The sequence below is a fragment of the Wohlfahrtiimonas chitiniclastica genome, assembly GCF_002252325.1.
Lineage (GTDB): Bacteria > Pseudomonadota > Gammaproteobacteria > Cardiobacteriales > Wohlfahrtiimonadaceae > Wohlfahrtiimonas > Wohlfahrtiimonas chitiniclastica.
Genome location: NZ_NEFL01000001.1, coordinates 57,672 through 115,342, shown reverse-complemented (window position 1 = coordinate 115,342; position 57,671 = coordinate 57,672). Strand labels below are relative to the sequence as shown.

Here is a 57,671-nt window from a genome sequence, read left to right as displayed (position 1 = left end):
TTCATCAATGAACCGGTGAAAGTGGGCTTTAAAGGGGATGAGCTCTTAATTGAAGTTCACCCACCTTTAGAAGAAGACAACTTAGACACACAAGGTTTAAAAGAGATTGCTTATCGCTTATTAGCAGAGCATCAAAATAACCCAAATATTCAAATGGTGGACCCGCGCATGATTGATCTTGCGATCGAGAAGATGTCTGGCCTACCAACACACATTGGTCAAAGAATTGACCCTAACACTCACAATCCTCAGCCACACAAAGACAGTGGCAGTGCAATTAATATTGACTGGGATAAATTTAAATAAATATCAGGAGAATTTGATGGCATCTATCGAAGAAAGTTTAGCGCTGCTTGAGCGCGGAACTGACGAAATCATTTCAATTGAAGGTTTAACTGCAAAGTTAAAAGAAAACCGTCCGCTTCGAATCAAAGTGGGTTTTGACCCGACTGCACCTGATCTTCACTTAGGCCACACTGTTGTCATCAATAAAATGAAGCATTTCCAAATGTTGGGACATCAAATTCATTTCTTAATTGGTGACTTCACAGGCATGATTGGCGATCCCTCTGGTAAGGATACAACGCGTAAGCCATTGACGCGTGAACAGGTCGTTGAAAATGCGAAAACCTATCAAGAACAGATCTTCAAAATTTTAGATCCTGCCCTCACAAAAGTTGTGTTCAACTCCTCTTGGTTAGGAGAATTAGGCACTGCAGGCATGATTCAGTTGGCGTCTCATTATACTGTGGCGCGCATGCTTGAGCGTGATGACTTTGAAAAACGCTATAAAAACCATCAACCGATTGCTGTGCATGAGTTCATCTATCCTTTATTGCAAGGTTATGACTCTGTGCATTTAGACATCGACGTTGAATTAGGCGGTACAGACCAAAAATTCAACTTATTGGTGGGTCGTGATCTTCAAAAAGCCTATGGCAAAGCGCAGCAATCTGTGATCACCATGCCGCTGTTAGAAGGTTTAGATGGCGTCAATAAAATGTCTAAATCCCTTGGCAACTACATTGGTGTGGATGAATCCCCGATTGAGCAATTTGGTAAACTCATGTCCGTGTCTGACACATTGATGTGGCGCTACTTTGACCTTTTAAGCTTTGAATCATCAGCAACCATCGAAGGCTATAAAAAAGCTGTGGCTGAAGGCATGAACCCACGCGATGTTAAATTCTTACTGTGTCAAGAGATCATTTCACGCTTCCATTCACAAGAAGCTTACGAAATGGCGCACCGTGATTTCATCGAGCGTTTCCAAAAAGGTAATTTGCCTGAAAACATCGAAGAGATGACCATCAGCGCACCTGACGGCGAGATTCAAATTGCTGCGTTATTAAAAGAAGCCGGCTTAGTTTCCTCTGTCTCTGAAGGCAATCGTTCCATTGATGGCGGTGCTGTGCGCATTGATCAAGAGAAAATCTCTGATCGTGGTCTTAAAATTGCCAAAGGCACAACGGCGATTTTCCAAGTGGGTAAACGCCGCTTTGCTAAAATTACCGTGAACTAGTTGTAAGAGGTTATCATGACTTTCGTTGTTACCGAAAACTGCATTAAATGCAAATATACTGACTGTGTTGAAGTGTGCCCTGTGGATTGTTTCCATGAAGGCCCAAACTTCTTAGTCATCGACCCTGAAGAGTGCATTGACTGCACTTTATGTGAGCCTGAGTGCCCAGCAAATGCCATCTTCTCTGAAGATGACCTGCCGGCGGATCAAGAGCAATTCATCGAGATCAATGCGGAACTTGCCCAAGTGTGGCCGGTGATCACGCAAATGAAAGATCACGCCGATGATGCAAAAGATTGGGATGGCAAGCCTAATAAACTCGAATTATTAGAGCGTTAACCCATGGCGCGTCGATTAACTAAAAAGCAACACGAACGGATTTCTAACAAGAAAGTCGAGCAAATCGACGCGTTAAAAAATCTTGACCCTGACGCTCTCTTTAAAGGGAGAGTCATCGCTCAACATGGACCGCATTTGATGGTGGAAGATGAGGCGCATACGCTCTATCAAGCGAACATCCGCCAAAATCTACCCACCATCGTGTGTGGCGATTATGTGTATTGCACCTTTGAAAATGAGATTCCTGTGGTTTTGCAGCTCATTGAACGTACAAATGAATTGGCCCGTGTCTCTTACGGGCAGCGTAAAAAGCTCATTGCCGCAAATTTAGATCAAATTTTCATTGTGATTGCGCCAAAACCCGAGCCGAGCCCTTCCCTGATTGATCGCTATTTGATTGCCATCAAAGCCTTTGACATTCCGATGGGCATCATCATCAATAAATCTGACATGATTGATGAACAGAGCGATTTCTCTTTCATCGAAGAGTATCAGCAAGCTTTTGACATTGAGATTCTCTTTACCTCACAAAATGATCCAGATTCCATTGCCACATTACAAGCGGCACTCATGGGTAAAACGTCCATTTTTGTGGGGCAATCGGGCGTCGGTAAATCCTCTTTAACCAACGCTGTGATTCCCAATTTATCGCTACAAACTCAGCGCATCAGCGCCACAACAGGCCTTGGCAACCACACCACATCCGCAACAACCCTCTATTATTTAAATGACCATCAAGGCGCTTTGATCGATTCTCCAGGCGTTCGCAGTTTTAATGTGGATCATTTAACCATCGAATCCATCCACAATGGCTTTCCGGATGTTGTGCGTTTTACGCGCCAATGTAAGTTTAGCAATTGTAACCATTTACAAGATCCGGGCTGTGCCGTTGCTCAGGCGATTGAGGAGAATTTACTCTCTGAACGCCGTGTGGACAGCTACCTGCAAATTCTCAGAAGTTCAGGCTGATTTTGCTTGATGTTTGCCGCAATCACTATACAATACGTGTCCTTTATATCGATATAAATTATATTATTCAACGAGCGGCAGCACTCAAGATTCTTCTGAACAAAAAGATTGCAACCAATCGCCTTGATCTTTCACTTAACGGTACTGAATTAAGGAGCTGTGATGTCACCGATTCTTACAAAAAAATCTTACGAGCCTTGGCGTGATCCAAACTCTGTCCCTTATATTGAAATCATTGACTTAGTGAAAGTCTTTGATGAGTATATTGCGGTTAATAATATCTCTTTAGACATTTATCAAGGCGAATTTTTCTCGCTTCTTGGTCCATCAGGTTGTGGTAAAACGACACTGCTTCGCATGCTTGCCGGCTTTGAAACGCCCACATCTGGCAAAATTTTATTGGATGGTGAGGACATTTCCCTCATTCCGCCTTATGAGCGCCCCATCAATATGATGTTCCAAAGCTATGCACTCTTCCCGCACATGACGGTGGAAGACAACATCGCCTTTGGGCTCAAGCAAGAGAAAGTCGCCAAGCCTGAAATTAAAAAGCGCGTGGATCAAATGCTCGAATTGGTACAAATGAGTCAATTTGCCAAGCGCAAACCGCATCAATTGTCTGGCGGACAGCGCCAACGTGTTGCCCTTGCCCGCAGCATCGTGAAAAAGCCCAAATTATTGCTCCTTGATGAACCATTAGGTGCCTTAGATAAACGCCTGCGTGAACAGACGCAATTTGAGCTCATGACCATTCAAGAAGAGCTTGGCATCACCTTTGTGATCGTCACCCATGATCAGGAAGAAGCCATGACGGTGTCAAGCCGCATTGCCGTGATGGACAGCGGCGAGCTTGTGCAAGTGGCAACGCCAACAGAAATCTACGAATATCCAAACTCCCTATATGTGGCAGAATTTGTGGGCGATGTGAACATTTTTGAAGGCGTGATTGCCGATCTCTCGCCCATTCACACCACCGTCAATAGCTTTGAAGTGGACACGCCACTCATCTGTAATCAAGGGGTCGGCGCTGTGGTGGGTTCTCAAGCATGGATTGCCGTGCGCCCTGAAAAACTCGACATTTCTCTCACGCCGCCTGAAAACACAGACAGTAACTGCATGATGGGCGAGGTGTGGGACATCGGTTATTTAGGTGACATGTCCATCTACCATGTCAAAATGGACAATGGCAAGATGATCACCGCCGCCCAAATGAACCACAGACGTGCAGTTGAGCTCCCCATCAATTATGAGGACCGTGTTTACGTCAGCTTTGATGCTGACTCTGCCGTTGTTTTGATTTCATAGAAATCACAATGACTTAAGGAGATCACATGAAACATCCCCAACAGCAGTTGGGCTCGATGTCTGGCCGTGCTGCCGAATGGATGTCGCGCCTGAACTTCGTGCACCGCAATCTCATGCGCTTTTGGCTCTATCGTCAATGTTTGAGCCTATTTAACAGTAGCCGCGTCATCATTGGCATTCCCTATTTGTGGCTATTTTGCTTTTTCATCATTCCTTTTTTGATCATCTTACGCATCAGTTTTACGGAAGCAGAAATCGCATCACCCCCGTACACAGAAGTGCTCAACTGGGTGGACGATGGCATTTTAGAGATCAAGCTCAATTTCCAAAATTATATTGCCTTGTGGCAAGATGACATCTACATTTCTGCCTATTTAAGCAGCATTAAGATTGCTGTCATCTCCACATTTTGCACTTTTTTGATTGGCTTTCCGATTGCCCTTGGCTTATCCCGCTTACCGAAAAAATGGCGTTTATTTGGCTTAATGATGGTGATTTTGCCCTTTTGGACCTCATTTTTAATCCGCATTTATGCATGGATGACGATTTTATCGCCCTCAGGTGTGCTGAATAATTTCATCAACTTTATTGGGCAAGGCATTGGCTTGATTGATCCAGCGTCTCCTGTGCAACTGCAACTCCTTGGCACTGAATTTGCGGTGTATGTGGGCATTGTTTACTGCTATTTACCCTTTATGATTCTGCCAATCTATGCAACCCTCGACAAAATGGATCATACATTGGTGGAAGCGGCACTTGATTTAGGCTGCCCGCCACTGAAAACCTTTTGGGTCATCACCGCGCGCATTTCGCTCCCGGGCATTTTAGCCGGCTGCTTTTTGGTCTTCATTCCTGCAATGGGGGAATTTGTGATTCCCGATCTCCTTGGCGGTTCAGATGTGCTCATGATTGGTAAAGTGCTCTATGACACCTACCTACAAGGCATGGATTTACCACTCGTGTCTGCCATTTCCGTGTCGCTCTTGTTATTGGTGATTCTGCCAATCTATTTATTCCAGCGCATTCAACAAAAGCAATTTGAGTAGAGGTGAGCATGCAACAATCTTTGACCCGTTTTAATAAAATCTCCCTTGTGCTCGGCTTTGCCTTTTTATATGTGCCGATCCTGATTTTGATCGTCTATAGCTTCAATGAATCAAAATTGGTGACGGTTTGGGGCGGATTTTCCCTCAAATGGTATCCTGAACTCTTTAAAACCAAAGGCTTATGGGATGCCACAAAAACCACCTTATGGTTGGCCATTTTCACCTCAACATTTGCGGTGATCCTTGGCACAATGACGGCATTTGCCCTTGTGAAATTCAAGCGATTTCGTGGGCGCGTGCTCTTTTCAGGCATCACGTATGCACCGATGGTCATGCCTGAAATCATCATGGGCACATCCCTTGCCCTCACGTTTTTAGCCCTCAACATTAGCAAAGGCTTTTTCACCATTTTATTAGCCCACATCACCTTTACCATGTGTTATGTCACGGTGGTGATTCAATCGCGCCTCATCGGCTTTGATCGCCACATTGAAGAGGCTGCGATGGATTTAGGGGCAGATCGTTTTAAAACATTTCTCTACATCACGCTACCGATGATCATGCCGGGGATTGTCTCCGGCTGGCTGCTCTCTTTTACGTTGTCTTTAGATGATTTGATCATCGCCACCTTTACCACAGGTCCTGGCGCAACGACTTTGCCCATTTGGATCTATTCAAAGGCGCGCTTAGGGATCAGCCCAAACATTAATGCGCTTTCCACCATCATCATTGGCGTAGTGGCAACCGTGGTGCTCTTAGTGACGCTCTATGCGCAACACAAAGAGAAAAAAGAGAAAGCAATCGACCCATCATAACAATCATCAGAGGATAGAAGAATGAAAAAATTATGGCTACTTTTACTGTTAAGTTTATCTGTGCAAACCGGATTGACGGAGCCTTTATCGCCCCTACAAACGGAATTTAAAGAGAGCTTAGCGCTGCGTTTTACCCATGATCAATTTCAAAACCTCATGATGAGTTATCAGCAAGAGTTGCACAACACTCAGCAACAATTGAACCGCACCGAGCGCTTAATGGAACGTGAAAAAAATAGCGCACCGGCAGGCTTAGCGGTGTATACATTGCCCTTTCAGCTCATTCCACCTCAAGTGTTTCATCAAGCGTTGCGCTCTTATGCGGACAACATCACAGTGACCAAAATTCAGCGTCCGCAACGCACAGAGGTGATTTTTCATTTCCCACCTTTAGATAAAAACATCAGCAATGCTTTTAGTCGTTATCACTTAATGGCGCCTAAAATCACCGTCACTTCCGTACTGCTCTCTAATGGCCAAGCGCTGACTGTCAATAAAGTCATCTCGAGCAATGTTGGTGAACAATCCTTATCCCTACCGACAAAAGATGCCACAATTTTAAAAATCAACCTGATCCTTGATTATCAAATTCCGGAAAATATTCAAAGTTTTACCCTCACGAAACTTGATCCCGTTAAAGATGGCGTGCGTTGGATGCCATCGGCCGATCATGTGGTGGTGCTTGAACTCAATGAACGCATTGCCAATGAGATCATCTACATTGATGGGCAAAACAGCGCGGGTAAAACCTTGGCCGCAGAACAAAATGATCGCATCAATAATCCGAATGAAATTGCCATTTTAAAGGCACGCATTGCCCTCTATCGTGGTTTATTAGAAGCAGTGAATGCTAAGACTGTGCGAAATAATCAAGAAGCGCTGGATCATCTTGTCACACATGCAGAAAATTTATTAATGCTGCAAAGTGATCTGCGCCGTGAATTGGTGCGTGTGTTTAGCCATCCGATCAGCACTGTGACGGTGTATAAAGTGGGCAATGCGATGGATAAACAGTACAATTTCGCCCTTTATTAATTTATATTCTTAATACATCTTTTCATAACTTAACATTTTTGTTAAAAATAAATCTCCTTTTGATCTTCATTAAAATAGGGGGTTGTATGAAACGTTTATTGCAATGTTTAGCCGCAGTGGGTGTATTGTGTTCATGGTCTGCCTTTGCACTGCCTGTGAACCTTAACACCGCAGATGCACACACCATCAGCGCTGAAGTCAAAGGCATTGGGCCTGCAAAAGCCGATGCCATTGTCAAATACCGCACAGACAAAGGTGAATTCAAAAACATGGATGATCTATTGAATGTGCCTGGCATTGGCCCAAAATTGGTTGAACAAATCAAAGAACAAGTGATTTTCACAGATGTTGTGCCAGAGGCGCCACAAACTGCACCTGATACCACACCTGCTGCACAACCATAATGATGCGGCCCACCAACGACATCAAAGGCGTTACGCTCCTTGAACTGATGGTCTTGGTGGGCATTTTTAGCCTCATCGCTCTCTTTAGCCTGCCTAACTTAACGCCAATCTTTGCACGCCGACAACTGCACTCAGCACTCATCACCCTAGAACAAGATTTACGGTTTGCAAAACTCACCAGTAATCATCAAAAACAGACCATCTCAATGTGCGTGTCAGTCGATCAACGCACCTGTGTGAAAACGCCCACGCGCGATTGGCGATCAGGCTGGATTGTTTTCATGGATCCAGAAGGTTCGTTTAATCCTGAGCCCGATGACATTTTACGGCGCCGTCAAGGCTTTGATCCACAGCTTCACATCCTGAGCACACAAACCATTTTGCATGGTTTATCCTTCAATGCAGGCAAACGCAACAATAAAGGCTTAGGCACAGGTTTAGCCAATGGCTCCTTCACACTGTGTCATGCTCAAGTGATGCAGAGTCATAAAATCATCGTCAATATTTATGGGCGCACGCGCACACAAACCCATACCGGCAGCTGTGCCAATTAATCGGATGCACCTTTCCCTGTATAAAATTGACTGTGTGTATACGCTTTATAGGCCTCTCTTAACCCCACCATCAACACAGCACACACAGGCAATGCCAACAAAATTCCGAAAAAGCCAAAGAGCGCACCGCCTGCCATCAAGGCAAAAATCACCGCCACAGGATGCATGCCCAATTTATCCCCCACCAATTTTGGCGTGAGCACAAAGCTTTCCAATAATTGCCCAATGGCAAACACAATGCCCACCAAAATCAGCAATTTATAATCATGTGTTTGAAACCAAGCCATCGTTAATCCCACCACAATGCCCGTCGATGCCCCAAGGTATGGAATGAAGCTGATTAAACCTGCCAACATGCCCACCAATAAGCCCAATTCTAACCCCACCAACGTCAGGCCTAAGCTGTACACAAGTGCTAAGGCAAACATCACCGACAATTGCCCACGCATAAAACTGCCAAGCATTTCGTTGGCATCGGTTAAAAAGTTCAACACACGATCACGCACTTTTAAAGGGATCAAAGTACCCAATTGATGATTGATCAATTGCCAATCTCGCATGAAGTAAAACGTCAGCATCGGGATCAAAAAGAGGCTCGTTAAAAAACCGATGATCATCATCGTTGATGAGGTCAAAGAACTGATCACTTTACGCAGCGTCTCGCCAATCATGCCACCATAATTACTCAGCGCCTCTTGCACAGTGGCAAAGTTGAGTTTGACAAACTCAGGGGACAACTCTTTACCATAGGGTTTTAAAATGTGCTCTTGCACCCAGCTGAACACGGCCGGCAAACGATTTAAAAAGACAATCACCTGATTGATGAGCATCGGGATCAAAATGAGCAGTAACATCAATAAAATGATGGTGATCACGGTAAATACAATGGTCACAGCCCACATCCGAGAGAGTTTAGGCAAGCGGCTTTGCAGCTTCATCACGATGGGATTGCCAATATATGCCAAGCCAAAGGCGATCAAAAATGGGGTCAACACAGGGCGCAGCATAAAGATCAGCCACCCGAAAAAGAGGATGCATAACCAGAGGATGATTTGTCGATTTGTCAGCAGGCTCATAAGTTCCCTTATCATTTATTAATCTTGCGGCTCATTTTACATCAAAAGTATGCCAATGAACCGTTTTTAAAGTACAATGAGCCACTCATTTTTAAATAGGAATTTTTTGATAGTGCGTAAATTGTCAAAAAAATTAATTGCCCCGCTCTGGCTGTTGAGCGCTGTGTTCATCAGTGCCCATGCCGAAGAGAACACCCCGTCTGATCTTAATGCACAGATCGGACGTTGGGTTGAAGATGGCCCAGCCATCAAAGAATTTCCCGTCTGTTATCAGCTTTGGAAATGCGAAAACAGTCAGCCCACTGCAGGTGAGTCCATTTTATTGCCAAAGGGCGAATGGGGTCTTTGCAGTAATTACGCTGAAGTTTCCGACAATCAAGTGTGCACACAATGTGCCGCGCCCCCTCCCCTTGAAGTTTGTGAATAACGGGTCATCCATATGTTGTATTTAATAGACGTTCGTACCACTGAAGAATTTAATGCTGGGCATTTAAATGATGCCATCCACATCGATTACCGTGAAATTCTTCACAGAATCGATGAAGTGACCACCGATAAAGATGCTGAAATTCATCTTTACTGCCGCTCTGGCGTGCGCTCTGCGATTGCCGCGCAATTGCTGCACAGCCGCGGTTATTATCGCGCCCTCAATATTGGTGGGTATGAAGCGCTCAAAGCGCACTTTGAAGCTCAACACTCATATCAAGAATAAGGAAAATATCATGAAAGCCTCTCTTTTAGCTGTGCCTGTTGCCCTCATTTTAACAGCATGTGTGTCCACAGAACCTGCACAAAACACACAAACTACCATCGATGCTGCACCCGCAAAAGCAGCCCTGACGGATCAACATTGGTCTGCCCGTTTGCCCGATGAAAAAATGGCACTTCGCAGCTGTATTCTGGCCGATAAAAACATTAATGCCATTCTCTACTTAGAAAAATCAGACAAAGCCACAACTTTAGTGGTGGAAGAGAAAAATGGCGCGGTGAAAAACTGTGTTGTGGGTCACAATCAAAAAGCAAAATTATTACCCTTTGAAGATCAATTGCCAAGCCACATCACGCGCTTTTATCCCGTTGGCAAGAAATTGGGCGCCTGCGCTAAACCCACTGCCCTTAAAGATGCAGACAATCGTTTAATGGGAACTGTGTGCCAGTGATGAGTTTAGTTCAACAAATTGATCAATTGCTCCCTCAAACCCAATGTGAACAGTGTGGCTTTGAGGGCTGCCTACCTTATGCACAAGCATTAAGCAAAGGTGAATCAGACATCAATCGTTGCCCACCGGGTGGCGAGCCTGTCATGCGCGCCTTAGCACAATTACTCGATCGCCCTGAAAAAGCGATTGACCCAGAGTGCGGCACACCTTCCCCCATTCACACTGTTTACATTGATGAAACCTTGTGCATTGGCTGTACAAAATGCTTACAAGCCTGCCCGGTTGATGCCATTGTGGGCGCAAAGAAAAAGATGCACACCATCATCGCCAGTGAATGTACCGGTTGTGATCTATGCATTCCGCCGTGCCCTCTTGATTGTATTCACATTGTGCCGAGCCAAGAAGAGAATTTGCCCGCCATCGGTTTATCACCTGAGCAAAAGATTCGTGCCGCAAAATCAAGAGCGCGCCACGAAGCCCGCCAAGCGCGCAATGCCAATCGCACCACCATCACCAAAACCCTACCTCCACAAGAGAAAACGCTGGCCAATCGTTCAAGCGATGCCGATATGCTGTCCCTCATTGCCATGGCCAAAGCGAAAACTCAAGCAAAACACACAAAGCGAGATTAATCATGGCTAAGTTGTATCAACGGAAAATGACCAAAGAGGAAATTCGTACCTTTTTTGAGATTTTACGAAGTGACAACCCCCATCCCACCACAGAATTGATCTATTCGACGCCATTTGAATTATTAGTGGCGGTGCTTTTATCCGCCCAAGCCACTGACAAAGGCGTCAATAAAGCCACCGTTCCCATGTTTAAAGTCGCCAATACGCCAGAGGCTTTAGCAGATTTAGGCGTCGAAGGCATCAAAGGCTACATTAAGACCATTGGCCTATTCAATACAAAAGCTGAGAACCTCTATAAAACTTGCGTCATTTTACGCGATCGTTTTAACAGCGTAGTGCCAGATAATCGACAAGACCTTGAATCCCTTCCCGGCGTTGGACGCAAAACAGCGAATGTCATTTTAAATACCGCCTTTGGTCAGCCAACCATGGCAGTAGATACCCATATTTTCCGCGTGGGCAATCGCACAGGCTTAGCGCCCGGTAAAGATGTCGTGGAAGTTGAGCAAGAACTCCTTAAAAAAATTCCAAAAGAGTTCATGCTCGATGCGCACCATTGGCTCATTTTACTCGGTCGCTATGTATGTGTGGCGCGTTCGCCGAAATGTGCTGCGTGCCTTGTGTACAATCAGTGTCAATTTAAGGAAAAAACCGCATGATCATCAAAGATTTGGGGCTGACGGATTACGCGCCTATTTTTCATGCCATGCAATCCTTCACGGATATGCGCGATGATGCCACAGAAGATGAATTTTGGATCACTGAGCATCACCCTGTTTTCACACAAGGTTTAGCCGGAAAAAGTGAGCACATTTTGCAATTGAGTGACATTCCAATTGTCCCCACAGATCGTGGCGGACAGGTGACTTATCATGGACCGCGCCAGCTCGTGTTTTATCCGTTACTGAACATTAAAAAACATCGCTTGTCCCCGCGCCCGCTCGTCAGTTTATTAGAAAATACCACCTTAAAAGTATTAAAAGAGCTTGGCATTGAGGCGTATGCCAAACCTGATGCACCGGGAATTTATGTGGATCATCAGGGTGAATCCCATAAAATATCCTCCCTTGGCTTAAGAATTCGCAAAGGGTGTTGCTACCACGGATTGGCATTGAATGTGGACATGGATTTAACGCCGTTTGGTTACATTAACCCTTGTGGTTATCAAGGTTTAAAAATGATCAACGTGAGTGATTTAAACAAAAACTTTGATTTTGACATGATAAAATCGAGGTTCATAGAGTATTTTACCGCAGGCTTTACAGCGCTTGTGGCACAATCATCAAGGAGAGAAAATGGCAACGAATCATAAACCTGTACAAGGTGAAAAATTAAGAGGCGCTGATAAGGTTGCTCGCATTCCCATTAAAATTGAACCCACGACCCCTGAAACCCGTTTGAAAAAACCATCTTGGATTCGTGCAACATATTCTGGTGGCAAACGTGTGATGGAGCTCAAAGAGATTTTGCGCGGTGCAAAACTTGCCACCGTTTGTGAAGAAGCCGCCTGCCCTAACCTTGGCGAATGCTTTGGCAAAGGCACTGCAACCTTTATGATCATGGGCGCAATCTGTACGCGCCGCTGCCCGTTTTGTGATGTGGGTCACGGCCGCCCGAATCCTTTAGATCCTGAAGAGCCTAAAAACCTTGCCGAAACAGTGGCTGCAATGTCTCTTCGTTATGTGGTGATCACATCTGTGGATCGTGATGATCTGCGTGATGGCGGTGCGCAGCACTTTGCCGATTGCATCACAGAGGCGCGCGCAATGAATCCTGAGCTTAAAATCGAAATTTTAACGCCAGATTTCCGTGGTCGCATGGATGTGGCGATTGACATCTTAGCGAACACACCGCCAGATGTCTTTAACCACAATATGGAAACAGCGCCACGCCTTTATAAAGCTGCGCGCCCTGGCGCTGATTACCAATATTCATTGGACTTATTGAAAAAATTCAAGGCACAATGCCCAAGCGTGCCCACCAAATCAGGTTTAATGGTGGGTCTTGGCGAAACCGATGAAGAGATTTTAAATGTAATGCGTGATCTACGCGCCCACGATGTGGACATGCTCACCATTGGTCAATACTTACAACCGAGCCCACACCATTTACCGGTGCTGCGTTATGTGACGCCTGAAACCTTTGCAATGTACAAAGAAGAAGGCTTAAAAATGGGCTTCAAAGAGGTGGCGTCTGGCCCGATGGTGCGCTCTTCTTATCATGCGGACATTCAAGCCTCTTCATTAATCTCATAAGGATTTATAGTGACTTCCCACGGCAAAGAGATCATTCAACTACAAAAAATTGTCTTCATCATTGGCATCATTCTCTTTGCCATTAAGATTTTGGCTTGGGCATTGACAGGATCCGTTGCGATCCTCACCGATGCCCTTGAAAGCGTCATCAATGTGGTGGCGGGCGGTTTTACCCTGTATAGTTTGTATGTCTCTTTTTTGCCAAAAGATCACAACCACCCCTATGGCCACGGCAAGATTGAGTTCATTGCTGCGGGGATTGAAGGTACCCTCATCTTTATCGCGGGGGTTTACATTCTCATTGAGGCGATTGTGCAGCTCATTGAAGGCAAACACACCATCAATCAATTGGGTTACGGGATCATTTTAGTGGGCATTGCGGGCGCAATTAACTATGTGCTTGGTTATGTGATGATCAAAAAAGGGCGTGAGAAGAAGTCTCTGCCCCTCATTGCAGGCGGTAAACATTTATTGTCAGACAGCTATTCATCCATCGCCTTGATCATTGGTTTGATTTTAGTTCTCATCACAGGGCAATTGTGGTTAGACAGCGTCATTGCCATCGCTTTTAGTCTTTTCATTGCCTACGCCGGATTTAAAATCATACGTGAGGCCATTGCCGGCATCATGGATGAAGCCGATGAAGCATTGCTTGATGAATACATCACGGTTCTCAATCAAAACCGCACAGAAAACTGGATCGACATTCATAACATTCGCTTCATTAAATATGGCAGCAATTTGCATTTAGACTGCCATTTAACCGTACCTTGGTATTTTAATACCCGTGAAGCGCACCGTGAATATGAGCACCTTCGCGAAGTGACGCACACTTATTTTGATCAACCGGTGGAATTGTTTGTGCACATTGATGATTGCGTCACAGAATCTTGTGAGATTTGTGATAAACACGATTGCGCCCTTCGCCAAATGAAATTCATTCAAAAAGTGACCTGGGATGTGCACAACACCACACAATTGCCCCGTCACAGCATTCAAGATGTCAAAGAGCCCCATCGCCCTATTTGATTCCCACATCCATTTAGATGATCCGCGCTATGCGGACACTCTCCCTGTGCTTATGGAAAATGCCAAAGCGCGCGGCGTCATTGGCGCCATTATTCCGGGCACGGTGGCCAGTGCATTTACAAACATTACATCCATTACACAGCAATACCCTAACTGTTATGGCGCATATGGTTTGCACCCCTATTTTATGTCCATGCACACAGAATCTGATCTAGAGATTGTTGAGCAATACCTTAAAAAATGGCATGCCGTTGCTGTTGGGGAATGCGGATTAGACGCCATGATCGATGCAGATATGGATGCCCAGCTTGCCCTATTTAAAGCCCACATTCGCTTAGCGCTTGAGTACGACCTCCCATTGATCATTCACACTCGTAAAACGGTAGATCTTGTACTCAAAGAGATCCGTAAGCACCCAAATTTACGCGGCGTGTTCCACAGTTTTAGCGGCAGCATTCAACAAGCTGAGATCATTCGTCAGCACAATTTTTTGATGGGTTTTGGTGGACCGGTCACATTTGATCGTGCCCAAAAGCTGCAACGCTTAGTGAAGCATTTAACACTTGATGACTTTGTGCTGGAAACCGATGGCCCTTTTCAAGCCGGCAGCCATCGCATAAATGATTTACACTATCCGGAAGATTTACGAAACATTGCCGAATATGTTGCGACCCTTAGGGGAGATTCGTTAGAATCCCTCTCACACGCGACAACCACAAATACGAAAAACTTATTTAAGTTATAAGGATTCTTGCATGATTATTCCTAAACATCTTTCTACGCTTTTTAATATTGAATATCCCATCATTCAAGCGCCCATGGCAGGTGTTTCATCGCCTGAATTGGTGGCCGCGGTTTCAAATGCCGGTGGCCTTGGCACCATTGCCGCAGGCTATTTATCTGCTAATGCCCTTCGCACGGAGATTGAAGCGGTGCGCGCACTCACAGATCACCCTTTTATGGTCAATCTATTTGTGCCCCATCGCACCTATGTGAGCCGCGAGCAGATGGATGATTTCATCCTTAAAGCCTCTGAACTCAACCCGAACATTAAAATCAATGAGGCCACAAACCTCTATAATGAAAGCTTATGGGAAACGAGTGATTTAAGCCACATGGTGGATGTGATCATTGATTTAAATGTACCGATTGTCAGCTTCACCTTTGGCGTGCCAGATGATGAAACTTTAGCACGTTTACGTGAACACAATGTCTTGATTGTTGGGAATGCAACCCATCTATTAGAAGGCTTTGTATGGATCGAAAAAGGGGCGGATGCACTAATTTTACAAGGCAGTGAAGCTGGCGGACACCGTGCAACCTTCATTGGCGATCCACTTCGTGTGCAGCAATCAGCCTTCACATTATTACAGCAAGGACGCCGTGAATTGAACATCCCCCTCATCACATCTGGTGGTTATTTTGATTCCCAATCAATGGGCGCAGCCTTTTGTTTAGGCGCATCTGCCATTGCGGTGGGCACAGCTTTCATCACCACAGATGAGTCAAAAGCCTCTGAAGCTTATAAAGATGCCTTACTCAACAGCAATGAGTTAGACAGCATTTTCACGCGTGATTTAAGCGGTTCATGGGCACGTGCGGTGCGTACAGAGGGCTTAAAAGCCATTGAGGCGGCTGATTTACCACTATTGCCCTTCCCGGCGCATCGCTTTTTGATGAATGCACTCGTGGCACAAGATGAGCCTGAGAAATATCGCGCCATCTATGCCGGCATCAATGCACAATTTTGTGAACGTGCCGCTGCAGAGACTTTGATGCAGCGCTGGATCAATGAGTTGCAATGTCTATGATGTTCGATCACCTTGCCATTGAGCACGATGTGCCAAATGCGCCCAAAGCTGCCATTTTATGGCTCAGTGGTTATGCTTCTGTGATGAAGAGCACAAAAGTCACAGCTTTAGCCACATGGGCAAAACAGAATGATGTTGAGCTCATGCGCTTTGACTATTCAGGACTTGGGGAAAGTGGCGGTGATTTTGCTAAAGGCAATCTCACCACATGGCTCAATGAAGCACGATATTGTTATGATCAAGTGCGCCATCGTCCGGTGTACATCATCGGATCATCGATGGGCGCATGGCTTGCGCTTCGTTTAGCACTCGAGTTACAAGGCAGTGATCAAGCGCCAGATGGTTTATTGCTCCTTGCACCGGCGGTGGATTTCACTCATGAGTTGTTGCTCAAAGCATTAACGGCTGAGCAACTTGCCCACTTTAAAACAAAAGGCGTACTTGAATTGCCTTCACGCTATGATGAAGCGCCGCTGAAGGTGTACCATCAATTTGTTGAAGATGCCGCAAAGCACCGCTTATTAACGCATCCTCAAACCTTAACTGTGCCAACCACCATCATTCATGGTCAGCAAGATCAAGACATTCCCATCAGCTTAATGGAAAAGGCAGCACAGCATTTAGGCATCACAAATGTCATCACCGTGCCTGATGGCGGACATCGCTTGTCGCGCGATCAAGATATCGCATTGATTTTAAAAACAGTCGCCGCCATCATCAAAAATGAATAAGCCTATTGTTTCCCATAAAAATTGGCTATAATCCACTCAGTTTATATTATTTAGGAGGGTCTATGAACTCACACTATCAGCAAAACTCCGAGGTTTTTTCTGGCAGCAATGCCCTTGCATCGAACAAAGTGATTCGTCAAGCTTATGCATTGGTTGGGATCTCTTTATTGCCCACCGCGCTTGGTGTATGGCTAGGTTATATGAGCAATGGTTTATTGATGCGCATCGCAGGCAATAGCCCAATCATGTACTTTGTGGGCGTGATGGCGATTTTCTACGGTTTGATCTTCATGATTGAGAAAAACCGTAGAAACAGTACAGGCCTTGCGTTGATGTTTGTCTTTACCTTATTGATGGGCTTGATGCTGCAACCGCTCCTTGCGATGGTGAGCAACATGAACAACGGCATGAGCCTGATCAGCACAGCCGTTTTTGGCACGGCTGCCATCTTTGTGGGCTTAGCTTTCATTGGCAATAACGCCAGCAAAGATTACTCTTTCCTAGGTCGTTATGTGGGCATTTTGTTCATCGTATTGATGATCACGATTGTGCTCAACTACTTCTTCTTGAAGATGCCAATGATGTCTTTATTTGTCTCTTTTGCTGTGATCGCATTTTCATCCATGATCATTGTGTACCGCATCAACATGGCGGCACGCGGCGGTGAAGACAGCTACATCTCTTTAGCATTAGACATCTACATCTCCTTGTATAACATCTTCACAAGCTTGTTGAGAATCTTAGCCATTTTCAATGATGACTAAATCATCACCTCAAGAAAAAGCCCAGTTCACTGGGCTTTTTTAATGCCAATCACAAAGTTTCAATGTCGATGCTGCCCCAATCCACCACTGTGGGAAAGAGCCAATCATTTTGAAAAGAACGGTTCGATAATTTCGGGCTAAATCCTGCTTGCACGCGGTTCAGCTCCTCATGATGCAAGCGGCGAATCAAGGTTGCCACCAGCTCAGGATTACTGGCATGTGCCATGATCTCTTTAACCGATTGATTGCCCTCCATATAGGCTCGTAAAATGTCATCAATTTCACTGATTTTGGTTTCACGACCATGATTGACAAAATGCTTTTGCAGCGTCGCATTCTTTGCTCGCTCAATCAAACTGACGGGGAAAATCGCCCGTTCATTTGAAGCATTTAATAACTCCGCAAGCTCCACAAGCTGGGATTGATACACATCCGTCAACGGCATAAAGCCCGTCAATGCAAAACTCGCAATATTATCTTTAATGCCAAGGGCAATTTGAGTTTTATCAATGCTGCTCACAGGCCAAGCGCCTAAGAGCTCTGCCACTGAGATAAAAATGGTGGATTTAAAGCGATCATACGTGCCCATTTTCCAGCGTTCATCCAGCAATTGCTCGCCTTGACTGATGAAACCATCAATGATCTCATTTTCTAAATTCCAGCTGTAAAGTTTAACGCCAAGCGGCGTCATGAAATTTTGAATGTGCTCTTTAAGATAAGGTGAATCCCAGCGCGACTGCACCCATAAACCAGCCACACGCTCCTTACCTAATGCCTTCATGGCAATGAATAAAATCAGTTGTGAGTTTAAGCTGCCATCCATCAAAATGAGCGCCTTTTTGTGGGGCGTTGTGGTGATGAATTCTTGCATCACAAATTTAATCGCCCAATATAAATGCTTTAAATATGTGGTGGTGCGATACTCAGGCTGAGGGTTCTCGCTTTGCAATTGATTCATCGAAGTGACGCGCTGATCCTCATCAAAATGGCGCAGCGTTAATAAATTGATCCCTTCAGCATTGATCAATGCTGAACATCCCTCTAACAATAAGCTGTTAGAGACCCCTACATGATTGACATACACAATTGGCATTGAGCGCGTATTGGCCAAATGACAAAGATACACCGCCCGCGATAAACTGAGCTCATGGGACCATAAAAACGCCGCAGCGCAACACAATACATCACATTCTGGCAAGCGCTCTTCATGAAACAACTCTTCAGAGATGATGACGCCAATTTTAATGCCGCGGATCTCTATCACCGTTTTATCCGTACCTGCTGTAAAATAGCGGTGCTCCATATAGAGCTCTAAATTTGGAATCACGGTTTTGCGATGGTTCCCTATGATCTGCCCACCACTTAAAATGCCAACACTGCTGTAAACCCCTGCGGCTCCGCGCTCAGGATAACCCACTAAAGCAATCACATGTGCAGGCACATATTTAGCAATGTCTATTAAGGCCTCATGGCAAGTTTTTAAAAATTGTGTTTTTAAAAAAAAGTCATCGGCGCCATAGCCTGACAATGATAACTCTGGAAAAACAATTAATTCAGCCCCTTCACTGACCGCACGCTCAATGCGCTCAATGATGATCTGCCGATTGCGTGCCACATCGCCGCCGCGACTATTGATTTGCTCAATTGCAATCTGTAAGTTATACATCTGGCAACGCCTCCATATTCTTAATTTTTATTTGTTCTCAATAGTAGCACTTCGCCACACACTGCTAATGCTATTTATTATCCAATTGACACTTTTTTAGTTACAATGGCAGCCGTTCATTATTCGACCAAAGGTATCTCTATCAATGCTTGTTGAATTAACCATCGAAAACTTAGCCATCATTGACAACTTATCATTAGAATTCGATCAGGGGCTCTCTGTCATCAGCGGTGAAACGGGCGCCGGCAAGTCCATCACTGTCGATGCGCTCAGTTATATTTTAGGCGGTAAAGTCGATCATAACATGATCAGCCACGATAAGACACAATGCAATCTTGTCGCGCATTTTGACGTCTCAAACATTCCAAAAGCCCGTACATGGTTAAAAGAACAATCCATTGAATCCACAGAGGGTGAATGCATCATTCGCCGCGTCATCAATAAAGAAGGACGCTCTAAAAACTACATCAATGGTCAATCGATGCCGCTGCACGCTTTAAAGAGCTTAGGCGAAATGTTGATCGACATTCATGGGCAACATGCGCATCAATCCTTAGTCAAGGATACTCATCAACGCGAATTGCTCGATCAATATGCCGAGACAGAAACAGAGCTCCTAGAGATTGCGCGCCTCGCTAAAGAGATTAAACAGCGCACAGAGAAACTTGAACGCCTCAAAAATCAAGATGATTCGATGCGTGAACGCGTGGAATTTTTAAATTTTCAACTGCAAGAGTTTAAAAACATTGCCCCAAAAGAAGGCGAATGGGAGAGCATTGTCGAGCAGCACAATGAGGTGAGTCATGCAGAAGAGTTTCAAGAAGGCATTCAGCTTTCCTTAGGCTATTTAGATGATGAACGCGGCGTTTTAACTTTACTCAATAAAGTGAGCGCCCAATTGACAGCGCTTGCCAAATTAGATCAAAAATTCCAAACCTATGCGGACATGATCAATGAAGCAGAGATTTTGTGCTCTGAAGTCACTAATGATCTCAATCGTTTAGATGGCATTGAGGTGGATGAAAAAACCATTTTACGCTTAGAATCCCGCATGCGTGAGCTCAATGATTTAGCGCGTAAACATCGCGTGGAGCCTGAGGATTTATTGAAAAAGCAGGCAGAAATTGAAGATGAGATCAACTCACAATTTTTATCTGAAGATGCCATCATCGATCTAGAGAATGAGCTCAAAGCCGAACAAGAAAAATGGCAAAAAGTTGCCCATCGCATCACTCAATTGCGCATCAATGCCATTGAATCTCTCAACCCTGAGATCACCGCGGCGATGCAAGGGTTATCCATGGTTGGCGGTGCCTTTGACATTCGCCTGCTGCCCGAAAAGCCCTACAGCAGCCACGGACAAGAGCGTGTGGAGTTTTATGTGCGCTCTAATCCCGGCATGCCGTTTTATCCTCTTGGCAAAGTGGCATCGGGCGGTGAACTTGCGCGCATTAGCTTGGCGATCTCTGTCATTTTAAGCATGAAGTCTTCCCTGCCCACCCTCATTTTCGATGAAGTGGATACAGGCGTGGGCGGCGCGGTGGCTGAGATCATCGGCAAGCATCTTCAAGAACTCAGCAAAGGTCGCCAAGTCTTTTGTGTGACGCATTTGCCTCAAGTGGCGAGCTTTGGGCATCACCATTTTGCAGTGTCAAAATCCAAATCAAAAGATCATACGGAAACAGAGATCAAAAAGCTGTCAAACGATGAGCGCATCCATGAGATTGCCCGCATGCTTGGCGGCGTTAAACTCACAGAAGCCACCTTTAATCATGCGCGCGAAATGCTAAGCGCAAGCCACAGTGAATGATCATGCGCATTAAATTCATTGTCACCGTTGTCATTGTGGCAGCGGGCGCAGCGATCTATTTTAAAGATCGCCTTCGCCTCATCCCAAGCTTTTTTGAGCGCGGTACAGAGGCGCCGCTTGAGCAAACGCAACCGACCATTGATTTAGCCACGCGCGCCCACGAAGCTTATGAATATGCCAAAGCCCATCACATGGATACGGATCATGCCATATTGATCGATTTTGCGCGCCATTCTGGTAAAGATCGCTTTTTTGTGTGGAATTTTAAAACACAATCACCGCAGATCAAAAGCATCGTCGCCCATGGTTATGGCAATGTAGGCTTTGAGAGTGATAATCAAAACATTGTCTTTAGCAATCAACCGAATAGTTATGCATCTTCTCTCGGTAAATACCGTGTGGGCATCCGCGCACCGAGCAAATGGGGAATTGGCATTCACTACAAACTCCATGGACTAGAGGCGAGTAACAGCAATGCCTTTAAGCGTTACATTGTGCTCCACTCTTTTAAGATGATTCCGAATGAAGAAACTTTCCCAAACTATTTGCCTTTAGGTTTCAGCCAAGGCTGCCCGGTTGTGGATGATGACACAATGCGCAAAGTGGACAAGCTTTTACAAACCAAGAAAAAACCTGTCCTGCTTTGGGCGTATTATGGTGAGTAACTTAACGAATTAATTTTTTTTAAAAATTTCAATAAGATAATTAGCTTTGATATTTTGTAATGCTTCAATAAAACCACGATACAAATATTGATCATGTTTCAGTATTTGATGTGTACGATTGATTAATGCTAAACGTTGATCAGATAAATCTTTCACTTCTGCACGAAGGTCTTCAATAATATCTGATTCGATTTGATTAAAACTAATGCAAAATTCAGGCGCTCGCATCAATGAATGATCAAGCTCCACAGCTGGTTCTACTTCCGGAATTTCAACTTCATCCATATAAGTAGCCATTTGAGGATTTTTATCCATAATTTTCTGTAGTCTAGCATTTGTCTTGCCGACGCGCATACCAAACTCAATCATTTTTGTTTCTCTGTGCAACTCAAGCTTGTAACTCGCTAACAATTCTTGCTTGCGCAATTTTTGATCAATATTATCCGACATCTTTTTTATATTTTCGTTGATGTTTCGTAAAAAATTTATCATTATTCCATTCCTAATTATATTAATGCACAACTATTGGCACTTAATCATATTCTTTTTTTGCATAGATTTAAATTGTTGAGGACCTAAAATCTTCAATTCTCGCATTAATTCTGGCTTATCTAATGGCGTACCTGACATCAATAAATTTAATTCTGCGGTATAAATATAATGATTTAAGGCTTCGATATAAGCACGTTTGTCGATATATTTCCAATGTCCACGATCGTTATAATATGCACTTTTACCTTTTTGCTGACAATAATCACTGGCCTCAATCATCGCTGATGCAATGATTAACTCATTTGCCTGCCCAATGGAAAACACCCCGAATACCAATCCTAATAAAATCTTTTTTTTCATTATTATTTTTCCTATTGTTATTTGATTCTTTATTTGTGATTCTTAAATCATAACACAATCAATATTCAAGCTCTAGAGATGAGTCTTATGAAATTTTAAGCTGCCTATGCGGCAGTGAACATCTTCTTGTGTTGATCCTGCTGTGCCTGCTATTTCTAAGCTACCTATGCGGCAGTGAACGCGCATTGGTGCACAGTGGTACAACGATTGACTTTCTAAGCTGCCTATGCGGCAGTGAACTGTCATATCTTGTTGAGCGTAAAAAGCTATGGTTTCTAAGCTGCCTATGCGGCAGTGAACAATCCGCGCACTCCTGCAATTTTATATACAACTTTCTAAGCTGCCTATGCGGCAGTGAACCGTTTGTGGCCATTTGCAACACATCCGCCTGTTTTCTAAGCTGCCTATGCGGCAGTGAACTGGTTTTGCACAAAGTTGCACGTTTAGCAAATTTTCTAAGCTGCCTATGCGGCAGTGAACCAGAAGCGCCGAACATTACTGCGGGCTTTGTTTTTCTAAGCTGCCTATGCGGCAGTGAACGGCATGGAGCGAGAGCAGTACAACATTACATGTTTCTAAGCTGCCTATGCGGCAGTGAACGCATCAATAGCTTTGGCGGTAGCGCATATGAGTTTCTAAGCTGCCTATGCGGCAGTGAACGCAGCTTCAAGAATCTCACAACCGCCTTTTGTTTTCTAAGCTGCCTATGCGGCAGTGAACTACGTGTACCGAGGGACAATACAGTTGAGCCGTTTCTAAGCTGCCTATGCGGCAGTGAACCAAGCATCGAGAGCGTGGGAAAAGGTCGATAATTTCTAAGCTGCCTATGCGGCAGTGAACGTAGTGGAGTTCTTATGAGAGTAGGTTCTTATTTTCTAAGCTGCCTATGCGGCAGTGAACACTTATCTATCATCGATCGATCAAATAAAGATTTTCTAAGCTGCCTATGCGGCAGTGAACTCAGCATGCGCAACTTGCTAAAAGCGCACAAATTTCTAAGCTGCCTATGCGGCAGTGAACGAGATACATCATCACGGGAGTAATGCAGGCTCTTTCTAAGCTGCCTATGCGGCAGTGAACAGTGCATTGAAGCAAAGATTGACGCATTAAAATTTCTAAGCTGCCTATGCGGCAGTGAACAGAAAATCTCTAAAAAAAAATCTGTGCGAATATTTCTAAGCTGCCTATGCGGCAGTGAACGATTAGGCGGCACACCTATTAACCCTCAAAACTTTCTAAGCTGCCTATGCGGCAGTGAACTGAGATAAATATTGAACTCTGTTTGGCTATCATTTCTAAGCTGCCTATGCGGCAGTGAACAATATCATTTTAGAGATAAACTTTTCAGAAGATTTCTAAGCTGCCTATGCGGCAGTGAACTCAGCATGCGCAACTTGCTAAAAGCGCACAAATTTCTAAGCTGCCTATGCGGCAGTGAACGGTCGTCTATGAACATCGACTACAACTCAAAATTTCTAAGCTGCCTATGCGGCAGTGAACCTATCAGTATGAGCGCAGATGTTGCAATTAATTTTCTAAGCTGCCTATGCGGCAGTGAACAGAGGGCGGCAAACGGGGGCGACAGTTCAAGAGTTTCTAAGCTGCCTATGCGGCAGTGAACTCGTTAATGTTTGGAAATATATTAAGCGGATTTTTCTAAGCTGCCTATGCGGCAGTGAACTTTTTGAAGAGCCAAACATCACCTTCCAAATCTTTCTAAGCTGCCTATGCGGCAGTGAACACAACTCGAAAATGGCAAGACCAAAACGGGCATTTCTAAGCTGCCTATGCGGCAGTGAACCTAGATGCGTGATATATAACCCTGATTTTTTATTTCTAAGCTGCCTATGCGGCAGTGAACACAAACAGAAACGCACACAAGATTATTCCTCGTTTCTAAGCTGCCTATGCGGCAGTGAACGCTCAAAACCAATTTTATACGACTCAAGAATTTTTCTAAGCTGCCTATGCGGCAGTGAATGCTGACATACAAGAGCGGCGACAACGCCGCAATTTCTAAGCTGCCTATGCGGCAGTGAACAAATGGTTAGGCTTTCCTTATTTTATTTTAATTTTCTAAGCTGCCTATGCGGCAGTGAACTGGAAGAAATTGCGTAGGATTTGATTGTGATGTTTCTAAGCTGCCTATGCGGCAGTGAACAAAAATATTTTTGGTGTTAATTATCTTTTAAATTTCTAAGCTGCCTATGCGGCAGTGAACTAGTTGTTTCTAAAGGTCTATCTTTTGATAAATTTCTAAGCTGCCTATGCGGCAGTGAACACTTTATCCAAAAATTCACAATGAGCCTGATCTTTCTAAGCTGCCTATGCGGCAGTGAACAGTAATTAATCCCCCAAATAATTTGATGCTTCTTTCTAAGCTGCCTATGCGGCAGTGAACTTCCTTGCCAAACCGCGCAACATCCACAGAGCTTTCTAAGCTGCCTATGCGGCAGTGAACGTACACAAAATGGCGAGAATGCAGACGATCGCTTTCTAAGCTGCCTATGCGGCAGTGAACGCTTAGCCCCTTTTTTAAGAGGAAAACCATATTTTCTAAGCTGCCTATGCGGCAGTGAACAGATACTCAAAACAAAGTAGCATCTATCGCTATTTCTAAGCTGCCTATGCGGCAGTGAACAATTAAAAATATTACAGGGCCATTGGAAACATCATGATTTCGGCAGTTTATAGCCATAAAACCAATCCTTTTCCAATGACATGTAATTTACTGATATTTATCCAAATTTTTAAAGATCAAACCATAAAGGTCTTAAGTGTCCGCATGCTCAATCGCGCCTGCAACCGCACAACCTTTATAAGTGCGTTTGCCATAGTAGAACGTGGCAGTGAAATCTGTTTCATCGCCATTGCTGTCTTTACACTTCAATGAGCGGATGTTTAATGTCAATGGCTGCCCATCATAATCCCCTGAGAATTCAACACCTTTTGCATATGCCGATCGCGTCACTTTCAATGTGCCCTCGCGAACCATTACCCCTTCAATCTCTAACTGATCATCATGCTTGACCACGATGCGCCAAGGCTCATTAAGCTTGCCATATGCAGTAAAATCATGCACCACGGTATCTTGCTCAACAGAAGCACAACCTGTTAAAACTGCCATAATGGTTGTAATCATCCATAATTTTTTCATTCAACTCTCCTAAAAATCATTAAAAAAAATGGCCTAATATTTATTTAGGCCATTTTTTATGTTCATGTCAATGCGTGGAAACTAAATTATTCCCACTCCACCGTTGCAGGTGGCTTACTTGTGATGTCATACACAATGCGGTTCACGTGTTTAACCTCATTGACGATACGCACAGAAATTTTTTGTAAAATGTCCCATGGAATGCGGGCAAAGTCTGCTGTCATGCCATCAATCGATGTGATCGCACGAATGGCAATCGTATAATCATATGTACGGCCATCACCCATCACACCCACGCTTTTCAGACCAGTCAATACTGTAAAATATTGCCAAATGTCACGATCTAAGCCCGCTTTGGCGATTTCTTCGCGCAAGATGAAGTCACTGTCACGCACGATTTCTAATTTATCTTCCGTGATGTCGCCTAAAATACGAATCGCTAAACCAGGACCTGGGAATGGTTGGCGCCACACTAAATGGGCAGGCATGCCAAGCTCTTCACCGAGTAAACGCACTTCATCTTTAAATAAAGTATTGAGCGGTTCAATCAATTTGAACTTCATATCTTCAGGTAAACCGCCCACATTATGGTGTGATTTAATGGTTTGCGCTGTCGCTGTACCACTTTCAATGATGTCTGTGTACAAAGTGCCTTGTGCCAAGAAATCAATGTCTTGTAATTTTTGAGACTCTTCATCAAAGAGATAAATGAACTCATTACCGATGATTTTACGTTTCGTTTCAGGATCAGACACACCCGCTAATTTACCTAAGAAGCGTTCTTTAGCATCCACTTTGATGATGTTTAAGCCAAATTTACCGCTTAAGTTGTTCATCACCTCTTCAGCTTCACCCTTACGCAACATGCCGTGATCCACAAAGATACACGTCAATTGTTCGCCAATCGCTCTGTGCAATAATACGCCCACAACGCTTGAATCCACACCGCCAGAGAGTGCCAACAACACTTTTTTATCACCCACTGTTTCGCGGATGGTTTTGATTTGCTGGTCAATGAAGTTTTCCATTTTCCAATCGCCATGGCAGCCACACACATTCAAGGCAAAGTTTTTCAATAAATCAAAGCCTTTTTCAGAGTGTTTCACTTCCGGATGGAACTGAACGCCAAACCATTTTTTATCTTTATTTTCAATCGCAGCAATCGGGCAATCGTCACTTGTGGCGACAACTTCAAAGCCTTCAGGGATTTTTGTCACCAAGTCACCATGACTCATCCATACCACGTGCTCTTCAGGTAAACCATTTAATAACAATGCATCTTTTTGCGTATGTTTTAACAACGCTTTACCATATTCACTGTGATCCGCTTTAGAGACTGTGCCGCCTAATGAATCGCTCATGAGCTGCATGCCATAGCAAATGCCAAGCACAGGCACGCCTAAATTGAAGATTTCCATGTCAATTTTAAAGGCATCTTCTGCATACACACTGTTTGGACCACCGGATAAAATGATGCCACTTGGCGCCATTTTTTTGATCTCTTCTGCAGTTGTTGTGTGCGCAATGAGCTCGGAAAATACACCAATCTCACGAATACGACGAGCAATCAACTGATTATATTGGCTACCGAAATCCAAAACGACTATATTTTCCATCGCGCTTCCTTATCTAATCTCTCTGCAAAAGGATTATTATAGCGGATTTATTGACCAACCTTGCGATTAATATTATAAAAAACTGCAAAAAAATTGATTAAATATCAATCGCTCCTTGCTATAGTGAAAGATCACCATTCATTTCGAGGATGTGCAATGAAGATAGAAACGCAACTGACACAATTAGGACGCGATCCTGCAAAGCAAACGGGATTTGTCAATGGCCCGATTTATCGAGGCTCTACTGTTGTTTATCCCACGATGGATGATCTCGTTAATCGCCGTGCAGAATTCACGTATGGCACAGCTGGCACGCCCACCATTCGTGATCTTGAAAATGCATGGACAGCCCTCACAGGCGGCGCGGGCACTGTATTATCGCCCTCTGGCTTAGGCGCGATTGCCCTAGCACTGTTGACCACGTTAAAAAGTGGTGATCATCTTTTAATGCCAGATTCTGTCTATTCACCGAGCCGCGCATTTTGTGATGATTTTTTACAAAAAATGAATGTGCGCACCACTTATTATGATCCATTGATTAAAGATGAGATCACAGAACTCTTTGAAAAAAATACCACTGTCCTATTTTTAGAATCCCCCGGTTCTCAAACCTTTGAAGTGCAAGATGTGCCGCATCTCACTGCCCTTGCCCATCAACACAACATCACCACCATCATTGACAATACATGGGCAACGCCGCTCTTTTTTGATGCCCATCGTCATGGTTGTGATCTTTCTATTGAAGCTGGCACCAAATATTTAGGCGGTCACTCGGATCTATTGCTTGGGCTCATTTCAGCAAATGATGCATGGTTTCCAAAACTTCGAAAAACCTATGATCTTTTTGCGATGCTGCCAGGCGCTGAAGATTGCTTTTTAGCTTTAAGAGGATTAAGAACCCTCAGCATTCGTGTCAAAGAGGCTGAAAAGCGCTCGTTAGCGATGGCGAACTGGCTCAAAACTTTACCCGAAGTGGCCAAAGTCCTGCATCCTGCTTTGCCTGATTGCCCCGGCCATGAGATTTGGCAGCGCGATTTTACCGGCAGCACAGGACTTTTCTCCATCGTATTAACGCCTGGTTTTACGCAGCAAAACCTCGCGCACATGCTTGATCATATGAAGATTTTTTCCATGGGTTATTCATGGGGCGGCTTTGAGAGCTTGATCATTCCATTTGATTGCAGCACCTATCGCACGGCGACACAATGGCAAACTGATGCCCTTGCCCTGCGCTTACAAATCGGGCTTGAAGATGTTGAGGATCTAAAAGCCGACTTAACCGCTGGCTTTGCGCGTTTACACGCATAAAAAAAACCTCAGGCTGAGGATTCAGCCTGAGGCATTTTCAAAGATTATCCTACCACTTTTGGCAGAACATCCGTAAAGATTGAGAGTAAATATGCCGCCATAATGATCACGGCAAAGGCAATGGCAAGCACCAATGAAATCGCGCCGCCGCGTGTGTGATCACCTTTTGGGTGCAATTGACGAGATTTATGTGCCATCATCACCGGTAAAATCACACCAATGAAGGCAAAGATGATCCCTGCAAAGGCAAACGCACTCAAGAAGATTTGTGGATACGTAAAGCCCACAATGATCGGTGGCACAAAGGTGATCAAACCAATGGTGATGCGGTCATGACGCAATTTAAAGTGCATCAATAAATCTTTCACCGCATTTGATAAACCAAGCGCAACGCCAATGTACGAGGTGATCAACGCTAACAGTGAGAAAATGCGCACCATTTCTGCGATCACTAAACTGCCTGTCGTGACACGAAACGCCTCAATCAAGCCATTTAAACTTGGGTTTTTGTTCAATACTTCGATCAACACCGATTGCTTTAAAACGCCATGAGTGGAAAACTGCCACACCACATAAATGATGAAAATGGCGGTTGCCCCAAGGATACACGCGATCTTCACTTTTTTATGATCGCCGCCTAAATATTCATTGATGGTTGGCGTACAGATGTGGAAGCCAAATGTCATGAAAAATACAGGCATTGCAGAGAAAAAGAGTAAGTTATTCGTGGGCGCGGCTTGCAAATTTTCAAAAGAAACTTTATTCAGTAACACCGCTAAAATCACCACAAAGATGATGATTTTTAAGCTAAAGGAGATGCGGTTGGCAACGTCTGCCAAGGAAATGCCCACTGTGACAATGGCACCTAAACCGATCGCGAAGATTAAAGAGGCAATCTTTTGCACAATGTGCGGATTGCTCACCATTGATTCAGGCAAAATGCCCATCAATAAATCGCCGCTGCCCGTCACATAGGCCGTTAAAACGGCATACATAAAGAACAACAAAACAAAGTTCACAAATAAGCGCCCTGCTGAGCCAAAATATTGTTCTGCTAAGGTTGCAATGCCTGCATCTTTACTGTTGTATTGGTGCACCTCTGCATAGAGAACCGCTGTAAATGTCAGTAAAATCCATAACAGCGTCAATAGGGTGAATGTTAATCCAAACCCCATCTGTGCGGATGTTAAGGGCATTGCCAACATCCCTGCCCCCACCGCGGTGCCCGCAATGATGAGCGTACTGCCTAAAACCTTATTCTTCATAGTCTAACCTTACTCTAAAACCCCAAATAAAATATCATCAAATAGCATACGCTAAAATGGTCAAAAACGAATAGTGATTTGTCAAATGCCTGCTTTATAAGATCAATCAAACAATTATCATACATTCGGTCATTTGATAATGATCTAATCTTACGCATTAATTCTTGAGAAACTTCAAAAGTACTACATTTTCTCTCAAAATGCCGCTATAGTGATACGCCGGTTCTAGACAGATCATGGTCAAAGCCTGCGCTTACAAAGTGCCCGCTTTGTTGTATATCATCAATATAGGAGGTTTCATGAACATCATCATTTTAGGTGCTGGTGTTATTGGTGTCACTCAAGCTTATTACCTTGCCAAAAAAGGGTACAAAGTTACTGTATTTGAGCGCCACGAAGGTCCGGCGCTTGACACAAGTCACGCCAATGCAGGTCAAATTTCACCGGGTTATGCCACACCGTGGGCAGCGCCTGGCATTCCATTTAAAGCCATCAAATGGATGCTCGAAAAGCATGCACCTTTAGCCATTCGCCCAACGGCTGACTTGAACCAATACAAGTTTATGTGGGACATGTTCCTAAACTGTAATAAAGAGAAATATGCCATCAACAAATCACGCTTGGTTCGCTTATCCGAATACAGCCGTGACTGCTTGATCAAACTGCGCGAAGATACGGGCATTTACTACGAAAACCGTTCATTGGGCACCACCCAATTATTGCGCACGAAAAAGCAAATGGAAGGCATCAAAGCTGACTTAGAAGTGCTTGAAAAATTCAATGTGCCTTTTGAAGTGTTAGATGCGCAAGGCATTTTAAATGTAGAGCCCGGTTTAAAGCACTCTGTGAATAAATTAGAAGGTGGCTTACGTTTACCAAATGATGAAACAGGCGATTGCTTCTTATTCACCAACCGCTTAGCAGACATCGCAAAAACCATCGGTGTTGAATTTAAATTCAACCAAACGGTGGAAGACATCATCATCGAAAATAAAAAAGTCAAAGGCATTCGTGCCAATGGTGAAGAATATGATGCAGACATCGTGGTGGATTGCCTTGGCACATACACGCCATTCTTATTGAAAAAAATCGGCATTAAAGCGCCCATTTATCCATTAAAAGGCTACTCTTTAACTGCGGACATCATCGATGAGAATGCATCCCCCACCTCAACCATTTTGGATGAAACGTATAAAATCGCCATCACGCGCTTTGATAAACGCATCCGCATTGGTGGTATGGCGGAAATTTCTGGCTATCAGATCAATCTCAATCCAAAGCGCCGCGCAACCTTAGAATTTGTCACAGAAGATCTCTTCCCAGGTGCGGGTAACTTAAAAACGGCCATCTTCTGGTCAGGTTTGCGCCCGAAAACGCCAGACAGTACACCGATCATTGGCGGCACAGAGTTTGAAAACTTCTACATCAACGCAGGTCACGGCACATTGGGCTGGACACAATCTTGCGGTTCTGCCTCTTATTTGTCAGACATCATCGCAGGCAATCAACCTGAAATCAGCACAGAAGGTTTAGACATCTCCCGTTATGCTAAATAAGTGACACAAAAACATTCACACATAAAAAAAGGTCCATTGAGGACCTTTTTTTTCATGCTCGATTTACACAAAGTTCATAATGGCGATCACAGCGATCAACAATGGAATGAAATATTTGATGTAATAGAACAATGGAACGGCCAATTTATTGTTCACAGTGCCATCATTGGTGATCTCTTCGATCATTGCCGCACGCTTTAACACAAAGCCAATGAAGATACAGGATAAGAAGCTCGTCAATACGAAAAAGACGTTTGCACTGATGCTGTCAAAGGCATCAAAAATCGTCATGCCAAAGATTCTAACATCGTGCCAAGGGCCATCGGATAAAATGCTGGGTAAGTTACCGAGTAAGAAGATCACTGCTAAAGTAATGAACGTTGCAAAACGGCGGCTCACAGGCGTTTTTTCCACCAATGTGGTGATGATCACCTCATAAATGGTTAAAGATGTGGTCAATGCCGCTAACAATAACAATGTGAAGAAGGCTAAACCCACCACCGTACCAAATGGCATGCTTGAGAAGACAACTGGCAACGCTTGGAATACCAACGTTGGGCCCGCGCTTGGCTCAAGACCACCTGAGAACAAGGCTGGGAAAATCACAAAACCAAGCATCAATGGAATCATGGTGTTGATCACACCTGTAATGATGCTAATACGCGCCATATTCTCTTTCTTATTTAAGTAAGAGGATAACGTGATCATCACACCAAAGCCTAAGCTTAAGGCAAAGAACACTTGTCCTAATGCTTGAAGGAAAATGTTCGGGCTGATTTTGCTAAAATCTGGCACAAGATAGAATTTAACACCCGCGGATGCACCCGGTAATTGTAATGAATAGATCACCATCACAACCAATAAGATTAAGAAGATGGGCATGATGCGCGAGATTAATTTTTCAATCCCTTGAATGATGCCTTTGGTCAAAATGTAGTAGTTGATGCCCACAAATAATAAGGTGTAAAGGCTGATCTTCCAAGAGTCGGAGATGGAGTCTTTAAAGAAGGTGGCAATTTCACGGTTATCAATCTTTTGGGATAAGTCGATTGAACCCATCGCAATGTCTGCAATGTAACCAAATACCCAGCCGCCAAGCACCATATAATAGGCCAAAATCCCAAAGGCACCCAAGATGGCAAAAATGCCAATGCCCTTCCACCATTTAGAGATGGGGTTGGGCAAATTGCCACGACCGAAGGCGTCAATAGTGTTGGTGTGTAAACGACGGCCAATGATGTGTTCTGCCATGAGCATCGGCACGCCAAGCACAATCATCGCTAAAATGAAGACCAATAAATAAGCGCCGCCGCCATTTTGCCCCACTTGATAAGGGAAGCGCCACGTGGCACCAAATCCGATCGTCGCGCCCGCCACTGTTGAGATATACAGCAGTTGGTTACTCCAACTCTCACGCTTTGACATAAATCCTCCAGTACATTTAATTTTTTATTATAACGTCATGTAATTGTCTTGATGGTCTCATTTTTTGAGCAACTCTTGGCTTAATACTGCACCGACAAGCACATTTCAACTACATTCATACTAAATTTAAGTGGGTTATCCACAAAAATGTGATTCGATAAGGTATTACATAAGGGCTCAACAATTCAAGTGCTTTGGCCAATATTTTTTATGCATTCATGATCATTAAAAAATAAACAATGAGTTAAACAAAATAAGCTCTGCATTCGCATAGACTTTTAACTACGATACCACTACAAAAATAGACGCATTGCGGCACACAAATTGTTTGACCTTGCATGCAAGCCATTTTACTATCATGAATCCATTTAATTTTTTGATCGATCCATGCCCATCACCTTTGCCCCACCACTGAACGCAAAAAGCGCCGTCATTAAAATGTCCATCGCCATGATCCTCTTTGGATCTGTTGGTTTTTTCTCCGAACGCAGCGGCGTACCTGCTTTAGAGCTTGTGTTCATCCGTTGCATTTGCGCCATGCTATTTTTGGGGCTGTTTTGGATTCTCTCCGGTAAATTGCGCCATGAAAAGTGGCATGTACCAGAAGTGCTGCGCATTTTGCTCTGTAGCGTCTTTTTAATTCTCAACTGGGTCTACTTTTTTAAGGCAATTGAAGTGTCCGGCGTCACTGTTGCCATTTCCATTTATCATTTAGCCCCCGTCATCGTGATGATCCTTGGCGCATTCATTTATAAAGAGCGTTTAACCCTCATTCCTGTGCTCGCGATTGTGATCTGTTTTGTGGGCACTTTAGCGATTGCGGAGATCAACCGCACCGCATCTGTGGCAGAATTTTTCTCCCCCGGTTTAATCTTTGGGCTATTATCCGCCCTCTTTTATGCGTTATTGACCCTCACCGGCAAAGGCTTTAAATACGCGAGTTCATACGCAATCACCACCATTCAAGTGGCATTTGGCGCATTGTTATTGGTGCCATTTGTAGATTTCTCAGCCTTTAATGGCTTGACTGAGCTCAATTGGTTTTATATTGCCATCACAGGCTTTGTGCACACAGGCATTGTTTTTTATCTATTTTTTGACGCCATTCGCCATCTCTCCACACAAATGATTGCCATTTTAGTCTTCTTAGATCCGCTTGTGGCAATCTTGATGGATCTTTTCATTACGGGCTTCATTCCATCGATGGAACAATGGATCGGCATTGTGTTGATCTTTGGCGGCATGGCTTTGACGCTTGTCCCTAAAAAGAAAAAAGCAACAATACAATCACCCCAAGCAGAACTCACCGCAGAATCATAAGAAAAAAGCCCACATTGTGGGCTTTGTTGTGTGACTTATTTCGTCCCGGCTTTTAAGCCACGAACGGCAGAGGCGAGGACTGAGCATAACTCATCAACATTATCATGATAACGCTCAATGATGGAGACTAAAAATGAGCCAGAAATCGCACCATCAGCCCCCATTTTAATGGCTTGCGTCACTTGCTCAGGCGTACTGATGCCAAAGCCCTGCACAATGGGCACATCCGTCACAGAGCGAATGAGGGCAACCAATTGCGGCAAACCTTGATCCATCTCTTTGCCTAAGCCTGTTGTGCCATTGCGACTCATAAGATAAATGTATCCTTCAGCATGGGCTGCCACTGCACGAATCGTCGCTTCATTGGCATTTGGCGGCACAATGAAAATGGATTCAATGTCATGTTTGCGCGCCGCTTGTTGAAACGGTGCAAACTCATTGAGTGGTACATCCACCACCAATACAGAATCCACACCGATGGCTTTCGCCTTTGCATAAAACTGCTCAAGACCTGGTTTAAACACAAGGTTGGCATACATCAATAACCCGATCGGTAAATCTGGATATTGGGCGCGCACTTTGGCGATCACTTCAAAGGATTTGGCCACTGTTGTGCCAGATTCCATCGCACGTAAACCTGCATTTTGAATGATCGGACCATCGGCCATTGGGTCAGAAAATGGCACGCCAAGCTCAATGGCATCGGCGCCATTGTCCACCAATGTTTGGATGATTCTTAAGGAGTCCTCAGGATTCGGGTCACCAATCATCACAAATGGAATGAATGCACCTTCCCCTTTTGCCTTCAATTCACTGAATTTAACACCATAACGACCCATGATTACTCCCCCTTCTCTTCAAAAATTTTTGCCACGGTAAAAATGTCCTTATCCCCACGACCTGATAAATTCACCAAAATGAGTTGCTCTTGATCAGGATTGTTGCGGATCATTTTAAGGGCATGCGCTAATGCGTGAGAAGACTCAAGTGCCGGCAAAATCCCTTCATGACAACAGAGATCTTTAAATGCTGCCAAAGCTTCATCATCAGTAATGGAAACATATTGCGCGCGGCCAATGGATTTTAAATGGGCATGTTGCGGCCCAACCGATGGAAAGTCTAAACCTGCCGATACTGAATGGGATTCTTGAATTTGCCCCTCTTCATTTTGCATCATTGGGGCTTTCATACCAAAGAAAATACCGGTTGAACCATGCCCAAGCGGCGCACCATGTTTACCAGATTCAATGCCATGGCCACCGGGTTCCACGCCAATCAGCGCCACATTCTCTTCAGGAATAAAATCTGTGAACATACCAATGGCATTAGAGCCGCCGCCCACACAGGCTAACACAGCATCTGGTAAACGCCCTTCACGCGCCACAATTTGTGCTTTGGCCTCTTCACCGATCATTTTTTGAAATTCACGTACAATGGTTGGGAATGGATGCGGACCTGCTGCCGTGCCCAATAAATAATGGGTGGTTTTATAATTTTCAGCCCAATCGCGCAATGCTTCTGTACAGGCAGATTTCAATGTTGCGGTGCCGGAATACACAGGAATCACAGTCGCGCCCATCATTTTCATGCGAAATACATTTGGCTCTTGGCGCGCCACATCTTTTGCCCCCATATAAATGCGGCAATTTAACCCAAGGAGCGCACAAGCAATCGCCGTCGCAACGCCATGTTGCCCTGCACCTGTTTCAGCGATGATCTCAGTTTTACCCATGCGTTTGGCCAATAATGCCTGCCCTAACACTTGGTTCGTTTTATGCGCGCCGCCATGGAGCAAATCTTCACGCTTTAAATAGAGTTTAGATTTTGTGCCTTTGGTTAAATTACGGCACAATGTCAACGCTGTGGGGCGACCGGCAAAGTTTTTGAGTAAATCCATGAATTCTGCCTGAAACTCAGGATCATTTTGCGCCTCAACAAACGCCTCTTCTAATTGATTCAATGCTGGCATCAAGAGCTCCGGCACATATTGCCCGCCAAACTCACCAAAAAATGCATCTAAAATTGCCACGATGTTCTCCTTAATTCTTAATCGATGTACGAATCATATGAAATACTGTATAAATCTTCTCTGGGCTTTTTTCACCCTTATTCATCTCAAGCGCTGAGTTCATATCCACCCCCATGATCGGATGCGTCAGAGCATCTCTCACATTATGCGCCCCAACGCCACCCGCTAATAAATAACGGTGCGCAGGTAGGTCATCAAGGATGGACCAATCAAAACTTTTGCCCGTACCGCCTGATTGATAATCAAGGACAATACAGTCAATGGCTCGATGTGTTAAATAACTTTGATATTCTGCCATATTCGTGGCATCTAGCGCCTTAAAAATCTCTGTGGTTTTTGGCAGCTTTTCACGCAAGGCATCAATATAATCTAAAGACTCATCGCCATGGAGCTGAACTGCCTTTAAATTCAATGCATTGCTGATGGTCACCACGCGTTCTAGCGCTTCATTTTGAAACACGCCCACATACTGTAAAGGCACCGTTTGCAATGCTTTAGCTTTTGCGGGCGTAATGAAACGCGGGGATTTTTCCACAAAGATCAATCCGCCATAATAAGCGCCTGCATCAAATGCCGCTTGTGCTGCCTCTAACGTCGTTAAACCACACACTTTATGTGTGCCCACAATCAATGCACGCACCGCGGATTCTAAATTGGCCGCACCCATCAAATGGCTGCCCACTAAAAAGCCATCGGCCACACTTGATAAATCCACCACATCTTGATGGGATACAATGCCAGATTCACTGATCACAATGCGATCCTCAGGAATGAGCGCTGCTAAACGGCGTGTTGTGTTTAAATCCACCGTTAATGTGTGTAGATCACGATTGTTAATGCCAATGACGCGTGCATCTAATGCAATCGCACGTTTAACCTCTGCTTCATTGCTCGTTTCTGTCAAAACCCCCATCTTTAAATGGTGCGCCACCTCACGAAGGGCAAGATATTGTGCATCGGATAACACAGAGAGCATCAACAACACAGCATGTGCCCCTTTAAGGCGGGCATAATAGATTTGATACGCATCGATGATGAAATCTTTGCACAATAACGGCTGATCAACCATTTGTTCCGCAAGGGTCAAGTTCTCATAACTGCCGCCAAAATATTTATGATCCGTCAAGACAGAAACGCATGTGGCAAACGGCTGATAGGCTTTTAATATTTTTGGCAGATTAAAATCAGGGTTGATGATGCCTTTTGATGGGGATTTTGGCTTACATTCCAAAATAAAGGCAGGGTTTGCCGCGCTCAGCGCCGCATAAAAATCACGGGGACTGACTAAGACATCTTGCTTAAAATTATTCAATGGACGCGTTTGCTGCATCAAACTCACTTCTACATATTTATCCGCCACAATTTGCTCTAAAATCGTTGCCATCTTTAACCCCTTTGCACCATTTGTTGTAAGAGTTGATATGGGCGACCGGTGCGCATCACACTTTGCACTTTTGCCACATTCTGTTTTAAATCACGTTCGCCAAATAGACGCATCAATAATGCCACATTCGCTGCCACCACATTTTCATGGGCAATCGCGCCTTTGCCTTGTAAAATGCGCTCTAAAAAGACTTTATTTTGTGCAGGTGTACCGCCGCGGATGTCATCGATCGTCATCACAGGCAAACCAAAATCCTCTGCTGTTAAATAATATTCTTCAATCACGCCATGATTGAGTTCTGCCACATGGGTATCTGCATGCAAAGAGACTTCATCTAACCCTGCTGTATGAATCACCGCAGCATTTGTATAACCCAGATTTTTTAAGATGTTCGCCATCGGCACAATCAATGAATGATGATACACGCCCACAATGGCAATGCGAGGGCGTGCAGGATTGATTAAAGGGCCAAGCACATTAAAAATGGTGCGCGTTTTCAGTTCAGCACGCACCGGCGCGACATTCTTAAAACCTTTATGATATTGCTGTGCAAACAAGAAACAGACGCCTAAATCATCGAGCATTTTTCGGGAATCGGCGGCGGTGGCATGAATATTTACACCAAGCTCTGTCAATACATCTGAAGAACCACTTAAACTTGAAACACTGCGATTGCCATGCTTAGCGATCGGGTAACCACAGGCAGCTGCCACAAAAGTACTCGCAGTGGAAATGTTGATACTGTTTGCCCCATCGCCACCAGTGCCCACAATGTCTGCAAAGGCATAATCTGGCGTTGGAAACGCTTCAGCATTTTTTAAAGAGGCTAAAGCTGCGCCCGTCACTTCGTCCACAGATTCACCGCGCACTTTCAAACTTGTCAATAAAGATGCCACATGCAACGGCGGCACATTGCCAGCGATGATGTCGCTAAAAACATCAAAACTTTCCGTTTGGGATAAATATTCACCGTTATAAACTTTTAAGAGTGTTGCTTGTGCTGTTGTCATGATTGCCTCATCTAAAATATTGTTTGAACTCTGTTAGATTGCGGGCAATAAAAAAACCCGCATGTTGGTGCGGGTTTTATGGATGCTTATGACATTATTTTTGCCATGACGCCACGAAATCTCCCGCCTTGTGAGAGATTTGCCACCATAAGTTACGTTGTACTTGTGCGTGCTGCGTCATGAATGAATTCCTTAAAATTGATGGTTTTTAATCTAGCTCAATAAAAACCATCCGTCAATAGGGGCAATTAAAATTTTTAATCCTAAGAAGGTTCACGAATGCCATCAAGATAGCTGCCAATGCGATGCACGGCATCGGTCAATGTATCTGTGTAGGGCAAAAACGTGATGCGAAAGTGATCTGGCGTTGGGTAGTTAAAGCCTGATCCTTGCACGATCAACACGCGCTTAGATTCTAAAAGATCGAGCGCAAACTCCTCATCAGACACAATGCGATACGCTTCAGGATCCATTTTTGGGAACATGTACAACGCACCTTTTGGCTTCATACAACTCACGCCCGGAATGCTCGTCAATAAACGGTGTGCTGCATCGCGCTGACGAGTCAAACGCCCCTCTGGCGCGATCAATTCATTGATGCTTTGATAGCCGCCAAGCGCCGTTTGAATCGCCAATTGCCCCGGCGCATTTGAACACAAACGCATGGATGACAAAACATTTAAACCACTGATGTAATCTTTAGCATGCTTTTTAGGCCCTGAAACAATCATCCAACCGGCACGATAACCACACGCGCGATACGCTTTTGATAAGCCATTGAAGGTTAAACAAAAAACATCATCCGCCAACGATGCTGTCGATGTATGCACCTGCCCATCAAAGACGATTTTGTCATAAATTTCATCTGAAAAGACCACTAAACCATGTTCACGGGCAATTTGCAAAATGTCCAATAAGATTTCATCACTGTAAAGGGCGCCCGTTGGGTTATTGGGGTTGATGATCACAATCCCTTTGGTGCGCGGCGTGATTTTAGAGCGAATGTCCTCAATGTCTGGCTGCCATTCGTTCGCTTCATCGCACATATAATGTACCGGTCGCCCACCCGCTAAGGCAGTGGCAGCGGTCCACAATGGATAATCTGGCATTGGAATCAACACTTCATCACCACTGTTTAACAGCGCATTTAAACTCATGGTGATGAGTTCAGAAGCACCATTGCCGATGTAAACATCATTGACATCCACATTTTTAATGTTCTTTTGCTGGGCGTAATGGACGATGGCTTTGCGTGCGGCGAAAATCCCTTTTGAGTCCGTATAGCCCGAGGCATCTGGCAAGTTCATGATCATGTCTTGCACCATTTCATCCGGCGGTTCAAAGCCAAATGGGGCAAGGTTACCAATATTTAATTTGATGATTTTAAGACCATCTTCTTCCATTTGATTCGCTCGATCGAGGACGGGACCGCGAATCTCATAGCGAACATAATTCAATTTATCTGATTTATTAATCACTTTCATAGCGCACACAAGCCTTGTTAGATAAGACAAACAAAAATCTAATATAGCCACAAAGCATTGTATAAGCAATCAATGGCGCACGCTCCCCCATAAATGATCAACATTCATGGGGGAAATGCCTTTAATCTAAGCGCTTATTCATGCGAAAACGCTTCACTTTTTTTGGCTTTTCGCCATCTTCATAAGTTTCAATTGTCCAACCGGTGCATGCATAGAAAATGGCAATGAGCGGACTCAATAGACATAAGAAGGTATACGGCAAATAACTGAATGACGCCACGCCCAATGTTGTGGTCATAAAAGCACCACAGGTATTCCATGGAATGAGTGGCGATGTCATCGTGCCGGCATCTTCTAACGTGCGCGAGAGCACTTTCGCTTTAATGCCACGTTTTCTGTATTCATCAGCGTACATTCTGCCCGGAATGATGATGGACATGTATTGATCACATCCCACAATGTTACCAGTAATGCAGGTGAACACCGTAGAAATGATGAGGCTTTTGGTTTTTTGTGCAATTCGTGCAATGTGACCAACGATCACCTCAAAGATTTTAGTGAATTCTAAAATGCCACCAAAACACATCGCAATGATCACCAAAGAAACGGTGGATAACACCGCAGTGATGCCGCCATTGTTTAATAGATCACTGAGGGTTTTATTGTCTGTTTCAATGTGATAGCCATCATAGAGAGAATTTAATACCATGGAAGGATCCGCACCTTGTACAAAAATGGCGCACAATACACCTAAGGTTGAACCGATCATCAGCCCTGGGAATGCAGGAATCTTAAAGATCATCATCACAATGATGAAAGCCGGCACAAGAAGCAACCAAGGAGAAATGATGAAAATACCCTTTAAATCTGCTTGTAAGGCTGCGGTGACCGCAGAAGTATCCGTCATGGTGCTTGCTTGAGAAAAGCCCAAAATCGTGAACAAAATGAGTGAAATCACCAAAGCAGGAATCGTGGTGTAGAGCATGTATTGAATGTGTTCAAAAAGATCCACACCCACAATACCCGGCGCTAAGTTTGTGGATTCTGACAAGGGCGAAATTTTATCCCCAAAGTAAACGCCAGAGATCACAGCACCTGCCACCATTTCTGGCTGCATGCCTAAACCATAACCGATGCCCATAATGGCAATGCCAATGGTGCCCGCAGCTGTCCATGCGTTCCCTGCTGCAATGGAAATGATGCAACAAATGGCGCACGCCGCCACTAAAAAGTATTGGGGTTCTAAAATGTTTAGACCATAATAAATGAGCGTTGGCACAATACCGCCTGCAATCCATGAAGCAATGATGGTGCCAATCACCATCAAAATCACCACCGCTTGCATGGCTAAACGCACCGCATCTAACATGCCGCGCTCTACTCTGCGCCAAGAGAAACCTAAGCGCATCGCAACCATTGCGGCAACACAAACACTGACCAATAATGGAATGTGTGGACTTGTTCCAAAGATGAAAATGCCCGTCACGAGCGCGATCATCATAAAGACCACAGGAATTAAAGATTCAAATAATGAAGGTAGGCGACCCTCTTCGCCTACAGGGGGAATAATTTCCATATGTACAAATTTCCAAAATGAAAAGGTGGAAAAAAAGTAATCAGAAACTGATCGGCGATTGGGGTTTGGCTCTTGATTGAAAGAGTGGGCGAATGATATGCCTCTTTCTCAAAAAGGGATAATTAATTTTATTTATGAATTCACAAATATTGATAGAACCCTTTATGATAGTTATTAAACAATGATTGATTAACATTTTCCCTCACTCATCCTTGGAGACATTCCTTTATGCAATCCCGTCACTTCCTCAAGATTTTATCGTGGCACCTCGATTGTCTTGGCGTGATTTTATTGGCATCTGGCATCATCTGCTTAACAGCATTAAATTGGCTGGCTTGGAGCAGTTTGACCAAATTCATCTTGGCAGAAAGCGCTCTCATCATTGTATTTATTTATGCAATGATGACGCAAAGCCCCACACGGCAAACACTCAGCCTTGCACTCTTTGCTGTATTGGTGGGCTGCTTTTGGACGCTCTTTGGGCAAACCTATCAAATCAATAGCCATTTGTATCATTTACCCATGATTTGGTGCTTATCTTTACTGCCCTTTGCGCTGCTGTTTAATGATCGTTTTTTAACTGCATTCACTTCGCTGCTCGCTTATCTTTTCATCATCAATTACTTACAAGTCTATTGTCACAATGCCACAGTTGTCCTTTTAAGCACAGTGCTGCTCTCTCTTTTACTCAATCTTGTGTTCATTTATTTTAGCACTCGATCAAGCTTGAGCTTTGTCCATGGCATGAGTGATCTCTATTTTGTGTTCATGTGGGGCAGTTTTATGGCATTGCTGCTTGATTTTTCTGTGCGGGATCAATGGGCAATGTCACGCATTGTCGCTGTCATGGGCACGCTGTTCACTCTGGCGCTTTACTATTATCTACGCGAAAAAGCCCAAGCCATTTTGAGCTATTTAGCGGGCATGATCACATGCTTCCTATTGCTGCTAGAGCTCTTTAGTGGCGCGCTTGGCTTCTTTAGCCTCAGCGTTGTGGGATTGGTGATGATTTATCCTGCTTATCGTGGCGCAGACGCACTCTTTAATGCCGCTCGTTTTGGAGATCATCATGCAAACCCTTAACCTTAAACATTTCCTCCATGCAGGATTAATGTGCCTACTCACGTTGATTTTGATGAGTTTTCCTGCTTATTGCGTGGCACAGCTCGAAGCCAATACAACGCTGCTTTATGGCTTATGCATTGCATTCATTGCCACTACTGTTTACATTTGTCGCCGATATCGTACAGAGCGTTTCAGCCATCAATTTTTAATCCTCGCTTCCCTAACCTTATCTGCACTTTTTACCAATGGCGCAGCGCTATTAATGGCCAACAACGATTGGGATCAATTGATTAAAAGTTTTGCCCTCGTCAATGCCATTTATTCGCTGGTGCTCTTATTCGCCCTCAATAATGGTTACATCAGAATTCTCGCGATCCTTGTGTTGTGTTTGATGGGCATGATTGGCCTGTATGCACATACGGATGTTGCTTGGCCTTATTATGGGCTACTTGCGCTCACGCTTGTGTTCCTCTTCGCTGCATGGCCAAAATCCTCTCTGAATTTTGAATGGATGATTGCCCTTGCGCTCTGCGTCTTAGGCATGACGTTATTTGAACTCTGGCTCAAAGATTTTGGTTTTCACATCATACAACCGCCGCACCTCTCATCATTATTGCCAATGATGGGTGCATTGCCTTGGTTGCTGCGCAGTCCTGCCGATCGCTCGTTACGCATCACAAGCGCCGCGGCTCTATTGATTGCCTTATGGTTTTTGCCACTGAATGTGGTCATGGGTGCAGTTTTAGTCCTCATTGGCATCCTCAAAGGTGAGCGCGCCCTACATGTTTTAGGTTTACTACTGTTCACTGTTGCATTGGTGCTCTATTACTATGAATTGTCTTGGTCATTACAGGCAAAAGGCTGGTTATTGCTCAGCACAGGCACAGTTATTTTATGTGTTCCAAGAATTTTACAACGCATTTTATGGAGAGACGCATGACACGCACTCGAACCCTCGTTGCTTTTATTTTACTCGGCGCACTTTTGATCTTCATGAATGTCCAAATTCTCCAAAAAGAGCGAATTAAAACTGAAGGCGAAACCATCTACTTTGAACTTGCGCCTGTTGATCCCCGTGCCTTTATGCTCGGTGATTACATGGCGCTGCGTTATGCCCATCCATTGTTGAATGAGGATGATCAACCGATGGTCACTTTTGTGGTGACATTAAATGAACGCAATGTTGTCACACAAGCTGAGCCTTTTACTGGCGGAGCTTTACAGGACAATCAGCGCCTATTTAACATTCAAGATCAACTTCGCCCCACACGATTTTACTTTCAAGAAGGGCTTGCGCCTCATTATGATAAAGCTCGTTATGGCGCATTTAAACGCAAAGATGCGGATCACTTTTTGTTAGAGAATTTAGCCGATGCCGATCTCATCCTTTTGTAAAGCAAATGCCAAGCACCGTTTGGTTTTTTCTCATGATTCGGTGCTATAATTAAATGGCTTCTTCAATTTAATAACAACAAGGAGACAAATATGACAAATTCAACAATCAGTCAAAATAAATGGTGGCTCTCTGTCATTATTGGTGTGTTGTTCATCGTGCTCGGGATTTGGAGCTTGATGACACCTGTGGCGACATTCTTAACCATCGCCTACTTCATTGGCTTTATGTTTTTATTCACTGGGGTTGCGGAAATTTTCTCCGTCTCCAGCCAAAACTCTAATTGGGGTTGGTCACTGTTATCGGGCGTGCTTGACTTCATCATTGGTATTCTTTTCCTCACAATGCCGCCAGGTGAAGTGATGTTGGTCACAACGTTCCTCTTTGGTTTCTGGATTTTATTTAGATCCATGCTAGGTTTAGGTTTAGTGTTGAGCCTTAAAAACAGCACCGATCATCCTAAATCTGACCAATGGAAAAGCATCATTGCCTTACCCATCATTGGCATTGTATTAGGTTTCATCTTCTTGTTGTCCCCTGTGATTGCAGGCGGCATCATTGTGGGCATTTTCAGTGCGTCGATCATAGCGTTTGGCGTGTTTGAGATTTACTGGGGTCTTTTCCTCAAAAAATCTTCTGTTTAAGCTCATCTCAAAGAACCCCGAACCTTCGGGGTTTTTCTTTGCGCAGGCAAATTGTTGCTGTACAATCACTGAACCATCTTCAACGATCGATCAAACATGAAACATTTTTTGGGGGAATTTGAGGTCAAACTCGATGCTAAAAAGCGTCTGATGTTGCCTATGCCCTTAAAAAAGCAGCTTGTGGATACGGATCGCTTTGTCATCAATCGCGCGTTTGATGCGTGTCTAAACCTCTATCCTTTTGATGTATGGGAAGAGGTCGATTATGAATTAACTAAACTCAACCCCTTTGTGAAAAAAGAGCGGGATTTCATCCGCTTTGTCAGAGGCGGCGCCACAGAAGTGACGCTAGATGCACAAGGTCGTTTTGTACTCCCAAGCCGATTAATGAGTTATGCCAATATTGACTGTGACATTGTATTATCTGGCAATGGCTCTTTAATTGAAATTTGGAATCAAGCCACTTATGATCAAGCCCTGAATGTTGATTCAGAGAGCTTCTCAACGCTTGCCGAAGAAGTGATGGTAAAATATGAAAAAGACGCGCTCTTTGATTTTGATGAGCGCATTGTTGTCCCCATTATGCGTCGCTAACATGAAAATAGGATTTATAGATTCTGGCATTGGCGGGCTCTCTGTGATGAGTGCCTTCATTGATTATCCATTGCCCGCAGATTATTACTACATTGCAGATACGGCTCATTTGCCTTATGGCTTAAAATCCCATGAGTACATCCATGAGCGCATCACCACATTGACCGAATATTTATTGGCAACGCATCACATTGATATGTTGGTGATCGCGTGCAATACAGCCACAGCCATCAGTGCAGAAAAACTGCGTCATCAATTGCCACAAGATTTCCCGATCATTGGCATTGAACCTGCCATTAAACCTGCTGCGCGTGCATCAATCACCAAAGAGATTGCCATTGTCGCCACCTCATCGATGATCGAAAACCCTCGTTTAACACGCCTTATTGATCAATTTGCCCATGAAGTTTCCGTCATTAAAATCGCCGCCGATCCGTGGGTCACTTTAGTGGAAAAAGGCGACACTGAGAGCATGGCGGCTCAAAGCACATTACAAGAGACGTTAAACGTGCTGAACAATACGCAGGTGGATCAACTCATTTTAGGCTGCACTCACTTTCCCTTTTTGCAAGAAGCATTGATGGCGCTCGTGCCGCCTTCTGTGACACTTGTGAATCCTGCCTTTGCGGTGGCAAAACATGCAGAGCACTGTTTACAAGCTTGCCACATTGCGCCTGAGCGCACGCCAAGTTTTCATTATTTTACCACGGGGAATTTAAACGATTTCCAACACCAAATCACCCACCTTCAGCTGCCTTCTGGCACTGTACACACACTGGATATTTAGCTGAATTAAGAGGATAAAATTATGCCTGTATTAAAAAAAGTCTTGCGCCAAGATTATCAAGCCCCTGACTTTACCGTCAGTGACGTTGCCCTCACCTTTGAATTAAAGCCGGTGGACACATTGGTCACCACCACTTTAACTTTGCAAAAAAATCCTGCCACCGCTGGACGCACAGTGATTTTAAATGGCACGCCGACCTCTGAGCTCATTGCGCTCTCCATCAATGGCACCGCACTCAACATTCATGAACTCACCATCATGGATGACAACATTCATCTGACAGATTTAATGGATGATGCCATCACCATCACCCTTTCAAACCGCTTAAAACCTGCCAATAATACTGCGCTTGAAGGATTGTATCTATCAAATGGCATTTTCTGTACCGATTGCGAGCCTGAAGGCTTTCGCAACATCACCTATTTCCCTGATCGCCCGGACATCATGGCGAAATACACCGTCACCATCATTGCGGATCAAGAAAAATGCCCCGTATTGCTCTCTAATGGTAATTTGATTGAAGCGAAAACCTTAGACAACGGCTTGCATCAAGCGATCTGGCACGATCCATTTCCAAAGCCGAGTTACCTCTTTGCATTGGTTGCCGGTGATTTAGGCTTCATTGAAGATCAACACATGCGCCCAAATGGTACGCCAGTTCAGCTTCGCATTTATGCAGCGCACAATGAATTAGAACAATGCCATTATGCCCTTGGCGCCCTTAAACGTGCGATGGAATGGGATGAAAAACGCTTTGATTTGGTGTGCGATGTGGATCAATACAACATCGTTGCCATCCATGATTTCAATGGCGGCGCGATGGAAAATAAAGGGCTCAATATTTTCAATGCCAAATATGTGCTCGCAAATTCAGAAATTGCCACCGATGCAGATTTTGAGACTATCGAATCCATCATTGGGCATGAATATTTCCACAATTGGACAGGTAACCGCGTCACGTGTCGCGATTGGTTTCAGCTCTCTTTAAAAGAGGGGTTAACGGTGTTCCGTGATCAAGAGTTCACAGCGGATTTGCGTCATCGTGGCTTAAAGCGCATTGATGATGTCAAAATGCTCAGGAACTATCAATTCCCAGAAGATGCGGGCCCATTAAAACATCCGATTCGCCCAGAAAGTTATGTGGAAATGCGTAACTTTTACACCACAACGGTTTATGAAAAAGGCGCTGAAGTGGTGCGTTTGTATCAAACTTTGCTCGGTCAAGAGGGCTTTAAACGTGGGCTTAACCACTATTTAGATCGTTTTGATGGTACCGCTGCCACATGTGATGACTTTTTGCAGTCAATGGCAGAGGCAAACAACGCAGATCTTTCCGGCTTAGAACATTGGTACAGCCAAGCCGGCACACCACAGCTGCATGTGACCAAAACCGTGAATGATCATGGCATCACATTACACTTTAAGCAGTATTTAAGCGCAGAAGGTGAGAATCTTAAACCACAGCTCATTCCCATTAACTTTGCCCTCATCAGCAAAGAGGGTGATATGTTGCATGAAGATCTCTTCATCTTAAATGCTTGGGAAGATGAATGCTTCATTCCTTGCGAAGATCAAACAGCCGCGGTCTCTTTACTGCGTGATTTTTCAGCGCCTGTATTGTTAAATTATGATTACAGCACCGATGAATTATTGACGATTGCCTATTATGACACCGATGACTTTGCCCGTTGGGAAGCAGCGCAGCGCTACATTGCAAACATCATTGGCAACCCTGATTTAACGCTGGAAGAAAAACAACAGCGCTTCAGTGATCCTTTGGCATATTTGTTGACACTGTGTAAAACGGCACCGAATTTTTATGCCCTATTCTTAACACCGCCACATGCTGAATTCATTCAGCGCACGAGCCGTGAAAAGAATCTTCATAAAATCTGGACGGATCTTGAAGCAGTGATGACCCATGCCGCAAAACGCTATGAAAAAGAGTGGCTTGCCATTTATGAAAACATGGCCATTGGCAATACCGCTGCACGCGATCTAAAAAACTGCGTGTTGGCGTATTTAGCAAAATTGCCCCAGCATGAATTGACGGTCACGCGCCAATATGAAGCAGCCACAAACATGACTGATCGCATGGCTGCCCTTCGCGCCGCGGTTATGAATAACCACAGCACTCAAGAGACTTTGCTGAATCTCTTTTTAGAGCAGTTTAAGCATTATCCATCGGTGGTGGACAAATGGTTCTCATTGCAAGCGAGCAGCCCGTACATTACGTTAGATCAGCTCAATTTATTACGCGCGCACCCTGCCTTTAACATGCACAATCCGAACCGCGTGCGCTCGCTCTTTTCTGCCTTTGGACAAAATAAAGTGGCGCTCTATCAGCAACCTAGCGTATTCTATCCATGGTTGCTTGAGAACATTGTGATGATCGACAAAATCAATCCACAAGTGGCCGCCCGTTTAGCCACGCCATTCTCACAACTTGATTTTTTACCCAAAGCAGATAAGAATGATGTGCATTCGCTAGTGAACAGCCATTTGTCTGATTCACTCTCTAAAAACCTTGCGGAACAATTGAGCAGATCACTATGAGCATTCAAGAGATTGTCACAAAACGTCGCACCATTCATCACTACAAACCTGTGGCAGTGGATGAATCCATCATTGATGAAGCACTACGCTTAGTGGTGCATGCACCGAATCATCATCTGACATTCCCGTATCATTTTTATAAAGTCAAAGGCGATGTGCGCAGCGCACTGTTGCAATATGCCTATGATTCCTTTGCGGTGAAATCTAAAGAAACGGCGGATCAAAAGATCCAAAAATGGTCAAACATTCCCGGTTGGTTATTGGTGACGCAAAAACGTGGTGCGGAGCCAAAAGTCACGAAAGAAGATTACGCCACAATTTCAATTGCCATGTACATTTTAATGCTGGCTCTTGATGAGCGTGGCATTGGCTCAAAATGGTCCACAGCCTCCCTCTTTGAAACCGAAAAATGGTATGAGATTTGTGGCGTGGATGCCGACAAAGAAGAGATCGTTGGCATGCTGTGGTATGGCTATGCGGATAAAGAGCCAAAAACTTTTGCAAGACCGAGCATGGATCAATACTGCTCCACATTGGAGTGAGCATGAACTATTACGATCCGAGCCTGTGGCTGTTTGTGATTTTATTTGCCGCAGCCATTTTAGCAGGCTTTGTGGATTCCATTGCAGGGGGTGGCGGCTTAATCACCGCGCCTTTAATGCTCAGCATTGGCGCGCCGCCTCATGTGGCGCTCTCAATGGGTAAATACATGGGCGTCTTTGGCACATCTCTAGCCGCTTGGGAATACATTAAGCGCAAAGTGATCCGCCCTAAAGAGTGGATTTGGTGCGCATTGATGACTTTAATTGGGAGTTTTACAGGCGCTTTATTGCTGCTAAGTTTAGACCCAAGCTTCATCAAAAAGATGATTCCGCCGCTATTGATTGCTGTGGGCATTTACATGCTGATCCCTAAATCAAGAAAACAGGCACAATCGGAAGATGGCGTTGTCTCTCAACCTAAGCAAATTGCCTCGGGGCTTGGCCTTGGCTTTTATGATGGTTTCATTGGCCCGGGCACAGGATCGTTTTGGACGGTATTGTATAATCGTATTTTTAACCAAGATTTTTTAGTGGCATCCGGTGTTGCTCGCTTAATGAATAGCATGAGTAACATCGCCGCACTTGTGATCTTTGCTGTGGCAGGAAAAGTGGCATGGTTCATGGGTGCATTTATGGTGGTTGGATTTATGTTAGGCAGCTACATTGGTGCCCGCAGCGCCATTCGTTATGGCGAAAAATTCATTAAACCACTTTTCATCACCCTCGTGTTTATCATTGCAGGGCGATTGACTTACATTGAGTATTTTACAAACTGATAAAGAGATTGAAATGAGCGACGAAACAACAACTGTACTTGCGCCAGAGCGTGAACTCGAAATGACAGTATTGATGACCCCAGACATGGCCAACTTCTCTGGCAATGTCCACGGTGGTGATTTATTAAAACTGTTAGACCAAGTGGCTTATAGCTGTGCCAGTCGTTATGCTGGGCAATATGTAGTGACCTTATCTGTGGACTATGTGCTGTTTAAAGAACCCATTCATGTACAAGAATTGGTGACCTTTAAAGCCTCCGTGAACTATGTGGGTAACTCATCGATGGAAATTGGCGTGCGTGTTGAAGCAGAAAATATCACCACCCGTCAAAAACGTCACACCAACAGCTGTTACTTTACAATGGTTGCCGTCAAAGATGGTAAATCCACCAAAGTGCCACCCCTTTGCATTGAAAGCGAAGAGCAAAAAGTGCGTTGGAATAAAGCATTGATGCGTCGTAAGGCACGTAAACTCAGCCAAAAAATCTTAGATGATCAACCGGCATAAGGTGATCTGACACAAAGGGCCTTCGGGCCTTTTTTTATACTCATTTCTCTATTCTTAACAGGTTCTCAACCACTGATGTGCTCGATGAGCAAAAAATAGAAACCCTCAATACCCTTGCCATGAGTGATGATCATTTTTATGCGTTTGGTGATCCACAAGATCACCCATTTAATCGCACCGCAAATGCACACTTAATTTTCTTATTGTTGCCATCATCCCCGTTTATTGAGTGTGGGGACTCTCTTGCAACAATGGCGGCTGCTAGTTTGTCAGATAATGTCTTATAAATGATGGGTTTAGAAAAAAAACAGCACTTTTGGGCAAAAAAATGTAGCCAAACGCAAAAAATAATGTAAAATTCCCTGATTCCTCATATCCTTATGAGGAATTTTTTTTAGAGCAAAATTTAATATTGGGTATTTTGCTCGATCACAAGGGGGCAATAATTCTTTTGAATTAACGCGCATATTTATCTCTCTTTCAACATGCCATTAAACGGCTGGGGGAAATAAACTTATGTTAACAAACAACCAAACGTTATCTCCTAACGTTACCAATAACGGTTCAGCAAGCTTGCAGAAAACTTTAGTCCTCTGGCAACTTGTAATGATCGGTTTAGCTTATATGCAGCCTATGACGGTGTTCGATACCTTCGGCATTGTGAGTGATGGTACGGGCGGACATGTTCCAACAGCTTATATTGTGACCCTCGTTGCGATGATGTTCACAGCTTTGAGCTATGGGAAAATGGTTCGACGCTTTCCATCGGCAGGTTCTGCTTATACTTACGCACAAAAATCCATTAATCCTAATGTGGGTTTTGTGATCGGTTGGTGTACATTATTGGATTACCTATTCAATCCGATGATCAACATCCTCCTTGCAACCATCTATTTAAAAACGCAATTTAGTGCCGAAATCAGCATTTGGTGGTACGTTGTGCCGTTAGCAGCGATGATGACCTATATCAATTACCGTGGTATTGAAATGGTCGCAAGCTTTAACAGCATCATTGTATTCTTCCAATTGTTATTGATGTTGATTTTCCTTGTGCTCGTGGTAAAAGGTTTATACTTTGATCAAGTGGGCGCAGCGACACTCGTGAGCGCAAAACCATTCATCAGCCCTGAGATGTCCATCAGTGCAGTGGCGGCCGGTTCTGCAATCTTGTGTTTCTCCTTCTTAGGATTTGATGGTTTAAGTTCCTTGTCTGAAGAGGCCAAAGATGCCGCTAAAGCTGTACCGAAAGCGATCTTCTTAACCACTTTAATTGGCGGGATCATCTTCATTTTCATCACTTACTTTATGCAGCTTTTCTTTGAAGGTTATACATTCGTCAACCCTGAAGAGAGCCAGCCAGAAGTCTTGTTGTATGCCGCAGAACGCTCTTTAGGTAAGTTCTTAGCCGCAACATTCTTCCAATCCATCGGATTGTGGTTAGCGATTTTTGCAGTATTTGCCTCAGGTTTAGCGGCACATACGGGCGTATCTCGCATGATGTATGTGATGGGTCGCGATGGCGTATTCCCGAAAAAAACATTCGGTTATATCAATCCTAAATACAAAACACCTTCCATTAATATTTTAATCGTTGGGATTGTATCGTTGAGCGCAGGTTTCTTTGATTTAGACTTTGCCCTTCACTTAGTGAACTTTGGTGCATTGACGGCATTCTTCATTGTGAACGTTTGTGTAATCGCGCAATACTACTTCAGAGACAATCAAAAATCAGGATTCCGCAACACTTTCCATTATTTGTTCTTACCGTTCCTTGGTATGCTTTGTATCGGTTATTTATGGTACAACTTAGAAGCCATGGCATTACAAATTGGTTTGGTTTGGGGCAGCATTGGTATCATTTATTTGGCATTTGTCACCAAAGGCTTTAGAAAATACCCACAAGCCTTCATTGATCGCCAACACAATGTTGAATAACCACTAAAGTTACACCCTCTACACCCGCATTCAGTGCGGGTGTTTTTCATTGTCCGTTTACAATTTAGGCAATCCTTGTTACAGTTTTCACAATTTTTAACTTGAGAACTCCACTATGTCCATCAAACGTTTAGGGCTTGCCGCGGCTGCAATGCTCATCATTACAGGCTGTGCCACGCACATTCCTGACCCGAATCAACCCCTTGAAAGCTATACTGCCATTGGTCGAGCAGCTTTAAAAGCGCCAAACAACAGTGGACAAGCAAGCTTTAATTGGCAGCAAATTTCCCCTGAAAATTTAAAAGTGATCATCCAAGGTCCGCTTGGCAGTGGTCGCATTGATTTAGTGGTGACGCCCACCGAAAGCACCCTTAAAACCGATGATCAAACCTATAAAAGCGAATCTCCAGATGTGCTCTTTAGTGAGATCACAGGCTTTGATTGGCCAATTTCTGGGATGACGAGTTGGATCGTGGGCGAACCCGGTGCGGCTTCTACCCTCGTTAAACGCGATGCACAAAACCGCATTGAATCCTTTGATGAAGATGGCTGGCATGTGGAATATAAAAAATGGGGTCATTACAAACAGCGTGACATTCCAAAAACCATCGAGCTCACCCGTGACAATGTGCGTTTACGCCTCTTAGTGGAGCACTGGTTGTACTGATGATGCATTATTACCCTGCCCCTGCGAAGATCAATCGCTTTTTGCGCATCGTCCGCCAAGAGGACAATGGCTATCATTACCTACAAACGATCTTTCAGTTCATCTCTTTGACGGACACTTTAGGTTTTGAACTGCGGACGGATGATCAGATTGTGGCGGATTATCACAATGAATTCATTCATGAAGGCAATGATCTGATCGTTAAAGCCATTCGCTTATTACAAGCGAAAAGTGGGCGCACCACAGGCGTGACCATTACTTTAGATAAACACATTCCGATGGGTGCAGGCTTAGGTGGTGGCAGCTCGAATGCCGCAACGGCGTTGATGGCGATCAATGAACTGTATGGCTTGCATTACTCTTCTGAAACGTTGCAAGCCTTAGGGCGCACACTTGGGGCAGATGTGCCAATCTTCATCTATGGACAAAGCGCATGGGCAGAAGGCATTGGGGATCAATTCATCCCGATGATGCCAGAGGAAAGCGAGCAATATCTCATCGTGCCGCCGATTGCCATCAGCACGCAAAAAGTGTTTCAATCAGAACATTTAGCGCGCAATCACCGGATGTTGCCACAATCGCCAGATCAACCTTATCTCAATGATTGTACCTCTGCGATTATTGCACTCTATCCTCAAATGGGACGCTATCTCACACAATTGACGAACATTGGTGTGATGCCAAAAATTACAGGTACCGGCGCCTGTATTTACATCGATGTGCCCACAGAATCACAAATGGCACAATTGATGGATTTAGCAAATCTAGAAGGCTGGCAAGTTTTACCTTTTAAAACCCTTAATCGCAGTCCTTTCCATGCTTAAGCAGTGATAAATATTGCGCTTTTGTGGTATGATTTTTGCGGCTTGTCCACCACCAAAATCATTCACAAAGGAGCGTAACGTGACTATTATTAAACGTGATGATCTCGTGCAATCTATTCATGATAGCTTGCAGTTCATCTCTTATTATCACCCTGAAGATTACATTAAAAATTTAACGGCTGCCTATGAGCGCGAAGAATCTCAAGCGGCTAAAGATGCAATGGCGCAAATCCTCATCAATTCACGCATGTGTGCGGAAGGTCGCCGCCCGATCTGCCAAGACACTGGCATCGTGACTGTGTTTGTAGAGATCGGCACCAACGTACGTTTTGAAGATGGCTTTGATGTCACGCAAGCCATCAATGAAGGCGTAGCGAAAGCCTATACTGATCCTGACAATATTTTGCGTGCCTCCGTCCTTGCTGACCCGATGGGCAAACGCATCAACACCAAAGACAATACACCTGCGGTGATCCATTATGACATCGTCCCCGGTGATCGATTAGACATTCATGTGGCCGCAAAAGGTGGCGGCAGTGAAGCCAAAACTAAATTTGCGATGCTCAACCCTTCTGATTCCGTGGTGGATTGGGTGTTACAAAAAGTGCCAGAAATGGGTGCCGGCTGGTGTCCTCCAGGCATTTTAGGGATTGGCGTGGGCGGTACGGCTGAAGAAGCGATGCTCATGGCCAAAAAATCCCTCATGCAGCCGATCGACATTCAAGAGTTGATGGCCAGAGGCCCACAAAATCGCTCTGAAGAGATTCGTTTAGAGCTCTATGACAAAGTCAACGCCCTTGGCATCGGCGCGCAAGGTTTAGGTGGTTTAACCACTGTGTTAGACGTTAAAATCATGGAATGCCCAACCCATGCAGCCAACTTACCCGTCGCCATCATTCCAAACTGCGCGGCCACTCGTCATGCACACTTTACATTAGATGGTACAGGCCCTGCGGTATTGACGCCACCAAACTTAGACATTTGGCCAGAAATCACCAATACAGGCAGCGGCGGTCGTCAGGTGAATTTAGACACCTTGACCAAAGAAGAGATGGCCACATGGCAACCGGGCGAAACTTTATTGCTCACCGGTAAAATCTTAACGGGGCGCGATGCTGCCCATAAGCGCTTGGTGGAAATGCTTAACAAAGGCGAACCCTTACCGGTTGATTTCACCAATCGTTTGATCTATTACGTGGGTCCTGTGGATCCGATTCATGATGAAGTGGTGGGACCTGCGGGCCCAACAACAGCAACGCGTATGGATAAATTCACCCGCCAAATCCTAGAGCAAACGGGCTTAATTGGCATGATTGGTAAAGCTGAACGCGGTCAAATCGCCATTGATGCCATCAAAGATAACAATGCTGCTTACTTAATGGCAGTGGGCGGCGCGGCTTATCTTGTGTCTAAAGCCATCAAAGCCTCTAAAGTTTTAGCCTTTGAAGATTTGGGCATGGAAGCCATTTATGAATTCACTGTGGAAAATATGCCTGTAACCGTTGCGGTAGATAGCAAAGGTCAATCCGTGCATAAAACTGAGCCCGTTAAATGGCAAGCAAAAATCGGTAAAATCCCTGTAGTGACTGAATAATCTCCATAAAAAAACCCTGATTCATCAGGGTTTTTTCTTATCCATCATTTATGGCGTCAGCTTTGCGGAAATGCTTGGGATATTTAACACCTCAAAAGATTGCGGCAAGCCCCATTCACTCACATAACCATCAAATGCTGTGGATTGAATGCGAAAATAATAAGTGCCCGGCACAAGATCCTCAATAAAGAGTTCCGTTTCTGGCAATGAATGCTCAAGCAACACTTGCTTAAAGCTTGGATCATTGGACACTTGAATCAAATATTGTGTGCCCCGCTCTAATGGCGCCCATTCAAGCATCACATTCGCTGTTTTCACATGGGCATGATCTAAATTTGGATCTTCAAGCAACACGCGCGTATCCATCACACTTGAAAATGGACCACGTTTGCCATTGTCCGCAATTGATGCCACTCGCCAATAATAAACGCCCGATAATAAATCCTTAGGCTGATATTCAGGTACACTTAAATTGTCTGCATCAATGATGACTTCACGGAAATCCGCATCACGCGCCACTTGTAGATAATATGTTTTTGCTTCATCGTTCACTTTTTGCCATGCAAAGGTTAAATCTTTCAATAACGCTTTGGCATGATTGTCCGGTGTCGTAAGATTTGGGGCAAATGGACGTGCATTTAAAATGAATTCATAGCTCGCAGGCTGCCCTGTGACGCCATTGTCATCAATGGCACTGACGATCATACGATAACGACCATCGGGCAGATCACCGCCTAACAGCACATCACCTTGTGAACGCAAGCTTGACACAGCATCTTGCTCATCTTCCCCAACGGGTACCACTTTTGTGGCATAACCCATGACATTGTCAGCCTTTGGTACATCAATGCGAATGGGTACGGCTTCAATCAATTGTGGGAATGATTTAAATTCAGGTGGCGGCAACATCGCAACTTTCTTGGCATCGCCCTCTTTTGTGATGATGATGGCTTCACCTGCTGTGAGTTCAGCGCCTTGTGCTGCCTCTTCTGCACTTTTTGCCACAACTTTACCCGTCACCACTTCCGTTACGCTGTTGTCATCTTTTTCCAATCCCATGCGAAACACTGTGCCGCGTACAGATGTCATGGCAGAGGCTGTTTTCACTTCATAATTGGTGTTAGAAATGGGGCTGGAATAAACGCGATTCTCTAAACGCCCTTTTTCCAGCTCTAATTTAATGTCACTCAATGAACCATCGCCTAACGCGATCAAATCTTTCAACACCAATTCACTGTTGCTTTGCAGCAATAGACGCGAACCATCTTTAAATAAAATGGTGGCCAGCCCATCATCACCTGTGATGATCTTATCGCCAGTGGTTAAAATGAGGCTGTCTTTATCTGTAAAATCTTGCCCATATTGCAATGTTTGCTCATTGTCATTGATGATGGTGACGCTGCCAATGGCATTGACGAGCGTGGCGGTTGATTGATTCGTTTTCAGCCAAGCGCGCGGCACTTTAATGAGCGTTCCCGGTTCAATGTAGTCATCATTGGTTAAATGGTTGATTTTTTTAAGTTCTGTCCAGAGTTTAATGCTGTGCAGATGGCGCTGGGCAATGTTCCATAGGCTGTCGCCTGGAATGGCTTTATACAAGAAAATATCTTCTGTTGCGGCATCATCTTTGTCCACATTCGCAGCGGCGAGCGAACAGAGAAGCGCCATCAGCAAAAAGGCGGATGCCCACATGCTTTTGATCATCTTCATGAGTTACCTTATTGATTAGAATAGTGAATAACGAACGTCAAACCACGGCATCAACATCATCTGAACAAAAGTGCTGTCAAAATAAAGTCTGCCGCTAATACGAGCAATGATGCTTTGACCACCGTCGCCGTTGTTGAATTGGCCACACCACTTGATGTGGCATGTCCGCGCAAACCTTCACGCAGTGCCACTAAGTTACAAATTAAGCCAAACACAACACTTTTAATGATGACACCGTTGAAAATATCATCATAAAAGATGACAGATGATTGCATTTGTGACCAGTAACCACCGCCATCGAGCCCTAAAACCTCAACGGCAATGTAGTAACTGCCTAAAATGCCCACATCTGAAAAGAAAATCGTTAAAATCGGCACCACAATGATGCCCGCCATTAAGCGTGGTAATAAAATATAGCGATAAGGGTCCACCGCCATCATCTCATAGCTTGACCACTGCTCTGTGGCACGCATCAAACCAATTTCAGCAGTGAGTGATGAACACGC

57 protein-coding genes and 1 CRISPR repeat array (2 of these 58 cut by a window edge) are annotated in these 57,671 nt (G+C 44.4%); of the genes, 41 read left to right on the top strand and 16 right to left on the bottom strand.

Annotated elements, in window-relative coordinates; genetic code table 11:
- The 10 genes from B9T10_RS00590 to B9T10_RS00545 all read left to right on the top strand — a co-directional run.
- A protein-coding gene (locus B9T10_RS00590) for a L,D-transpeptidase family protein (protein WP_008314216.1) crosses the window boundary here: on the top strand, positions 1 to 306 show its end. Its footprint begins 687 nt before the window's first position; only the last 306 of its 993 coding nucleotides appear in the window; its start codon lies beyond the left edge, outside the window; the stop codon is at positions 304 to 306.
- 16 nt (positions 307 to 322) lie between these two features.
- On the top strand, positions 323 to 1,522 hold the full coding sequence (gene tyrS / locus B9T10_RS00585; protein WP_008314215.1) for a tyrosine--tRNA ligase: 1,200 nt from the start codon (positions 323 to 325) through the stop codon (positions 1,520 to 1,522).
- A 15-nt stretch (positions 1,523 to 1,537) separates the two neighbouring features.
- Positions 1,538 to 1,861, top strand: coding sequence for a ferredoxin FdxA (gene fdxA, locus B9T10_RS00580; protein WP_018122349.1), 324 nt, complete (start codon positions 1,538 to 1,540; stop codon positions 1,859 to 1,861).
- 3 nt (positions 1,862 to 1,864) lie between these two features.
- Positions 1,865 to 2,830 carry a ribosome small subunit-dependent GTPase A gene (rsgA, locus tag B9T10_RS00575; RefSeq protein ID WP_246782131.1) on the top strand — a complete coding sequence of 322 codons (966 nt, stop codon included), beginning with the start codon at positions 1,865 to 1,867 and terminating at the stop codon, positions 2,828 to 2,830.
- Positions 2,831 to 2,992: 162 nt separating this feature from the next.
- Positions 2,993 to 4,135, top strand: coding sequence for an ABC transporter ATP-binding protein (locus B9T10_RS00570; RefSeq protein ID WP_008314210.1), 1,143 nt, complete (start codon positions 2,993 to 2,995; stop codon positions 4,133 to 4,135).
- Between the two features lie 26 nt (positions 4,136 to 4,161).
- Positions 4,162 to 5,181, top strand: a complete 1,020-nt coding sequence (locus B9T10_RS00565) for an ABC transporter permease subunit (RefSeq protein ID WP_018122352.1) — start codon at positions 4,162 to 4,164, stop codon at positions 5,179 to 5,181.
- Between the two features lie 8 nt (positions 5,182 to 5,189).
- On the top strand, positions 5,190 to 5,996 hold the full coding sequence (locus B9T10_RS00560) for an ABC transporter permease (RefSeq protein WP_008314206.1): 807 nt from the start codon (positions 5,190 to 5,192) through the stop codon (positions 5,994 to 5,996).
- Between the two features lie 21 nt (positions 5,997 to 6,017).
- Positions 6,018 to 7,031 carry a hypothetical protein gene (locus B9T10_RS00555; protein WP_094537547.1) on the top strand — a complete coding sequence of 338 codons (1,014 nt, stop codon included), beginning with the start codon at positions 6,018 to 6,020 and terminating at the stop codon, positions 7,029 to 7,031.
- Positions 7,032 to 7,117: 86 nt separating this feature from the next.
- On the top strand, positions 7,118 to 7,435 hold the full coding sequence (locus B9T10_RS00550) for a ComEA family DNA-binding protein (protein ID WP_094537546.1): 318 nt from the start codon (positions 7,118 to 7,120) through the stop codon (positions 7,433 to 7,435).
- Positions 7,435 to 7,989 carry a GspH/FimT family pseudopilin gene (locus B9T10_RS00545; RefSeq protein ID WP_094537545.1) on the top strand — a complete coding sequence of 185 codons (555 nt, stop codon included), beginning with the start codon at positions 7,435 to 7,437 and terminating at the stop codon, positions 7,987 to 7,989. Before B9T10_RS00550 ends, B9T10_RS00545 begins: the two co-directional genes overlap by 1 nt.
- Here the strand turns inward: B9T10_RS00545 and B9T10_RS00540 are convergent.
- Positions 7,986 to 9,065 (bottom strand): AI-2E family transporter, encoded by a 1,080-nt coding sequence (locus B9T10_RS00540; protein ID WP_082818413.1) that lies wholly within the window; start codon positions 9,063 to 9,065, stop codon positions 7,986 to 7,988. The genes B9T10_RS00545 and B9T10_RS00540 overlap by 4 nt on opposite strands.
- A gap of 112 nt (positions 9,066 to 9,177) precedes the next feature.
- Between B9T10_RS00540 and B9T10_RS00535 the strand changes: the two genes are divergently transcribed.
- From B9T10_RS00535 to B9T10_RS00480, 12 genes are all read left to right on the top strand, one after another.
- A complete protein-coding gene (locus tag B9T10_RS00535; RefSeq protein WP_094537544.1) occupies positions 9,178 to 9,492 on the top strand; it encodes a hypothetical protein in 315 nt (104 codons plus the stop codon).
- Between the two features lie 12 nt (positions 9,493 to 9,504).
- Entirely contained in the window at positions 9,505 to 9,777 is a 273-nt protein-coding gene (locus B9T10_RS00530) for a rhodanese-like domain-containing protein (RefSeq protein WP_008314195.1), read from the top strand.
- A gap of 10 nt (positions 9,778 to 9,787) precedes the next feature.
- On the top strand, positions 9,788 to 10,225 hold the full coding sequence (locus B9T10_RS00525; RefSeq protein WP_063455737.1) for a hypothetical protein: 438 nt from the start codon (positions 9,788 to 9,790) through the stop codon (positions 10,223 to 10,225).
- Positions 10,225 to 10,857: an RnfABCDGE type electron transport complex subunit B gene (locus B9T10_RS00520; RefSeq protein ID WP_094536671.1), complete on the top strand. Its 633-nt coding sequence runs from the start codon at positions 10,225 to 10,227 to the stop codon at positions 10,855 to 10,857. The genes B9T10_RS00525 and B9T10_RS00520 overlap by 1 nt, the downstream gene beginning before the upstream one ends.
- A gap of 26 nt (positions 10,858 to 10,883) precedes the next feature.
- Positions 10,884 to 11,516, top strand: coding sequence for an endonuclease III (nth, locus tag B9T10_RS00515; RefSeq protein WP_094491989.1), 633 nt, complete (start codon positions 10,884 to 10,886; stop codon positions 11,514 to 11,516).
- Entirely contained in the window at positions 11,513 to 12,169 is a 657-nt protein-coding gene (gene lipB / locus B9T10_RS00510) for a lipoyl(octanoyl) transferase LipB (protein ID WP_094537543.1), read from the top strand. The genes nth and lipB overlap by 4 nt, the downstream gene beginning before the upstream one ends.
- Positions 12,153 to 13,112, top strand: coding sequence for a lipoyl synthase (lipA, locus tag B9T10_RS00505; RefSeq protein ID WP_008314184.1), 960 nt, complete (start codon positions 12,153 to 12,155; stop codon positions 13,110 to 13,112). Before lipB ends, lipA begins: the two co-directional genes overlap by 17 nt.
- Positions 13,113 to 13,121: 9 nt before the next feature.
- The gene (locus B9T10_RS00500) at positions 13,122 to 14,141 is read left to right on the top strand and encodes a cation diffusion facilitator family transporter (protein ID WP_008314182.1); all 1,020 of its coding nucleotides are present in this window, start codon (positions 13,122 to 13,124) and stop codon (positions 14,139 to 14,141) included.
- Positions 14,113 to 14,886 carry a TatD family hydrolase gene (locus B9T10_RS00495; RefSeq protein WP_094537542.1) on the top strand — a complete coding sequence of 258 codons (774 nt, stop codon included), beginning with the start codon at positions 14,113 to 14,115 and terminating at the stop codon, positions 14,884 to 14,886. The genes B9T10_RS00500 and B9T10_RS00495 overlap by 29 nt, the downstream gene beginning before the upstream one ends.
- A gap of 10 nt (positions 14,887 to 14,896) precedes the next feature.
- Positions 14,897 to 15,952 carry an NAD(P)H-dependent flavin oxidoreductase gene (locus B9T10_RS00490; protein WP_094537541.1) on the top strand — a complete coding sequence of 352 codons (1,056 nt, stop codon included), beginning with the start codon at positions 14,897 to 14,899 and terminating at the stop codon, positions 15,950 to 15,952.
- Complete coding sequence (locus B9T10_RS00485) at positions 15,943 to 16,683, top strand: alpha/beta hydrolase (RefSeq protein ID WP_094537540.1); 741 nt, start codon at positions 15,943 to 15,945, stop codon at positions 16,681 to 16,683. The genes B9T10_RS00490 and B9T10_RS00485 overlap by 10 nt, the downstream gene beginning before the upstream one ends.
- Positions 16,684 to 16,745: 62 nt before the next feature.
- A complete protein-coding gene (locus tag B9T10_RS00480; RefSeq protein WP_018122364.1) occupies positions 16,746 to 17,447 on the top strand; it encodes a Bax inhibitor-1 family protein in 702 nt (233 codons plus the stop codon).
- Positions 17,448 to 17,496: 49 nt separating this feature from the next.
- Here the strand turns inward: B9T10_RS00480 and B9T10_RS00475 are convergent, their stop codons facing one another.
- Positions 17,497 to 19,113: a nitrilase-related carbon-nitrogen hydrolase gene (locus B9T10_RS00475; protein ID WP_063455730.1), complete on the bottom strand. Its 1,617-nt coding sequence runs from the start codon at positions 19,111 to 19,113 to the stop codon at positions 17,497 to 17,499.
- A gap of 145 nt (positions 19,114 to 19,258) precedes the next feature.
- On the opposite strand from B9T10_RS00475, the gene recN reads away from it, so the two are divergent.
- Positions 19,259 to 20,923 (top strand): DNA repair protein RecN, encoded by a 1,665-nt coding sequence (recN, locus tag B9T10_RS00470; RefSeq protein WP_094490959.1) that lies wholly within the window; start codon positions 19,259 to 19,261, stop codon positions 20,921 to 20,923.
- Positions 20,920 to 21,588, top strand: coding sequence for a murein L,D-transpeptidase catalytic domain-containing protein (locus tag B9T10_RS00465; protein ID WP_094490958.1), 669 nt, complete (start codon positions 20,920 to 20,922; stop codon positions 21,586 to 21,588). The genes recN and B9T10_RS00465 overlap by 4 nt, the downstream gene beginning before the upstream one ends.
- A 9-nt stretch (positions 21,589 to 21,597) precedes the next feature.
- On the opposite strand, the gene B9T10_RS00460 is transcribed toward B9T10_RS00465, so the two are convergent.
- From B9T10_RS00460 to guaA, 4 genes are all read right to left on the bottom strand, one after another.
- Positions 21,598 to 22,080 carry a hypothetical protein gene (locus B9T10_RS00460; RefSeq protein WP_143695659.1) on the bottom strand — a complete coding sequence of 161 codons (483 nt, stop codon included), beginning with the start codon at positions 22,078 to 22,080 and terminating at the stop codon, positions 21,598 to 21,600.
- 30 nt (positions 22,081 to 22,110) lie between these two features.
- Complete coding sequence (locus B9T10_RS00455; protein WP_094537538.1) at positions 22,111 to 22,440, bottom strand: hypothetical protein; 330 nt, start codon at positions 22,438 to 22,440, stop codon at positions 22,111 to 22,113.
- 92 nt (positions 22,441 to 22,532) lie between these two features.
- Positions 22,533 to 25,081: direct repeats of the CRISPR family, unit length 28 nt; unit sequence TTTCTAAGCTGCCTATGCGGCAGTGAAC.
- A gap of 132 nt (positions 25,082 to 25,213) precedes the next feature.
- Complete coding sequence (locus B9T10_RS00450; RefSeq protein WP_008314168.1) at positions 25,214 to 25,597, bottom strand: hypothetical protein; 384 nt, start codon at positions 25,595 to 25,597, stop codon at positions 25,214 to 25,216.
- An 86-nt stretch (positions 25,598 to 25,683) separates the two neighbouring features.
- Positions 25,684 to 27,213, bottom strand: coding sequence for a glutamine-hydrolyzing GMP synthase (gene guaA, locus B9T10_RS00445; RefSeq protein WP_008314166.1), 1,530 nt, complete (start codon positions 27,211 to 27,213; stop codon positions 25,684 to 25,686).
- Between the two features lie 156 nt (positions 27,214 to 27,369).
- Between guaA and metC the strand changes: the two genes are divergently transcribed.
- The gene (gene metC, locus B9T10_RS00440; RefSeq protein ID WP_094537537.1) at positions 27,370 to 28,521 is read left to right on the top strand and encodes a cystathionine beta-lyase; all 1,152 of its coding nucleotides are present in this window, start codon (positions 27,370 to 27,372) and stop codon (positions 28,519 to 28,521) included.
- Positions 28,522 to 28,565: 44 nt separating this feature from the next.
- Here the strand turns inward: metC and B9T10_RS00435 are convergent, their stop codons facing one another.
- Positions 28,566 to 29,786 carry an amino acid permease gene (locus tag B9T10_RS00435; RefSeq protein WP_008314163.1) on the bottom strand — a complete coding sequence of 407 codons (1,221 nt, stop codon included), beginning with the start codon at positions 29,784 to 29,786 and terminating at the stop codon, positions 28,566 to 28,568.
- Between the two features lie 299 nt (positions 29,787 to 30,085).
- On the opposite strand from B9T10_RS00435, the gene B9T10_RS00430 reads away from it, so the two are divergent.
- The gene (locus B9T10_RS00430) at positions 30,086 to 31,342 is read left to right on the top strand and encodes a D-amino acid dehydrogenase (protein ID WP_008314162.1); all 1,257 of its coding nucleotides are present in this window, start codon (positions 30,086 to 30,088) and stop codon (positions 31,340 to 31,342) included.
- A gap of 63 nt (positions 31,343 to 31,405) precedes the next feature.
- On the opposite strand, the gene B9T10_RS00425 is transcribed toward B9T10_RS00430, so the two are convergent.
- On the bottom strand, positions 31,406 to 32,767 hold the full coding sequence (locus tag B9T10_RS00425) for a sodium-dependent transporter (protein WP_063455725.1): 1,362 nt from the start codon (positions 32,765 to 32,767) through the stop codon (positions 31,406 to 31,408).
- A gap of 387 nt (positions 32,768 to 33,154) precedes the next feature.
- Here B9T10_RS00425 and B9T10_RS00420 point away from each other — a divergent pair, with 387 nt between their 5' ends.
- Positions 33,155 to 34,087, top strand: a complete 933-nt coding sequence (locus B9T10_RS00420; protein WP_063455724.1) for a DMT family transporter — start codon at positions 33,155 to 33,157, stop codon at positions 34,085 to 34,087.
- A 35-nt stretch (positions 34,088 to 34,122) separates the two neighbouring features.
- Here B9T10_RS00420 and trpA read toward each other — a convergent pair whose 3' ends face one another.
- From trpA to nhaC, 6 genes are all read right to left on the bottom strand, one after another.
- Complete coding sequence (gene trpA, locus B9T10_RS00415) at positions 34,123 to 34,926, bottom strand: tryptophan synthase subunit alpha (RefSeq protein ID WP_063503338.1); 804 nt, start codon at positions 34,924 to 34,926, stop codon at positions 34,123 to 34,125.
- Positions 34,927 to 34,928: 2 nt separating this feature from the next.
- On the bottom strand, positions 34,929 to 36,119 hold the full coding sequence (trpB, locus tag B9T10_RS00410; RefSeq protein ID WP_094488730.1) for a tryptophan synthase subunit beta: 1,191 nt from the start codon (positions 36,117 to 36,119) through the stop codon (positions 34,929 to 34,931).
- Between the two features lie 7 nt (positions 36,120 to 36,126).
- Positions 36,127 to 37,500 carry a bifunctional indole-3-glycerol-phosphate synthase TrpC/phosphoribosylanthranilate isomerase TrpF gene (trpCF, locus tag B9T10_RS00405; protein WP_094537536.1) on the bottom strand — a complete coding sequence of 458 codons (1,374 nt, stop codon included), beginning with the start codon at positions 37,498 to 37,500 and terminating at the stop codon, positions 36,127 to 36,129.
- Between the two features lie 2 nt (positions 37,501 to 37,502).
- The gene (trpD, locus tag B9T10_RS00400; RefSeq protein WP_008314152.1) at positions 37,503 to 38,510 is read right to left on the bottom strand and encodes an anthranilate phosphoribosyltransferase; all 1,008 of its coding nucleotides are present in this window, start codon (positions 38,508 to 38,510) and stop codon (positions 37,503 to 37,505) included.
- 263 nt (positions 38,511 to 38,773) lie between these two features.
- Positions 38,774 to 39,994, bottom strand: coding sequence for a pyridoxal phosphate-dependent aminotransferase (locus tag B9T10_RS00395; RefSeq protein ID WP_094537535.1), 1,221 nt, complete (start codon positions 39,992 to 39,994; stop codon positions 38,774 to 38,776).
- A gap of 121 nt (positions 39,995 to 40,115) precedes the next feature.
- Positions 40,116 to 41,570, bottom strand: a complete 1,455-nt coding sequence (gene nhaC / locus B9T10_RS00390; RefSeq protein WP_063455718.1) for a Na+/H+ antiporter NhaC — start codon at positions 41,568 to 41,570, stop codon at positions 40,116 to 40,118.
- 228 nt (positions 41,571 to 41,798) lie between these two features.
- Here nhaC and B9T10_RS00385 point away from each other — a divergent pair, with 228 nt between their 5' ends.
- From B9T10_RS00385 to B9T10_RS00315, 14 genes are all read left to right on the top strand, one after another.
- Positions 41,799 to 42,653, top strand: coding sequence for a DUF2157 domain-containing protein (locus B9T10_RS00385; RefSeq protein WP_094537534.1), 855 nt, complete (start codon positions 41,799 to 41,801; stop codon positions 42,651 to 42,653).
- Positions 42,640 to 43,575: a DUF4401 domain-containing protein gene (locus B9T10_RS00380; protein ID WP_094537533.1), complete on the top strand. Its 936-nt coding sequence runs from the start codon at positions 42,640 to 42,642 to the stop codon at positions 43,573 to 43,575. The genes B9T10_RS00385 and B9T10_RS00380 overlap by 14 nt, the downstream gene beginning before the upstream one ends.
- On the top strand, positions 43,572 to 44,030 hold the full coding sequence (locus B9T10_RS00375) for a GDYXXLXY domain-containing protein (protein WP_094537532.1): 459 nt from the start codon (positions 43,572 to 43,574) through the stop codon (positions 44,028 to 44,030). The genes B9T10_RS00380 and B9T10_RS00375 overlap by 4 nt, the downstream gene beginning before the upstream one ends.
- Positions 44,031 to 44,120: 90 nt before the next feature.
- Positions 44,121 to 44,672 carry an HdeD family acid-resistance protein gene (locus B9T10_RS00370; protein ID WP_094537531.1) on the top strand — a complete coding sequence of 184 codons (552 nt, stop codon included), beginning with the start codon at positions 44,121 to 44,123 and terminating at the stop codon, positions 44,670 to 44,672.
- Between the two features lie 96 nt (positions 44,673 to 44,768).
- Positions 44,769 to 45,266, top strand: coding sequence for a division/cell wall cluster transcriptional repressor MraZ (gene mraZ, locus B9T10_RS00365; RefSeq protein ID WP_094537530.1), 498 nt, complete (start codon positions 44,769 to 44,771; stop codon positions 45,264 to 45,266).
- Position 45,267: 1 nt separating this feature from the next.
- Positions 45,268 to 46,053 carry a glutamate racemase gene (gene murI / locus B9T10_RS00360; protein ID WP_063503329.1) on the top strand — a complete coding sequence of 262 codons (786 nt, stop codon included), beginning with the start codon at positions 45,268 to 45,270 and terminating at the stop codon, positions 46,051 to 46,053.
- Positions 46,054 to 46,074: 21 nt separating this feature from the next.
- Complete coding sequence (pepN, locus tag B9T10_RS00355; RefSeq protein WP_094537529.1) at positions 46,075 to 48,609, top strand: aminopeptidase N; 2,535 nt, start codon at positions 46,075 to 46,077, stop codon at positions 48,607 to 48,609.
- Entirely contained in the window at positions 48,606 to 49,151 is a 546-nt protein-coding gene (locus B9T10_RS00350) for a nitroreductase family protein (protein WP_008314137.1), read from the top strand. Before pepN ends, B9T10_RS00350 begins: the two co-directional genes overlap by 4 nt.
- A gap of 2 nt (positions 49,152 to 49,153) precedes the next feature.
- Positions 49,154 to 49,927: a TSUP family transporter gene (locus B9T10_RS00345; RefSeq protein ID WP_063503327.1), complete on the top strand. Its 774-nt coding sequence runs from the start codon at positions 49,154 to 49,156 to the stop codon at positions 49,925 to 49,927.
- A 13-nt stretch (positions 49,928 to 49,940) separates the two neighbouring features.
- The gene (locus tag B9T10_RS00340; protein WP_008314135.1) at positions 49,941 to 50,435 is read left to right on the top strand and encodes an acyl-CoA thioesterase; all 495 of its coding nucleotides are present in this window, start codon (positions 49,941 to 49,943) and stop codon (positions 50,433 to 50,435) included.
- A 516-nt stretch (positions 50,436 to 50,951) separates the two neighbouring features.
- Positions 50,952 to 52,370: an APC family permease gene (locus tag B9T10_RS00330; protein ID WP_008314133.1), complete on the top strand. Its 1,419-nt coding sequence runs from the start codon at positions 50,952 to 50,954 to the stop codon at positions 52,368 to 52,370.
- 115 nt (positions 52,371 to 52,485) lie between these two features.
- Entirely contained in the window at positions 52,486 to 53,037 is a 552-nt protein-coding gene (lolB, locus tag B9T10_RS00325; RefSeq protein WP_018123037.1) for a lipoprotein insertase outer membrane protein LolB, read from the top strand.
- On the top strand, positions 53,037 to 53,861 hold the full coding sequence (gene ispE / locus B9T10_RS00320) for a 4-(cytidine 5'-diphospho)-2-C-methyl-D-erythritol kinase (protein ID WP_094537527.1): 825 nt from the start codon (positions 53,037 to 53,039) through the stop codon (positions 53,859 to 53,861). The genes lolB and ispE overlap by 1 nt, the downstream gene beginning before the upstream one ends.
- 79 nt (positions 53,862 to 53,940) lie before the next feature.
- Positions 53,941 to 55,455, top strand: coding sequence for a fumarate hydratase (locus B9T10_RS00315; RefSeq protein WP_018123035.1), 1,515 nt, complete (start codon positions 53,941 to 53,943; stop codon positions 55,453 to 55,455).
- Positions 55,456 to 55,503: 48 nt separating this feature from the next.
- Here B9T10_RS00315 and B9T10_RS00310 read toward each other — a convergent pair whose 3' ends face one another.
- Together B9T10_RS00310 and mlaE are read right to left on the bottom strand one after the other, a co-directional pair.
- Positions 55,504 to 57,165, bottom strand: a complete 1,662-nt coding sequence (locus B9T10_RS00310; protein ID WP_094537526.1) for a FecR family protein — start codon at positions 57,163 to 57,165, stop codon at positions 55,504 to 55,506.
- A gap of 56 nt (positions 57,166 to 57,221) precedes the next feature.
- Positions 57,222 to 57,671, bottom strand: partial view of a lipid asymmetry maintenance ABC transporter permease subunit MlaE gene (gene mlaE / locus B9T10_RS00305; RefSeq protein WP_008314128.1) — the 3' portion only. It continues 327 nt past the right edge of the window; only the last 450 of its 777 coding nucleotides appear in the window; its start codon lies off the right edge, out of view; the stop codon is at positions 57,222 to 57,224.

What these genes read in the sequence shown, in the direction of transcription:
- ispE (WP_094537527.1), top strand. Translation starts at nt 53,037, where the DNA reads ATGATGCATTATTACCCTGCCCCTGCGAAGATCAATCGCTTTTTGCGC.
- B9T10_RS00560 (WP_008314206.1), top strand. Translation starts at nt 5,190, where the DNA reads ATGCAACAATCTTTGACCCGTTTTAATAAAATCTCCCTTGTGCTCGGC.
- B9T10_RS00455 (WP_094537538.1), bottom strand. Translation starts at nt 22,440, where the DNA reads ATGAAAAAAAAGATTTTATTAGGATTGGTATTCGGGGTGTTTTCCATT.
- trpA (WP_063503338.1), bottom strand. Translation starts at nt 34,926, where the DNA reads ATGGGTCGTTATGGTGTTAAATTCAGTGAATTGAAGGCAAAAGGGGAA.
- nhaC (WP_063455718.1), bottom strand. Translation starts at nt 41,570, where the DNA reads ATGGAAATTATTCCCCCTGTAGGCGAAGAGGGTCGCCTACCTTCATTA.
- B9T10_RS00555 (WP_094537547.1), top strand. Translation starts at nt 6,018, where the DNA reads ATGAAAAAATTATGGCTACTTTTACTGTTAAGTTTATCTGTGCAAACC.
- fdxA (WP_018122349.1), top strand. Translation starts at nt 1,538, where the DNA reads ATGACTTTCGTTGTTACCGAAAACTGCATTAAATGCAAATATACTGAC.
- B9T10_RS00570 (WP_008314210.1), top strand. Translation starts at nt 2,993, where the DNA reads ATGTCACCGATTCTTACAAAAAAATCTTACGAGCCTTGGCGTGATCCA.
- B9T10_RS00435 (WP_008314163.1), bottom strand. Translation starts at nt 29,786, where the DNA reads ATGAAGAATAAGGTTTTAGGCAGTACGCTCATCATTGCGGGCACCGCG.
- B9T10_RS00310 (WP_094537526.1), bottom strand. Translation starts at nt 57,165, where the DNA reads ATGAAGATGATCAAAAGCATGTGGGCATCCGCCTTTTTGCTGATGGCG.
- rsgA (WP_246782131.1), top strand. Translation starts at nt 1,865, where the DNA reads ATGGCGCGTCGATTAACTAAAAAGCAACACGAACGGATTTCTAACAAG.
- lipA (WP_008314184.1), top strand. Translation starts at nt 12,153, where the DNA reads ATGGCAACGAATCATAAACCTGTACAAGGTGAAAAATTAAGAGGCGCT.
- B9T10_RS00525 (WP_063455737.1), top strand. Translation starts at nt 9,788, where the DNA reads ATGAAAGCCTCTCTTTTAGCTGTGCCTGTTGCCCTCATTTTAACAGCA.
- B9T10_RS00495 (WP_094537542.1), top strand. Translation starts at nt 14,113, where the DNA reads ATGTCAAAGAGCCCCATCGCCCTATTTGATTCCCACATCCATTTAGAT.
- B9T10_RS00350 (WP_008314137.1), top strand. Translation starts at nt 48,606, where the DNA reads ATGAGCATTCAAGAGATTGTCACAAAACGTCGCACCATTCATCACTAC.
- B9T10_RS00370 (WP_094537531.1), top strand. Translation starts at nt 44,121, where the DNA reads ATGACAAATTCAACAATCAGTCAAAATAAATGGTGGCTCTCTGTCATT.
- pepN (WP_094537529.1), top strand. Translation starts at nt 46,075, where the DNA reads ATGCCTGTATTAAAAAAAGTCTTGCGCCAAGATTATCAAGCCCCTGAC.
- B9T10_RS00450 (WP_008314168.1), bottom strand. Translation starts at nt 25,597, where the DNA reads ATGAAAAAATTATGGATGATTACAACCATTATGGCAGTTTTAACAGGT.
- nth (WP_094491989.1), top strand. Translation starts at nt 10,884, where the DNA reads ATGACCAAAGAGGAAATTCGTACCTTTTTTGAGATTTTACGAAGTGAC.
- B9T10_RS00460 (WP_143695659.1), bottom strand. Translation starts at nt 22,080, where the DNA reads ATGATAAATTTTTTACGAAACATCAACGAAAATATAAAAAAGATGTCG.
- tyrS (WP_008314215.1), top strand. Translation starts at nt 323, where the DNA reads ATGGCATCTATCGAAGAAAGTTTAGCGCTGCTTGAGCGCGGAACTGAC.
- B9T10_RS00375 (WP_094537532.1), top strand. Translation starts at nt 43,572, where the DNA reads ATGACACGCACTCGAACCCTCGTTGCTTTTATTTTACTCGGCGCACTT.
- B9T10_RS00385 (WP_094537534.1), top strand. Translation starts at nt 41,799, where the DNA reads ATGCAATCCCGTCACTTCCTCAAGATTTTATCGTGGCACCTCGATTGT.
- B9T10_RS00480 (WP_018122364.1), top strand. Translation starts at nt 16,746, where the DNA reads ATGAACTCACACTATCAGCAAAACTCCGAGGTTTTTTCTGGCAGCAAT.
- B9T10_RS00540 (WP_082818413.1), bottom strand. Translation starts at nt 9,065, where the DNA reads ATGAGCCTGCTGACAAATCGACAAATCATCCTCTGGTTATGCATCCTC.
- B9T10_RS00545 (WP_094537545.1), top strand. Translation starts at nt 7,435, where the DNA reads ATGATGCGGCCCACCAACGACATCAAAGGCGTTACGCTCCTTGAACTG.
- B9T10_RS00530 (WP_008314195.1), top strand. Translation starts at nt 9,505, where the DNA reads ATGTTGTATTTAATAGACGTTCGTACCACTGAAGAATTTAATGCTGGG.
- B9T10_RS00490 (WP_094537541.1), top strand. Translation starts at nt 14,897, where the DNA reads ATGATTATTCCTAAACATCTTTCTACGCTTTTTAATATTGAATATCCC.
- metC (WP_094537537.1), top strand. Translation starts at nt 27,370, where the DNA reads ATGAAGATAGAAACGCAACTGACACAATTAGGACGCGATCCTGCAAAG.
- B9T10_RS00380 (WP_094537533.1), top strand. Translation starts at nt 42,640, where the DNA reads ATGCAAACCCTTAACCTTAAACATTTCCTCCATGCAGGATTAATGTGC.
- B9T10_RS00425 (WP_063455725.1), bottom strand. Translation starts at nt 32,767, where the DNA reads ATGTCAAAGCGTGAGAGTTGGAGTAACCAACTGCTGTATATCTCAACA.
- murI (WP_063503329.1), top strand. Translation starts at nt 45,268, where the DNA reads ATGAAAATAGGATTTATAGATTCTGGCATTGGCGGGCTCTCTGTGATG.
- B9T10_RS00520 (WP_094536671.1), top strand. Translation starts at nt 10,225, where the DNA reads ATGAGTTTAGTTCAACAAATTGATCAATTGCTCCCTCAAACCCAATGT.
- B9T10_RS00340 (WP_008314135.1), top strand. Translation starts at nt 49,941, where the DNA reads ATGAGCGACGAAACAACAACTGTACTTGCGCCAGAGCGTGAACTCGAA.
- recN (WP_094490959.1), top strand. Translation starts at nt 19,259, where the DNA reads ATGCTTGTTGAATTAACCATCGAAAACTTAGCCATCATTGACAACTTA.
- B9T10_RS00330 (WP_008314133.1), top strand. Translation starts at nt 50,952, where the DNA reads ATGTTAACAAACAACCAAACGTTATCTCCTAACGTTACCAATAACGGT.
- mraZ (WP_094537530.1), top strand. Translation starts at nt 44,769, where the DNA reads ATGAAACATTTTTTGGGGGAATTTGAGGTCAAACTCGATGCTAAAAAG.
- B9T10_RS00430 (WP_008314162.1), top strand. Translation starts at nt 30,086, where the DNA reads ATGAACATCATCATTTTAGGTGCTGGTGTTATTGGTGTCACTCAAGCT.
- guaA (WP_008314166.1), bottom strand. Translation starts at nt 27,213, where the DNA reads ATGGAAAATATAGTCGTTTTGGATTTCGGTAGCCAATATAATCAGTTG.
- B9T10_RS00550 (WP_094537546.1), top strand. Translation starts at nt 7,118, where the DNA reads ATGAAACGTTTATTGCAATGTTTAGCCGCAGTGGGTGTATTGTGTTCA.
- B9T10_RS00485 (WP_094537540.1), top strand. Translation starts at nt 15,943, where the DNA reads ATGTCTATGATGTTCGATCACCTTGCCATTGAGCACGATGTGCCAAAT.
- lipB (WP_094537543.1), top strand. Translation starts at nt 11,513, where the DNA reads ATGATCATCAAAGATTTGGGGCTGACGGATTACGCGCCTATTTTTCAT.
- B9T10_RS00395 (WP_094537535.1), bottom strand. Translation starts at nt 39,994, where the DNA reads ATGAAAGTGATTAATAAATCAGATAAATTGAATTATGTTCGCTATGAG.
- B9T10_RS00465 (WP_094490958.1), top strand. Translation starts at nt 20,920, where the DNA reads ATGATCATGCGCATTAAATTCATTGTCACCGTTGTCATTGTGGCAGCG.
- lolB (WP_018123037.1), top strand. Translation starts at nt 52,486, where the DNA reads ATGTCCATCAAACGTTTAGGGCTTGCCGCGGCTGCAATGCTCATCATT.
- trpD (WP_008314152.1), bottom strand. Translation starts at nt 38,510, where the DNA reads ATGACAACAGCACAAGCAACACTCTTAAAAGTTTATAACGGTGAATAT.
- B9T10_RS00420 (WP_063455724.1), top strand. Translation starts at nt 33,155, where the DNA reads ATGCCCATCACCTTTGCCCCACCACTGAACGCAAAAAGCGCCGTCATT.
- B9T10_RS00345 (WP_063503327.1), top strand. Translation starts at nt 49,154, where the DNA reads ATGAACTATTACGATCCGAGCCTGTGGCTGTTTGTGATTTTATTTGCC.
- B9T10_RS00565 (WP_018122352.1), top strand. Translation starts at nt 4,162, where the DNA reads ATGAAACATCCCCAACAGCAGTTGGGCTCGATGTCTGGCCGTGCTGCC.
- B9T10_RS00475 (WP_063455730.1), bottom strand. Translation starts at nt 19,113, where the DNA reads ATGTATAACTTACAGATTGCAATTGAGCAAATCAATAGTCGCGGCGGC.
- trpCF (WP_094537536.1), bottom strand. Translation starts at nt 37,500, where the DNA reads ATGGCAACGATTTTAGAGCAAATTGTGGCGGATAAATATGTAGAAGTG.